Consider the following 57,671-nt stretch of genomic DNA (forward strand, 5'->3'; position numbering starts at 1 on the left):
GCCATCTAACATGGTTGTCCCCCCGGGGTCATGCTGTTCGTCCGCCTCACGGGTAACCGTATCGATACCCACACGCTACAAAACACCACCGCCCCGGGGGCGGCGTCACACCATGTGTGCCGCGGCCCGCGGCTTTTCCATGCGATGTCTTCCCTGCGAAGTCAGGGCGTCAGCGGCGGGCGCGGGCCCTTTCCGCCGTCGTCGTCCGGGCGCGGGCTCTCCTCGTCGTGCTTGATGACCTCGCCCTGTACGACCTTGCCGTCCGGCCTGCGGATACGGGCCTGCTGGAAGGCGTCACCAAGACTGCCGGGCGGAGCCGCCGCGGCCATGCGCCGCTCCAGCGACCGCTCCGCGTACCGGCTGAGCCTCGTCCGTACCGGCGGTACGAGAAGCAGCAGTCCCGCCACATCGGTGATCAGGCCCGGCAGCATGATCAGCAGGCCGCCCAGCATCAGAAACCCGTTGCCGCCAGTGCCGTTGGCGGGCTCCGGCACCACGGGCTCGCCCGGGTGCTCGGCCTGCTGCTTCTGCGCCCGCTGCACGGTCTCGGTGAGATTGCGGAAGGCACGGCGGCCGGCGCGCTTGATGACCACGGCGCCGAGCACGAGCGCGCCCAGCAGCAGCAACAGCACGGTCAGCCCGCCCGCCGCGTCGGCCACGACGATCAGCAGCCAGATCTCCAGCACCAGCCAGGCGGCGATGCCCAGCGGCAGGAAAGTGCGGGCTCGGGAGCGCTTGGGAACGGTCCGGGGCGAGTGCGCGGTCGTCATACTCCCAGTGTGCCTGGGCGCGGCCCGGGACGGCGTACGGGGGTGATCAGGACGGCCGGTTCTGTGCGTCGGAACCACGGCCGAGCAGCCGGCTGGCGCGCGCGCCGACGCCCCAGGCCGTGACCCGCCAGAGCGCCTCGATCACGATGTCGCGGCTCATCTTGGAGTCGCCCAGCTCACGCTCGACGAAGGTGATGGGCACCTCCACCACATGACAGCCCGCCTCGACCGCGCGCCGGGCCAGATCGACCTGGAAGCAGTAGCCCTGCGAGGCGACGGCGTCGAGGCCGATCCGGTCCAGGGTCTCCCGGCGGAACGCCCGGTAGCCACCGGTGACATCGCGGATCGGCACACCCAGCAGAACCCGTGAGTAGGTACTGCCGCCGCGCGAAAGCACCTTCCGTGTCGTGGGCCAGTTGACGACCCGTCCGCCCGGCACCCAGCGCGAGCCGAGGACGAGATCGGCGCCCTTCAGCGCGGTCAGCAGCCTGGGCAACTCCTCGGGCTGGTGGGAGCCGTCGGCGTCCATCTCCACGAGGACGCCGTAACCGCGCTCGATGCCCCAGCGAAAGCCCGCCAGATAGGCGGCACCGAGGCCTTCCTTGCCTCTGCGGTGCAGGACCTTGACCTTGCCGTCCTCGGCGGCCAGATCGTCGGCGATCTTGCCGGTGCCGTCGGGGCTGTTGTCGTCGGCGACGAGGATGTCGGCCTCCGGCACCGCGGCGCGGACCCGGGAGACGATCGACCTGATGTTCTCCGCCTCGTTGAAGGTCGGGATGATCACCAAGGCCGTGCCGAGCGGGCCGTACCGCCTCTGACCGCCGTCGTTCACTACTGCCCCTTAATTGCCGTACGCAGGGGCACCACCATAGCGAGCGCGGCAGGGACCCAGATCACGCCCTTCTTTTTTGAGGGCTCGGTTCGCCTCCGGGCGCCTTCGTAGCCCAGGCTGCCGTGGTGGGCCTCACCTGGGTCCCGGTCACCTCGGCCGCCCTGGGGTACGGACACGTCCCGGCCGTGCACGGCCGCCGGCGAGTGAGCCGAAGGGCGCGCCGCTGTCGAAAGGGAGAGCGCGCGGAGGGTCCCGAGGTACGAGGGACCCGAGCACGGTCGACCGTCGACAGTGGCATAAAGCGCCCGGAGGCGAACCGAGCCTCAAAATAGAAGGTGTGCCCCGGCGTCCTTCGGGCCGACCTGGAACCCGCTGGCTGCGGGTCGACCGAAAGCCGTTGTCTACTGAACGCCGGGGCCCCACCCGGGTCGCACCCGCCGGCCGGCTGAAACCTTCCCTCGCCCCCGAGACGCGGGTGCTGGACCTGGCTCCCAGTGGCGGTGCGCCGGTGCGGCACACCGCCCCATGACCCAGCGGCGTTCGACGACCGCGTGGAGATTGCCGGACGGACGTCCTGTGGTGGACTCGGCCGAACCTACCCGCCGGTGGCCGCTTACTGTCAACAGCCGTTTGACCTGCGATGTTGGCCCGAATCACCAGGTCAGTGGGGAAGATCCGCAGGTCGCGACCAAGACCGGGAAGCACTGGTCGGCCGTACGAAATGTCCCCATGTCACTCGTTCGGTCGCACAAACACCGTTTGTCCGGCGACAACGGTCCGCAGACATACGGGCAGCGGGCGGCCCGGCGTCAGATCCGGCAGGCCCGGTGTGCCCGAACGCGGGTCGGTGGACCAGCGGGCGACGCGGTCGTCGGGGGCCTGGACCACCAGTTCCTCGGTGCGCCAGACGGCGTAGTCGGCCGGGGCGCCGGGCACGAGCGTACCCGCGTCGTCGCGGCCGACGGCCCGCCAGCCGCCTCGGGTGTGGGCGGTGAATCCGGCCCGTACCGAGATGCGGTGCTCGGGCGTCCGGTGGAAGGCGGCGGCCCTCACGGTGCCCCAGGGATCCAGCGGTGTGACCGGGCTGTCGGAGCCGAAGGCCAGCGGGACACCGGCGCGCAGCAGCGCGGCGTACGGATTGAGCGTACGGGCGCGCTCGACGCCCAGGCGCCGTGCGTACATACCGCCGTCGCCGCCCCAGGCCTCGTCGAAGGCGGGCTGGACGGAGGCGGTGAGGCCCACCTCGGCGAAGGCGGCGATGGTCCCGGGAGTCAGCATCTCGGCGTGTTCGACGCGGTGCCGGGCGGCCCGTACCCGGGCGAGGCCCAGCCGCTCGGCGGCGGCCCGTACGCCGTCGACCACTGTGCTGATCGCGGCGTCGCCGATGGCGTGGAAACCGGCCTGGAGCCCGGCCTCGGTGCAGGCGGTGACATGGGCGGCGACCGTGGCGGCGTCGAGATGGGCGGTACCGGTGTGCGCGGCGTCGTCGTACGGGTGGCGGAGGGCGGCGGTGTGCGAGCCGAGGGAGCCGTCGACGAAGAGATCACCTGCGGCGCCCGCCGCGCCGAGTTCACGGATGCGCCGGGCGCCCTTCTCGTCGGTGACCGGCTCGGCCCAGTAGCCGTGGACCCGGGGGCCGGGCTCCTCGTCCGCCAGCCTCAGCAGTGCGACGAAGTCCTCCTCGTCGGAGATGTCGGGGCCCGCGCACTCGTGCAGGGTGCCGATACCGAGCGAGGCGGCGCGCCGACGCGCCGCGCGCTGCGCCTCCGCGCGCTGGCGCACGCTGACGGCCCCGTGCGCCGCGGCGCGTACGGCGTGGTGCGCGGCGGCTGTCAGCGGCGCGTCCGGGTGGTAGCCGGGCAGGTCGGTGACGCCGGGGACGAGGTCGAGCAGCGCGGTGGTCACGACGGCCGAGTGCACATCGATACGCGGCAGATAGAGCGGCCGGCCGCCGGCGGCCTCGTCCAGTTCGGCGCGCGACGGAGGGCGCTGCTCGGGCCAGCGCGCGGAGTCCCAGCCGTGGCCGAGCAGGATGCGGCTGTCCGGGTGGGCGGTGTGGTGGGCCCGTACGAGCGTGAGCGCCTCGCCGAGCGTACGGGCGGTCGACAGATCGAGCCCGGTGAGAGCGAGGCCGGTCGCGGTGGCGTGGACGTGCGCGTCGGTGAACGCGGGTGTGACGAGCGCGCCTTCGAGGTCGAGGACCTCGTCCACACCGGTGGCGAAGGCGTCGGCGGCGCCTTCGGAGCCGACCCAGGCGACATGGCCGCGTTCTACGACCATGGCGGTGGCGAAGGGGTCGGCGGGGCTGTGAACTTCTCCACCGCGGAGGAGGAGGGTGCGCGTGGTCATGGGACCAGTGTCGCGCGGGGCGGCGCGGGGCCCGGCGCGGGGTGCGTTACGCGCCTGCGGCGCGGTGCGCCTCCCGGCGGGGGGCCGGTGCGGTGGTGGGTGCGGGTGTCGGGGCCTCCGGAGGTACATGTCCGGACGGCATGATTTACGCCGCGTGCGGGTCGGTTGTCTGGTGCGGGTTTCGTGTGCGGCACAAATCACGCTTTAGTGTCCGGACACGCACCTCCTCCGACCCCGACCCCCTCCCGCCGGCCCCTGGCTTTCCGCCCGGTCCGGGCCCGCATATCCAGCCCGTCCGGCGTTTGAGGACGGAACCGCCGACCCCGGCGCCGGGTGCCCGCTCGGTAGAGGCCAGCCCCTCGCCGTACTCCGGCCGCAGGCCGGAAAAACCAGCCCGTCCGGCGATTGAGGACGAACCGGCCAGCCCGACGGGACCGGGCTACGGAGACGTTCTGGCTGCGCACGGCCGCCGGCGAGTGAGCCGAAGGGGCGCGTCGGTGCCGAAAGAGAGAGCGCGCGGAGGCCCTGAGGAACGAAGGGTCGAGCACGGTCGACCGTCGGCACCGACATAAGGCGCTCCGGAGGCGAACCGAGCCCTCAAAAAGAGGGCGGGCGCGACTCGTAAGGGGTCGACAGGACCACCGTCGTGCGGGTTGAGACTCCCGCCAAGGAGCGGATGCGGGTGAGGAGGTGTTCCAGTTCCAGTGGCGTCGGGACCCGGACCTTCAGGATGTAGTTCTCGTCCCCGGCCACACTGTGGCACGCCTCGATCTCCGGGATCCCCGCGAGCCGTTCCGCGATGTCGTCCGGCGCGCTCGGGTCGAACGGTTTCACCGAGATGAACGCGGTGAGCGGCAGGCCGACCGCCTCCGGGTCGACGACCGCCGCGTAGCCGCGGATGACTCCGCGCTGCTCCAGCCTGCGTACGCGCTGATGCACGGCCGAGGTGGACAGGCCGGTGGCCTTGCCCAGGTCTGTGTAGCTCATCCGGCCGTCGTTGACGAGCAACTCCACGATCTGACGATCCAGCTCCTCCATACGGATCAACCTATTGCCCCAGGTCACTTCAGGCACAGTCGGTGAATCAGCCGAAGCGCACCTGCGGGCGGCATGTGACGAAGACCACAGGTCTCTGGCGCGGTCCTTCGAGACCTTACGGTTACCTGGCTCGTGCGACGGGAATTGCTTGCTGTGGTCGAGACCACAAGTGCCTGGTCGGCCCACCCGAGGGGGAATGTCTCCATGCAGAGCCTGAAGCGCGCCGGACGTACCGAACCGGAGCCTGTTGATCTCGTCGACGCCGACGACATCGACTTCTACGACACCTTCGAGATGTACCGGGTCGTCTGCCCGGACTGTGCGCAGCCGATCGCGCTGCTGGCGGACGAGGACGTCCTGCCGGAGCACGCTCTGTGCCCCACTCCGTGGAACCCGTTCGTACTCTCCGTCTGTGCCGGTACGGGCCGTTCGGCGTCGGACGCCCGTCCCGCCGACGAGACGTCCGAGGCCCAGGAGCAGGACACCGCGCTGCTTCTGACGCTCCCTCAGGGGCTCAACTGGCGGACGCAGCCGTTCTCGCACGTCGGCGGACCGGGCTCGCGCCCGTTCAAGGTGCCGAGCGTCCAGCGGCACGCCGCCTGAGGTCTCCCCGGCGCGCACGCTGACCGTTCGTCGGAGAGCGTGCCGGGGAGCCGGATCAGCGTGTTTCCGGGCCCGCGAGATGACGGGCGATCACCATGCGCTGGATCTGGTTGGTGCCCTCGACGATCTGGAGCACCTTCGCCTCGCGCATGAAGCGCTCCACCGGGAAGTCCACGGTGTAGCCGTAGCCGCCGAGGACCTGTACGGCATCGACGGTGACCTGCATCGCGGTGTCCGTGCAGAACAGCTTGGCCATGGCGGCCTGTTGGGAGAATGGCCGACCCGCGTCGCGGAGCCGGGCGGCGGCGAGATAGAGCGCGCGTCCCGCCTCGATCCGCGTGGCCATGTCGGCGAGCAGGAAGCGCAGTCCCTGGAAGTCGGCGATGGGTCTGCCGAACTGCCGTCGCCCGGTGGCGTATTCGACGGATTCGTCCAGGGCGGCCTGGGCAAGGCCGATGGCGCAGGCGGCGATCCCGAGACGGCCCGAGTCGAGCGCCGACAGGGCGATCGCGAAGCCCTGTCCCTCTTCGCCGATACGGCGGCCGTCGGCCACCCGTACGCCGTCGAAGTGGAGTTGGGCGGTGGGCGAGCCCTTCATGCCCATCTTCTTCTCGGGAGCCGCCGCGTTCAGGCCGGGCGCGTCGCCCGGTACGAGGAACGCCGTGATGCCCCGGGCGCCTTCCTCGCCGGTGCGGGCCAGCACGGTGTAGAAGTCCGCGATCCCGCCATGGGTGATCCAGGCCTTGGTGCCGGTGATCACCCACTCGTCGCCGTCCCGTACGGCCTTCGTACGCAGCGAGGCGGCGTCCGAGCCGGAGGCGGGCTCGGAGAGGCAGTAGGCGCCCAGCAGGCCGCCGCTCAGCATGGCGGGAAGGTATTGGGCCTGCTGCTCCTTGGTGCCGTAGCCGGCGAGGGCGTGGCAGGCCAGGGAGTGCACGCTGACGCCGAGGCCGACGGTGAGCCGGGCCGCGGCCAGTTCTTCGAGTACCTGGAGGTAGACCTCGTACGGCTGGTCACCGCCGCCGTGGGCGGAGTCGTAGGGAAGGCCGAGCAGGCCGGACTCGGAGAGCAGGGTGAAGAGTTCGCGCGGGAAGTGTCCCGCTTCCTCCTCCTCGGCCGCCCAGGGAGCGATCTCCCGCTCGATGATGTCGCGTACGAGGGCGACGAGGTCCTTGGACTCCTCGGTGGGCAGTTGCCTGTCCACCGGTCGCGGGGCGCGGTCGGGCATGGCGGCGCTCTCCTCCCTGTCGGGCACTACGGCGGTCGCACGCGCAGGGTGTGGGCGGCGGCGCCGGCTGGAGTCCGGGGGTGCCCCCGGACGGCAGTTCTGCCGAACCGATGCTGCCCTCCCGGATCGCGGAAGCGGCTGACCAGCGGTTGTGGCGCGTCGAGTATGCCCGATCAGCGGCGTTCCGTCACGGGCCGACGGAAGCTCACCGCAGGGCCGAACCTGGTCCGAACCATTGACCCACTGGTCTAGTCCTTCTAACGTTCCCTCCCAACGCGTTCATGTCACTCTCCCCCCACTCGTTTCTTCCTCCCCCACGAGGAGATTCCATGCTCAGGCTCCACCGCTCCCGTGCCCGGTTCCGGGCGCTGATCGCCGCCGCGTGCACCGCCGTACTCGGCGTGACGCTGCTGGCCGGCAGCGCCTCGGCCGATGAGACCACCGTCTCCGCCGCCCCCACAGCGGCAGGCGACAAGGTCGTCGGTTACTTCACCAACTGGGGTGTCTACGACCGCAATTACCACGTCAAGAACATCGAGACCTCCGGCTCGGCCGGCAAGCTCACCCACATCAACTACGCCTTCGGCAATGTGACCGGCGGAAAGTGCGCCATCGGCGACTCGTACGCCGACTACGAGAAGGCGTACACCGCGGAGCAGAGCGTCGACGGCGTCGCCGACACCTGGGACCAGCCGCTGCGCGGCAACTTCAACCAGCTCCGCAAGCTCAAGGCGCTCCATCCCGGTCTCAAGGTCATCTGGTCGTTCGGTGGCTGGTCCTGGTCCGGCGGCTTCGGCCAGGCGGCACAGAATCCGGCCGCCTTCGCGCAGTCCTGCCGCGATCTGGTCGAGGACCCGCGCTGGGCCGATGTCTTCGACGGTATCGACATCGACTGGGAGTACCCCAACGCCTGCGGTCTGACCTGCGACACCAGCGGCCGTGACGCCTTCAGGAACCTCGCGTCCGCGCTGCGCACCGAGTTCGGGTCCGGCGCTCTGGTGACGGCGGCCATCACGGCCGACGGCTCCGACGGTGGAAAGATCGACGCCGCCGACTACGCGGGCGCCGCGCAGTACCTCGACTGGTACAACCCGATGACCTACGACTTCTTCGGTGCCTTCGCGGCCCAGGGCCCCACGGCCCCGCACTCGCCGCTGACCTCCTACCCGGGTATCCCGACCGAGGGCTTCACCTCGGACGCGGCGGTCAGCAAGCTCAAGGGACTCGGTATCCCGTCGGAGAAGCTGCTGCTCGGTATCGGCTTCTACGGGCGCGGCTGGTCCGGTGTGACACAGAAGGAGCCGGGCGGTACGGCGACGGGCGCGGCGCCGGGCACCTACGAGGCCGGTATCGAGGACTACAAGGTCCTCAAGAACTCCTGCCCGGCCAATGGAACGGTCGCGGGCACGGCGTACGCCTTCTGCGGAAACCAGTGGTGGAGCTACGACACGCCCGCGACCATCGCCGGGAAGATGGCGTACAAGAACCAGCAGGGCCTGGGCGGCACGTTCTTCTGGGAGCTGAGCGGCGACACCACCGACGGTGAACTGATCAAGTCCATCGACTAGTTCCTGTAGTCCCTGTTCAGCAGGGACTCTCATGGCTCGCCGGGGGCGGGGTGGCTGCTCGGCCCCCGTCCCCGGCGTCATATCCGCGGCGGTTCCGGCTGTTCCGGCTGCTCCTCCCGTCCGGTGAACGGGCGCCAGGCGAGGTCCGGCGGCGGCGCCGGGCACTCCGGCGCGAACTCCTCGATCGTGTTGAGGGTGTGGCGCAGCATACGGACCAGCAGATCGCGCGGGATCTCCAGCGTCAGCTCCTGGTGGCCCAGCCACTCCAGCGTGAGCCACTCGACACTGCTGAGCCAGCCGAGCAGCGCGAGCCGGGCGATCGCCGGGATGTCGCTCCTGCCGTAGGCGGCTTCGGCGAGCGTGATGACCAGACCGGTGCGTACGGCGTCCCGGATGGCCTGCACCTGGGTGTCGAAGCCGACGCCGCCGGTGATGATGGTGCGGTACGCGGCCTCGTTCTGCTGGGCGAAGCGGAGGTAGGCCTCGACCGTGCGCTGGATCCGTTCCGTACGCGGCAGTTCGGCACTGCCCGCGGCGGCGAGCGTGACCAGTTCGGCGACCGAGTCCTCGACGATGGCGAGGTAGTAGCCGCGCTTGTTCTTGAAGTAGTAGTAGATCAGGCCCTTGGCGACACCGGCGTGCTGGGCGATGTCGTCCATCGACAGCGCGTCGTACGAGGTGTTGGCGAACAACTTCCGGCCGGTCGCGATGAGTTCGGAGCGCCGCGCCTGCGATCGCGCGGAGGTGCCACGCTGTTGACTACGGTTCACATTCGCGTCCTGGTCTCCGGCTGCCACGGGATTCCCGCAAGATTTCCCGCAGTATTGCAGAGAGAGCAGACCGTCTCACGGAGTGACCACGGCGGCCCGGCGCCGGTGGCCCGGAGGCGAAGCGGAACGTCTCCGCCGCCGGGCCCGGCCGTCCATCCGGACAGGGCCTGGCCGGTCAGAGCAGGCCCACCGCCCGCAGGGCGCGCCGCTGGACCGTGGACGGCGCGGCGGGCCAGTAGACGTAACAGACACCGCCGGTGCCGGACGCCACATTGCCGGAGGCGTTGTACCGCTTGGTACGGAGCCAGATCGTCTCCCACTCCGCACGGCGGTAGATCCGGCGTACGGCGGGATTGTCGGGCGAGGCGGGATCGTTGGCGATCACATCGCCGTCGGCCGTGAAGCCGATCACGGTCATGAGATGGCCCGAGGTGCCGTAACCGGCTCCCGTCAGCTCCTCCTTGAGGAAGGACTGCGAGGTGATGACGGGAATGCCCGCGCGGATCAGGGTCTCCACGTCGGTGAGCGAGCCGAGCCGGGTGACGGCCGCGCTCATGTCCCGGTACGTGGCCGCGTAGGCGGCGTTGAAGGGCCAGTTGCCGCAGCCCCCGTACTGGTAGTCGTAGGTGAACCGGGCCGCGTGGCAGACCTGTGGATCGGCGTACTCGGGATTGACCCAGGCGAGATCCTCGGCGCTGGGCCCGCGCCGCCAGTACTCGATGATCATCTGCGAGGAGGTGGGACTGCACCAGGCCTCGCCGCCGTTGTCGTACTCGGGATACTGCCCGGCGTGGATGTTCTGCGAGTAGCGCGGCACGGTCAGCTCACGGGCGAGCCCGGGCACGGAGGCCGGGACGGTGAACCGGTCCGGGATGTCCGAGGCCATCGCTCCGGCCCGGCGGACGACCGGAGTGAACCGGCTGCCGGGCGTGCGGTAGAGCGTGAGCCGCAGCCGGTAGGAGTCCAGACGCAGTCCGCTCGCCGGCTCGTCCACCGAGAAGGTGTCGGTCCAGATGGTGCTGCGCCCGTCGCTCTGGCCGTCGACGGAGGTGCGCCGGATGTCGTCCGCGGCGTCGCCCGCGGTCCAGCGGCCCATGACGTACCAAGGTGTGTCGGTGCCGTCGGAGTACCGGCCGCGCAGTTCGATCTGGAGCCAGGTGCCGACGGGAGTCGTGGCGTTCCAGGAGGCGATCACCTCGGTGGCCGGGACCTTCGAGCGGCGTACGGGCGAGGTCCAGGTCGCGTACTCCCAGGTGGTGATCTGCCCGGTGTGCGGATCGGAATAGTCCGTACGGCCGGCCGGAGCGCCGATCACCAGTGCGGGCCGGCTGCCGGACACGGCCCGGGTGCCCTCGTGCCCGCCGGAGCGCCAGTCGGTGTACGAGGTCCAGAAGGCGTTGTCCACGAGAGGCCTGGCGCGGTCGGGAGCGGTCGGGGCCGAGGAGCCGGCTGCTGCCGCTGCCGCCGGGACGGCGGAGACCGCTCCGGCACCGGCGGCGGCGAGAGCGGCGGCGAGCACGGATCGGCGCGAGGTGGATCTGGTCACGGGACCTCCGGTCGAAGGCGGGGAGAGCGGAGAACGGAGAGAGCGGAGAGATACGAAGGGCCGGGAGATATGAAGGATCGGGAAGAGCCGGCGACTGCCCGGCAGTCGCCACTATCTCGGTTCGTGACGGGCTTCTGCCAGCGATCCGCCTCGCGTCGCCCTATCAATATTGGTCTCCACCACTGGCGTGACCTGGGACCTCGTAGGCTGGGCGGATGACCGACCTGACCGAGGCCGCCGCTGCCCTGCGCGCCCTGCCGCCCTCCTGCGGGCCCGTCCGGCTGATCGCGGTCGACGGTCACGCGGGCTCAGGCAAGAGCACCTTCACCGGGCGTCTCGCGACGGCACTCGGCGGCGCGCCCGTACTGCGTCTGGACGATCTGGCCTCGCACGAGGAGCTGTTCGCGTGGACGGAGCGGCTGACGGAGCGGATCATCGAGCCGCTCCGGCGGGGCGCGACGGCGCGCTACGAGGCGTACGACTGGACACTGCGGCGCTTCATCGAGCCGCGTGAGCTGCCCGCGGATCCTGTCGTACTGATCGAGGGCGTGGGAGCCGGGCGCCGGGCGCTGCGGCCGTATCTCGCCCGGCTGCTCTGGATGGAACGGGCCGCCGAGGAGTCCTGGGAGCGGGGACGGCGGCGCGACGGTCCCGGGCTGTCCGTTTTCTGGGACGGCTGGACAACGGCGGAGACTCGCCATTTCTTGGCGGACCCGTCCCGGCCCTTCGCGAATGCGCTGGTGCGGGAGGTGCGAGAGGGATACATGATGCTCCCGGGGCCCGTTTCGACCGCGATGCAGGACCGGACCATCACCCACGGTGATCAGTTTCGGCCGCCATACTGAGCAGTCGGAAATCGACCCCGGACGAGTGTCCAACTCCGCTTGACCGAGGGGCCGGACAGGTCTTACGTTCTCAATGTGCGGCTTTTCGGAGTCGCCGCAGACGCGAAGCCCCCGGTTGTTCCCCCGTGATCGGGGGCTTCGTTCTGCCCTCTTCGCCGGTTTCCGGCTCGCGCGTATCCTCGCCCGCTCACCCTCGGTCACTGCTGTGGCCTCTGAGTGGTGCCCTTAGTCGCACACCCTCTGCGCAGGTACGATGCCTTTCGGTACGGTCAATTCCCGTCCGCCAGAAGGTGGTTCAGCACGCTGCCGACGGGCGCCCGCCCGGCGGGACAATCCGGGGGCACGGTTTGTTGTGGGGGAAGGCTGATGGAGAGCGGCAGCGGCATCGGCACACAGGGCGGCGCCGCCGCTCCCGCCGACCTCGCGTGGGCGCGCGGTGTGGACGCGTACACGATGGGGGCCTATCCCCAGGCCGAGGAGGAGTTCAGGACCGCCGTACGGCTCGATCCCGGGATGGCCGACGGCTGGCTCGGGCTGCACGCGCTGCGCATCGACACCACCACCGCGCTGCTGCACATGTACCGCCACCGCGACCGCTTCGGTGAGCAGCGCGCCCGCCATCGCCGTACTCTCAACTCCTGGTACTGGCTGGGCTGGTGGGTCCAGCCCGTACTGGAGAACGGGCGCGATCTGCTGCTCGCCCATGCCTCGCACTGGCTGGACGGCCGGCATGTACCGGAGCTGGACCGGGCGCTGGCGGGACTGCCGCCCGTGGACGCCGATCCGCAGGTGCGGTTCCTGCACGCCTGCCGCGCCTATCTGGTCAAGGACTGGGACCAGCTCGTACGCCACACCGAGCCGCTCGTCAACGATCCGCTGCTGGGCATCGAGGCGGGCCTCTTCGGCGGGATGGCCCGGGTCCGGCTGGAGATGTACGGGCAGGCCCTGCCGCTGCTGTCCACCGCACTGATGCGCTGCCGCAGCGAGCAGCCCCAGCGCAAGGAGCTGCGGTACTGGCTGGCCCGCGCCCATGAGGGCACCGGGCGCAGCGCCGCCGCCTTACCTCTCTACCGGGCCGTGCACCGGCTCGATCCGGCGTTCATGGACACGGCGGCCCGGCTGGCCGCGATCACCGACTTCGACGGCTACGAAGGGCCGGACGACCCGGTGGGACTGGCCTCGGTGGCGCTGGCGGGCTTCGGCCAGGACGCGGCGGACGCGCAGGGCGAGAGCGAGGAGCCGGCCGGCTCGGACGTACTGCTCGGCCGCGAGAGCCCGCCCGTGATGGGCGGCCCGGTCCCGGCACCGGCGCGCGACGACGTACGGGAGAAGGTGCCGCCGCCCACACAGCCGGCCCAGCCCAGGTTCCCGGAGGGCCCGACCGATCCGGCGCTGCTCGCCGAGGCGCTGGCCGAGCTGGAGCGGATGGTCGGTCTGGAGCCGGTGAAACGCCAGGTCAAGGCGATCTCCGCGCAGCTCAACATGGCCCGGCTACGGGCCGGCGAGGGCCTGCCCGTCCAGCCGCCGAAACGTCACTTTGTCTTCTCCGGCCCCTCCGGCACCGGCAAGACCACCGTCGCGCGCATCCTCGGCCGGATCTTCTACGCCCTCGGGCTGCTCGGCGGCGACCATCTGGTCGAGGCCCAGCGGGCGGATCTGGTGGGCGAGTTCCTGGGACAGACCGCGGTCAAGGCGAACGAGCTGATCGACTCCGCGATCGGCGGTGTGCTCTTCGTCGACGAGGCGTACAGCCTCTCCAACTCCGGATACACCAAGGGCGACGCGTACGGCGACGAGGCCCTCCAGGTGCTGCTGAAGCGCGCCGAGGACAACCGGGACCATCTCGTGGTCATCCTCGCCGGCTATCCGGAGGGCATGGACCGGCTGCTCGCCACCAATCCGGGCCTCTCGTCCCGTTTCACCAGCCGAGTCGACTTCCCCAGCTACCGTCCGCTGGAACTGACCGCCATCGGCCGTGTACTGGCCTCGGAGAACGGCGACCTCTGGGACGAGGAGTCCGTGGACGAGCTGCTGTCGATCAGCGGGCACGTCGTGGACCAGGGCTGGATCGACGAGCTGGGCAACGGCCGCTTTGTCCGCACGCTGTACGAGAAAAGCTGCGCGTACCGGGATCTACGCCTCTCGGGCTACACCGGCACCCCTACCCGCGACGACCTGGCGACGCTACGCCTACCGGACCTGATGCAGGCGTACGGAGAGGTGCTCTCGGGCCGAGGCACGGCGCCGCCGCCCGCCTAGGGGGCCGTGGACGGGGCCCGTCACGGATCGGCCCGGCCGGGCGCACCCGCACTGTCCGGAAGCCCGATGCCGGGGTGGGCGGTTCCGTCCTCAAACGCCGGACGGGCTGGATAGGCGGGCCCGGCACGAGCCGCGGAGGGCGACGGGCGGGAGGGGGTCGGGGTCGTAGGAGGTGCGTGTCCGGACACTAAAGCGTGATTTGTGCCGCACACCGGCCCGCACCCAACAACGAAACCCGCACGCGGCGTAAATCATGCCGTCCGGACATGTACCTCCGGAGGCCCCGACACCCGCACCACCCACACACCGCACCCCGCGCCGCCAGGCGCGTAAAGCCCCCGCCGGCACGGCGGCCCCCGCCGGGAGGCGCTCAGTGGGTCAGAACCTGTGGCGCGTCCGTGCGTTGGCCTCCTACCGTTGGGCTCTTCTGGGCGCGTTCGCGGTGGGACGGGTCCCGTACCTCGCCCACCAGTTTCTCCAGGACGTCCTCCAGCGCCACCAGGCCGAGCACCCGTCCGGACGCGTCCGCGACCTGGGCGAGGTGGGTGGCCGCGCGGCGCATGACGGTGAGCGCGTCGTCCAGCGGGAGTTCCGCCCGCAGCGTCGCCATCGGGCGCCACACGTGCTGCGGTACGGCCCGTTCGCCCGCCTCCAGGTCGAGGACGTCCTTCACATGCAGATAGCCCATGAAGACGCCGCCGCTCTCCGCGCAGACCGGGAAGCGCGAGTAGCCGGTGCGTACGGTCAGCTCCTCGATCTGGCGCGGAGTGACCGCGGGCGTCACCGTCACCAGTGAGGCGTGCGGGAGCAGTACGTCGGTGACCGGGCGGCTGCCCAGTTCCAGCGCGTCCTCCAGCCGCTCCTGCGCCTCGGGTTCCAGCAGTCCCGCCTGGCCCGAGTCCTCGACCAGCCGGTTGAGCTGCTCGCTGGTGAAGACGGCCTCCACCTCGTCCTTGGGCTCGACATGGAAGGCCCGCAGTACGAGCCGGGCACAGGCGCCGAGCCCTGCGGTGACCGGGCGGCAGAGCCGGGCGAAGCCGACCAGACCCGGGCTGAACCAGAGCGCGGCCTTTTCAGGGGCTGCCATCGCGAGGTTCTTCGGCACCATCTCGCCGATGACCAGATGCAGCGAGACGACCAGCGCCAGGGCGATCACATAGCCCAGCGGATGGATCAGGCCCTCGGGCACATGGGCCGTGTGGAAGACGGGTTCCAGCAGTTGGGCCACGGTCGGTTCCGCGACCGCGCCGAGCGTCAGGGAGCAGACGGTGATGCCGAACTGGGCGGCGGCCATCATCTGCGGCAGATTCTCCAGGCCGTGCAGCACCTGTCTGGCGCGCGCGGAGCCGCGTGCGGCGTGCGGTTCGATCTGGCTGCGGCGTACGGAGACGAGGGCGAACTCCGCGCCGACGAAGAAGCCGTTCGCCAGGACCAGCACCAGGGCGAAGACGAGTTGCAGGGCGCTCATCGGGCGCCCTCCGCCATCGCGGGAGCGCCGGCCGGTATATCGGCCGTGGTCACGGACGGCGCGTCGGCCGTGACCACGGGCGCAGGCGTGGGCAGGGCGTCCGCCGGGGGCGCGGGCGGCGCCCACGCCGTGGTGCCGGGCGGCGCGTCGGCCGTACGTACCAGCCGGACCCGTTCGGCCCGGTAGCGGTCCACCTGGCGCACGGACAGCCGCCAGCCGGGCAGCTCCGCCTTGTCGCCGGGAGCCGGGATACGTCCCAGCAGATCGGCGACCAGGCCGGCCAGTGTCTCGTACGGCCCGTCCGGTACGTCCAGCCCGATCCGCCGCAGCGTGGGGACGCGGGCGCTGCCGTCCGCGTCCCAGGCCGGGCGGCCGTCCTCGGCTGCGACGGGAGCCAGTTCCGGCCGTCCGTCGCCCTCGGCGTCGTGCTCGTCACGCACCTCGCCGACCAGCTCCTCGATGATGTCCTCCAGCGTGACGACGCCGGCCGTACCGCCGTACTCGTCCACCACGACGGCTATCGGCTGCTCGCTGCGCAGCCGTTCGAGGAGCTGCTGCACGGGCAGGGTCTCGGGCACCAGCAGCGCCGGTACGGCGATCTCTCCGGCCGGCGTGCGCAGCCGGTCCGCCACGGGCACGGCGAGCGCGTCCTTGAGATGCACCATGCCGACGATCTCGTCGATGCGCTCCCGGTAGACGGGAAACCGGGAGAGACCGGTGGCACGCGTGAGGTTGAGGACGTCCGCCGCGGTGGCGTCGCTCTGGAGGGCGCTCACCTTCACCCGGGGCGTCATGACGTGCTGCGCGGTGAGCCGCCCGAGCGAGAGCGTCCGTACGAACAGATCCGCGGTGTCCTGTTCGAGGGTGCCCGCGCGGGCGGAGTGGCGGGCCAGGGAGACGAGTTCGCCGGGCGTGCGGGCCGAGGCGAGTTCCTCGGTCGGCTCCACGCCGAGCACCCGGACCAGCCGGTTGGCGACGGTGTTGAGCAGGGAGATCACCGGCCGGAACACGGTGGCGAAGAGATACTGCGGGCCCGCCACGAACCGGGCGACCTGGAGCGGCCGGGAGACCGCCCAGTTCTTCGGTACGAGTTCGCCGATCACCATCTGGACGGCGGAGGCGAGCAGCATCCCGATCACCACGGCGATACCGGAGACGGCGCCTTCGGGCAGTCCGGTCGCCAGGAGCGGCCCGTCGAGCAGCCCGGCGAGCGCGGGCTCGGCGAGCATGCCGACCACGAGCGAGGTGATGGTGATTCCGAGCTGGGTGCCGGAGAGCTGGAAGGACAGCTCCCGCAGGGATCTGACGACGGCGCGGGCGCGGCGGTCACCGCCGGCGGCGGCGCGCTCGGCATCCGGGCGGTCCACCGTGACCAGGCCGAACTCGGCGGCCACGAAGAAGCCGTTGGCGAGGATCAGAAGGAACGCTGCGGCGAGCAGCAGAAGGGGGATGGTCATGCCGCCGCCTCTTCGAAGGGGGCGGCGCAGGTACTACCGGACGATCCGTCCATTGCTGGAGGGAGTCACTCCTCGGGTCGCAGGTGCCCCACGGGCCGACACGGCCGTCATATGCGGGGCGGGGGCGCACTCGGCGCCTCCGCCACCAGAGTAATCAAGACAGGGCGTGCGGGGGCAGTGGTGTACGGCGCTGTGGCGGACCCGTCGTGCGGAGCCGGACCGGCTCCGCGCGGTCAATTCTTCTCCGTACCGGTACCGTGCGACTCCGTCAGCGCACGCAGGGCGCGTGCGTCACGGATGGCGTGCGCCTTGGCGATACCGGGCTGAATGCCCAGTACGGGCAGGCTGCTGCCGTCGCTCAGATCGAGGAAGACCCAGGGATCGCCGGGACGCAGATTGACCCGGAGGATCTCGGCCCACTCCAGTCGGCGCGTACGGGTGAGATTGACCACGGTCACTCCGCCGGCGTCCGCCACGACCTTGGGACGGCTGAGCATCGCCAGTACACCGAGGAAGATCAGGGCCGTGAGGATGAAGCTCGCCCGCTCGCCCGGGCCCAGCTTCTCCAGCAGCAGGGCGACGACCGTGATGACGGTGAACATGACCACGCCCACGGTCAGCAGGACGATCCGGGTCCTGGTCGGCCGGAAGGTGACCGGGAGGACGGGCTCCGCGGCCCCGGACGGACCGCCGGGCTGCGGGCGATGCGATTCCGGCGTATCGGTATCGAAGGAGTCCGATGGACCGGATGGACCGGATGGATCGGACGGACCTGGCTGGGGCGCGGGAGCGGACATCGGTTCCTGGTCTTCCCGTGGTGGCATCGGAGTGCGTCGGAGGCCGTGACGTCAGAGGCGTTGACGTCAGAGGCGGCAGGCGTGGATCGCCGTGGTCAGAATGGCACGGGCGCCCAGTTCGTACAGATCGTCCATGATCCGCTGCGCCTCCTTGGCCGGGACCATCGCACGGACGGCGACCCAGCCCTCATTGTGCAGCGGGGAGACGGTCGGCGACTCCAGGCCCGGCGTGAGGGCGACAGCCCGCTCCAGGTGCTCGGCGCGGCAGTCGTAGTCCATCATCACGTACGAACGGGCCACGAGGACGCCCTGGAGCCTGCGCAGGAACTGCTGGACCTTGGGCTCGTTCGCGCCCGCGCCGGTACGCCGGATGACCACGGCCTCCGATGTCATGATCGGCTCGCCGACCACTTCGAGGCCCGCGTTCCGCAGCGAGGTGCCGGTCTCCACCACATCGGCGATGACCTGGGCGACACCCAGTTCGATGGCGGTCTCGACCGCGCCGTCGAGGTGCACGACGGAGGCGTCGACACCGTTGTCCGCGAGGTGCTTGGCGACGATGCCCTCGTAGGAGGTGGCGACGGTCATCCCGCCGAACTCCTCGACACCGGCCGCCGTGCCCGGCTTGGTGGCGTACCGGAAGGTGGAGCGCGCGAAGCCGAGCGGAAGGATCTCCTCCGCGTTGGCGCCGGAGTCCAGCAGCAGATCACGGCCGGTGATGCCGATGTCGAGCCGGCCGGAGCTCACATAGATCGCGATGTCCCGGGGCCGGAGGTAGAAGAACTCCACCTCGTTGTCCGGGTCGACCAGGACGAGTTCCTTGGACTCCTTGCGCTGCTGGTATCCGGCCTCATGGAGCATCGCCGACGCAGGTCCGGACAGTGAACCTTTGTTGGGAATGGCGATGCGCAGCATGACGGCGGATTCCTTTGTGCGAAGGGATGGTTGTACGGGGATCGTGCGCGTACGGAGCCGCCCCGGGCCGGTGCCCGAAGGCGCCGGCTCAGAGCTGGCGCCGGCTCGGAGCCGGTCGCCGGCCCGGAGCCGGTCAGAGATGGGCGTAGACGTCGTCGAGGGAGATTCCGCGCGCGACCATCATCACCTGGACGTGGTAAAGGAGCTGCGAGATCTCCTCCGCGGCGGCTTCCTTGCCCTCGTACTCGGCGGCCATCCACACCTCGGCCGCCTCTTCTACGACCTTCTTGCCGATGGCATGGACGCCCTTGTCCACCAGCTCGGCGGTACGGGAGGTCGCGGGGTCGCCGTTGGCGGCCTTCTGCTGAAGCTCGGCGAAGAGCTCCTCGAACGTCTTCTTGGACATGGTGGGAGTCACTTTACGCGGCCCGTGGAGACCGTCAGCGCCAGGGCTCGGCGATGGTGCGCAGGGTGGCCGCGGTGGCGACGGCGGCGGTGACCGCCTCATGGCCCTTGTCCTCGTGCGAGCCCTCCAGCCCGGCCCTGTCGAGAGCCTGCTCCTCGGTGTCGCAGGTCAGTACGCCGAAGCCGATCGGCACTCCGGTGTCGACGGAGACCTGGGTGAGGCCCTGGGTGACGCCCTGGCACACGTACTCGAAGTGGGGAGTACCGCCCCGGATGACGACACCGAGGGCGACGACCGCGTCGTAGCCGCGTCCTGCGAGCACCTTGGCGACGACGGGCAGTTCGAAGCTGCCCGGGACCCGGAGCAGCGTCGGCTCGTCGATGCCGAGCTCCCCCAGGGCGCGCAGGGCGCCGTCGACAAGGCCGTCCATGATCTTCTCGTGCCACAGTGCCGCGATCACGGCGACCCGGAGGTCTCCGCAGTTCTTCACACTCAGTTCGGGTGCGCCCTTGCCGCTCACGTCTCTCCTTGAAGCTGTGCGTGCTGGTCTGTCGTTGGATGTGGATATGGATATGTGCTGGTGCGGGAGCCGCGCCGGCTCCTACTGGTTGCCGCAGGCGGACGCGCCGACGGCGGCGTCGAGCCAGGGCAGATCGTGTCCCATCCGGTCGCGCTTGGTGCGCAGATAGCGGAGGTTGTGCTCGCCCGCCTGGACGGGCATCGGCTCGCGTCCGGTGACCCGGAGCCCGTGACGGACCAGCGCGGCGGTCTTGTCCGGGTTGTTGGTCATCAGCCGCAGGCTGTGCACACCGAGATCGTCGAGGATCCGCGCGCCCGCCGCGTAGTCACGGGCGTCGGCGGGCAGGCCGAGCTCCAGATTGGCGTCGAGGGTGTCCCGGCCGCGCTCCTGGAGTTCGTACGCGCGCAGCTTGGAGAGCAGCCCGATGCCCCGGCCCTCATGACCGCGGAGATAGACGACGATGCCGCGCCCGGCCTCGGTGATGCGCTCCATCGATGCCTGGAGCTGAGGGCCGCAGTCGCAGCGCAGCGAGGCGAAGATATCGCCGGTGAGGCACTCGGAGTGGACGCGTACGAGCATGTCCTCGCCGTCGCCGATGTCCCCGTGGACGAGGGCGACATGCTCGACGCCGTCGACGGTGGAGCGGTAGCCGTACGCCGTGAACTCGCCGAAGGCCGTGGGCAGCCGGACCTCGGCGGCGCGGTGGACGGTCGGCTCGGTGGTGCGGCGGTAGGCGATCAGATCCTCGATCGAGATGATCGTCAGACCGTGCTTGCGCGCGAACGGGATCAGTTCGGGCAGCCGCAGCATCACTCCGTCCTCACCGGCGATCTCCACGATCGCGCCGGCCGGACGCAGCCCGGCGAGCCGGGCCAGATCGACGGCCGCCTCGGTGTGACCGTTCCGTACGAGCACACCGCCGGGCTTGGCGCGCAGCGGGAAGACATGGCCCGGCCTGACGAAGTCGGCAGGCTCGGTGTCGCCCGCGGCGAGCAGCCGGAGCGTGGTGGCCCGGTCGGCGGCGGAGATCCCGGTGGTGACGCCATGGGCGGGCGCCGCGTCCACGGAGACCGTGAAGGCGGTGCGCATCGACTCCGTGTTGTGGCCGACCATCTGCGGGAGTTCGAGCCGGTCCAGCTCCGGGCCCTCCATCGGGGCGCAGATCAGTCCGCGGCACTCGCTCATCATGAAGGCGACGATCTCGGGCGTGGCCTTCTCGGCGGCGATGACGAGGTCGCCCTCGTTCTCGCGGTCCTCGTCGTCCACGACCACGACCGGCCGGCCGGCCGCGATGTCACGGATGGCCTGCTCGACCGGGTCGAGGGAGAGGTCCTCGACATTGTCCGTGGAGTACCAGACAGGTGGAGTGGCGGCGTGCGGTACCTCGTTGAGGGCGGTGACTGCTGCCGGACGGGATGTGGCCGACGGGCGGGATGTCATGCTGCTGCTCCTTCCAGGGACGGGGCGCCGGCGCGGGAGCGCAGCCACCAGTCACGCATTCCCCACAGGACGAGGACGAGGTAGATCACATAGACGAAGCCGGAGAAGGCGAGTCCGCTGCTGAAGGCGAGCGGTACGCCGACGATGTCGACGAGCAGCCAGGCGAACCAGAACTCGACGAGCCCGCGCGCCTGGGCGACCATCGCGGCGAGCGTGCCGACGAAGATGTACGCGTCGGGCCAGGGATTCCAGGACAGTTCGGGGACGGCGACGAAGAGGCCGCCGACGGCGAGCGTGCCCGCCGCCGTACCGCCGAGGAGCACACCGCGCTCGGGCCAGCTCGCGAACCGGACGGCGATGGAGCCGTCCTGGGCCTGCCGCGTACCGTGCTGCCACTGGCGCCAGCCCCACAGCGCGACTCCGATGACCAGTAGCTGCTTGCCGACGCCACCGCCCAGCTCTGCCGAGGCATAGGCGCCGACGAGGATGATTCCGGAGAGCAATTGCGCGGGCCAGGTCCAGATCGAGCGCCGCCAGCCGAGCGCGAGGGCGGCCAGTCCGATGGTGTTGCCGATCATGTCGGACCACAGGATGTGCTGGCCGAAGGCCGTGAAGGCCTCGCCGTTCAGCCAGGACAGCGCGCTCACAGGGCGGACTCCTCGGCTCCGGCTCCAGCGTCCGCGCTCGCTACCGCTCCCGCGCCGAGCAGCCGCTCGACGTACTTCGCGATGACGTCGACTTCGAGGTTGACCGGGTCGCCGGGCACCTTGATACCGAGCGTGGTCAGCGCGAGCGTGGTCGGGATGAGGCTGATGGTGAAGTAGTCGGGCCCGGCGTCCACGACCGTGAGGCTGACTCCGTCGACGGTGATCGAGCCCTTCTCGACCACATAGCGCGTCAGCGCGGCGGGCAGCGAGACCTTGACGATCTCCCAGTGCTCGGACGGCTTGCGCTCCACGATGGTGCCGGTGCCGTCCACATGCCCTTGGACGATATGGCCGCCGAGCCGGCCGCCGACCGCCATGGGACGCTCCAGATTGACCCGGGAGCCGGTCTCCAGGGCTCCGAGGCTGGACCGGTTCAGCGTCTCGGCCATCACATCCGCGGTGAACTCGCCGTCGCCGAAGTCCACGACCGTGAGACAGACTCCGTTGACGGCGATCGAGTCGCCGTGCTTGGCGTTCTCGGTGACGACGGGCCCGCGGAGGCGGAAGCGTGAGGAGTCGCCGAGGTTCTCGACGGCAGTGACCTCACCCAGTTCTTCGACGATTCCGGTGAACACTCAACGCTCCTTCGTGGTGGTGGTGCCCGGGACAGGACCTGGTGCGCCTGCGGGTACGGGCTCGGCCTCGGCGGACGCGGCTGCCGTCGCCGGTTCCGGGATCGCGGTGATCCGCAGATCGGGGCCGATCCGTACGGTCTCCGTCATCCGGAGTCGCAACGCCTCGGCGATGGTGGTGATTCCGGCGTCGCCAAGGGCGGCGGGACCTGCGCCGAGGAGGACCGGAGCGAGATAGCCGACGACCTTGTCGACCGCTCCGGCGGCGACGAAGGAGCCGGCCAGGGCCGGACCGCCTTCGAGCAGTACGGAGCGGACGCCGCGCTCGTGCAGGGCCGCCAGCAGGGCGGCGATGTGCAGACCGCGTACGCCACGCGGCAGCCGTACGACATCGGGAAGATGGCCGGAGTCCGTGAGATCGGCGTCCTCGGCGACGGCGATCAGCGTGGGCGCGGCACCGTCCAGAATCCGGGCGCCGGGCCGTACGGCGGTGGCCTCCGTGTCGACCACCACGCGCAGCGGCTGTACGGCGCCTTCGACATCCCGTACCGCGAGATGCGGATCGTCGGTACGCGCGGTGCCCGAGCCGACCACGACCGCGTCGGCCTCGGCGCGCAGCCGGTGGACATCGGCGCGGGCCTCGGCGGAGGTGATCCAGCGGCTGGTGGAGTCGGCGGCGGCGATCCGGCCGTCGAGTGTGGCCGCGTACTTCCACAGGACATGGGGCCGGCCGCGCCGTACGGAGGTGAGCCAGGCGATATTGCCCGCCTCGGCCTCTTCGGCGAGCAGTCCTTGTTCGACCGCGATCCCGGCCGCGCGCAGCGTCCGCGCGCCGCCGGTGGCCTGCGGATTCGGATCGGCGACCGCGTAACTGACCCGGGCGACACCGGCCTCGATGAGCGCCCGCGAGCAGGGACCGGTACGGCCGGTGTGATCGCAGGGTTCGAGCGTGACGTACGCCGTGCCGCCACGGGCCCGTTCGCCGGCCGCGCGCAGGGCGTGGATCTCGGCGTGCGGTCCGCCCGCGCGCCGGTGGAATCCCTCGCCGGCAGGGCGTCCCGCGGCATCGAGGATCAGACATCCGACGACGGGATTGGGGCTGGTGGAACCGAGCCCGCGCGCGGCCAGCGCGATGGCCCGACGCATGGCGTCGGCGTCTGTCACGGCCTCGGCTTCGGTGGCCACCGGGTCCTCCTGCCTCTTCGGGCACGGACTCCGGGGCCTGTCGATGACGACAGAGAAGCGGAACGCACACAGGGACGCCGAGGCCGGCGATCCGGATCGTCCGAGGACGATCCGCCGACGGCGGCGTACCGATGACGGCCCGCCGCGCACTGCCTCCCATCCGGACTTTCACCGTCGGTCCAGGAATTTCACCTGATCAACCGGCCGCTGGCTGCGGACGGGTCGCGGACTGTTACCGCCGGTTCGGAATTACACCGACCCCGGAGTGCGCTGCTTCTGGTACGCGACCAGTGTGCCACGCCCGCTCGTCGGCCATCCGAGGGATATCTGTGGGCTGTCTCACAGGCGCCGGAGCCGTCTCATATTCCGGGCGTAGCCGACTCGGTCGGCTTGGGGCGGCCCGCTCGGTCGGCTCGGGGTGGCCCGCTCCGCCCGGCCCGGCCTGGCCCGGCCCTGACTGCTCGGCTCGGGCGGTCAGTTCGGTTCCGGCGCGAACAGGTCGTCCTGGGCCGCGTCGCGTGCCGTCAGCAGCGCGCCTCGTAGCACGGCCGTACCGCCCAGGGTCCCGGCTCTGACCTCCGTGTGCAGCGGCGACATCGCCGCGAGCCTGGCCTCGACCCGGGCGGCCAGTGCCGGGCCGCCCGCGTGGCCGACCTCGCCCGCCAGTACGATCCGGCCGGGATCGAGCACCGCGCTGACCGCCGCCGCGCCGATCGCCAGCCGGTCGGCCAGCACGCCGAGAAACGCGTCGGCGGCCTTGTGCCTCGGCGTGGCCGCGCCCTTCTCCTCCGCCGCCGCCCTCGCCGTGCTCACCGCCTCGACGGCCGCGCGTACCAGGGCCGCGGCGGGCGGTTCCTGTGCCGCGGCGACCGCCGAGATGCCGTACTCCTCGGCGAGTTCGGCGATGCCCGCCGAGCCCACGAGGCCGTGGAAGCCGCCCTCGCAGCCGAGCGCGGACGGCAGCCGCGAGGTGCCGGGCACGGGCAGGAAGCCGATCTCGCCCGCACCGCCCGAGGCGCCTCTGCGCAGCTTGCCGTCGAGCACGACGGCCGCGCCCACGCCATGGCCGAGCCAGAGCAGTACGAAGGTGTCCTGGCCACGGGCCGCGCCGAGGCGCTGTTCCGCGAGCGCGGCGAGATTGGTCTCGTTCTCCACCAGAACGGTGGCCGACAGCCGCTCATGGAGCGCGGCGACGAGTCTTCGGTGCCAGGCCGGCAGTCCGGTGGTGTCACGGAGCTCGCCGGTGCCCGGCGCGACCAGGCCGGGCGCGCCGATGCCCACGCTGTGCAGCCGTACCGCGCCGGCCTCCGCGGCCGTACATTCCAGCAGCGCCGCCGCCCGTTCGACGGCGGCCTCCGTGGCCGTGTCGCTGCCGATGGGCAGATCGGCCTCGGCGAGAGTTCTGCCGAGCAGATCCGCGACGACGACGGAGACGCTGTGCGTCCGTACGTCGAGGGCCGCGAGATGCGCCAGGTCGGCGACGATCCCGTACAGCCGGGCGTTGGGCCCGCGGCGCCGGTCGCCGGTCTCGCCGACGACCCGGACCAGACCCGCGTCCTGGAGCCGCTCCACCAGATCGGCGACGGTGGGACGGGAGAGTCCGGTCAGCGTCTTGAGCTGTCCTGCCGTCAACGGGCCTTCCTGCTGGAGCAGTCGCAGGGCGAGCCGGTCGTTGATGGCCCGTGCGGTACTCGGGGATGCGGCCATGCCGGAATCCTTCCAGATCGCTGGACCCAAAATTCTCTATTTATCAGGCAGGCTTCCTGATAGTTTACTCCGGCACCGAGCACGGGTGTGTCCGCGGTGCGTCGGAGGACGGCACCTCACAGGAGAGGGCAGGACAGGATGTCGGCTGAAGTGGTCTACGACAAACGGAGGTTGCGGCGCGCGCGGTTCGCGGTCGCCGCCGTCTTCTGTGTGCACGGGGCGGTCACCGGCAGCTTCGCCACACGTATTCCCTGGATCCAGGATCACGCGGGAGTCAGCGCGGGACAGCTCGGTCTCGCACTCGCTTTTCCCGCGATCGGCGCCTCGGTCGCGATGCCTCTGGCCGGTACGGTCAGCCATCGCTTCGGGGCGCGCACCGCGCTGCGCGGACTGCTCGCCCTGTGGACCCTGGCGCTGACCTTGCCGGCGCTCGCGCCCAATCTGGTCACGCTGTGCGCCACGCTGTTCATCTTCGGCGCGACCGCGGGCATGTCGGACGTGGCGATGAACGCGCTCGGGGTGGAGGTCGAGAACCGTCTCGACAAGTCGATCATGTCCGGTCTGCACGGGATGTGGAGCACGGGCGCGCTGATCGGCTCGGCGGCCGGAACGCTCGCCGCGCATCTCGGCACCGACGCGCGGCTGCACCATCTGCTCGCCGCGGGCGTGCTCACCGTACTGGGCCTGGTCTTCTGCCAGGGCGTACTGGATCTGCGCAGCGCACCCGACGAGGAGCCGCCGCCGCGGTTCGCGCTGCCGCCGAAGTCCGCGGTGGTCATCGGGGCGATCGGATTCTGCGCGGTCTTCGCGGAGGGCGCGAGCATGGACTGGTCGGCGGTCTATCTGCGCGACGTACTGGACACCTCGCCCGGTCTCGCGGCGGCCTCGACCACGGCCTTCGCCCTGACCATGGCCGTCGCACGGCTCGCGGGCGACAAGGTGATCGACCGCTTCGGCGCGGTACGGACGGTGCGGACCGGTGGGGTGCTGGCCGCGGCGGGCGGCCTGCTGGTCGTCGTCGCGCCTCATCCGGCGCTCGCCATGGGCGGCTTCGGGCTGCTCGGGCTCGGCGTGGCGGTGGTCGTACCGCTCGCCTTCGCGGCGGCCGGGCGCGCGGGCCCGAACCCGAGCCAGGCGATCGCGGGCGTCGCGACCATCACCTACACCTCGGGCCTGATCGCACCCTCGGCGATCGGCGCGGTCGCCGACGCGACGTCGCTGGTGGTGTCGTTCGGACTGGTGACGCTGCTGGCGTGCGGGCTGATGGTGGGAGCGGGGGTACTACGACCGGGAGACCGACGGACGAGCGCGGCCGGGGCGGAGGTGGGGGTGGCGCCGGAGGCGTAGGCTGCGCGCCTGCGGCGCGGGGTCGCGTTCGCGGTGGGTGCGGGTGTCGGGGCCTCCGGAGGTACATGTCCGGACGGCATGATTTACGCCGCGTGCGGACCGGCTGTCAGGTGCGGGTTTCGTGTGCGGCACAAATCACGCTTTAGTGTCCGGACACGCACCTCCTCCGACCCCGCCCCCCTCCCGCCGTCGTCCCGGCTGCGGGTCCGATCCGAGCACCCACCAAGCCCGTCCGGCGATTGAGGACGGAACGGCCAGCCCCGGCCCCGGGCTCCCAGACGGCGGGGCAAAACCCAGCCCGTCCGGCGATTGAGGACGGAACCGCCAACCCCGGTGCCGGGTTCCCAGGCGGTGGGGGTGCCTGGAACCCGTTCGCGCCCGGCCGCAGGCCGGAAAAACAAGCCTGTCCGGCGTTTGAGGACGGAACGGTCGCATGAGACCGGGGCGTTCAGCCCGCTATGGAGTCGAGTTGCTCCGCCGCCGGGCGCAGGGGCCAGAGGTCGCCGCCCGGCGGAGCCTCAAGGCGCGGCACCGCCGCGCGAGCACGCGCGTCGCCCGCGTCCGCCGCCGCCCGGACCACGTCGCTCGCCGCGTAGCGGTAGAACTCCAGCTCCGGGTGGGGCCAGGGCGCCGCTCCGGTTGCCGCGGGCAGGAGGTAGTCCACGGCCTTGAACAGGCTCTGGCCCTGCGGCCCTTGGTACGCCCAGAGGTTCACGCCGACCTGTCGGCCGATGGCGGCGAGCCGCGTGTAGGCGACCAGGTCGAAGATCGAGTAGTGCCAGCTCCGGGTACGGGCGAGTTCCTGGGGCTGGCTGCCGTCGGCCGCGATCTGTGGGTCGATCCGCTTCGTACGGGAGTCGAGCACCAGCGTACGGGCGAGATCCCGGTCCCCGGTGGCGAGCGCGAGACCGGCGACCAGCATGTCCATGAAGGTGCCGTGGTTGTTCTGGGCGGCCGACTCCTGCTTGCCGAAGGGCGAGTTGACCAGCCAGTCGAGGAAGTCCTCGTTCCAGGCGCGCATTCCGTCGCGGTCGCTCCTGGTCCAGCCCGGGGCTCCGGTGTCGAGGATCGCCAACGCGTCGAGGACGCTGGTGTACTGCTGGGAGAAGTCGATGATGCCGATGGCGCGGCCGTCGTACTTGCACGGGATGAACTGACCGTGGTTCAGATTCGGGTTCATCCTGGTCGCGGGCGTGACGAACCAGGTGCGCAGAATCTCCGCGGCGTGCTCCGCGTACTTCTTCTTGCCGGTGTAGTACCAGGCCAGACTGAGAGTGGTGGTGGAGTTGAAGACCTTGCCGATGTCGGGACGGTCGGTGCCGGTGTCGACCTCCGGGTTGCGCTCGCCGTCGCGCTGGACGTACGGGCAGCCCCAGGGATTGTCGGCGGTCTTGGGCTGTGAGGGCCACCAGTACGGGGCCTGGCTCAGATAGTCGTGCGGGTCGCCGCTGGGCGCGGGCTTGGGCTTGTCGGTGACGGTCCAAGGGCCCTGCCCCAGCCAGGAATCCGCCCGTTCGGTCAGGGACTTGACCGCCGTACTGAGCGCGGGATCACCGCGGTCGAGGCCGATCCGGGCCTGCCGCATCCGCTTGCCGTCGATCACCACGGTCGCGGGCGTCGCGGGCGTCGCCCGGTCCCGGCCATGGTGTCCGGCCCCGGAAGAAGACTCGGCGGAGGACACGGTCGGGACGAGTACGGCGGCAAGCGTGACCACGGCGGCGATCAGCGTGCCCAGAGGCCGTCGGAGGGTTCCGCTCATCGAGCGCTCCCATCAGGTATGTGAACGTGATTCATGAACGAGACCGTGCGAGCGTATGGGCGGTCGACAGCCCTGACAATGACTCGCGCAGGATTCATGGATGAGAACCGCCACTCGTCCCGTTCGGGTCGCTCCGTAGGATGGTGACGCGCACGTGTTTCCGGAGAATGCGAACCTCACCGTCCGCGCAAAGGAGTGCACCATGCCGGTCAAACTCGGTCTCGGACTTCCACAGATGAAGCAGTACGACCTCGGCCGCGATGTGGCCACCGTGGCACGCGCCGCGGAGGACACGGGATACGAGAGTCTGTGGGTCTTCGAGCGCATCATCTTCCCCGAGCCCGCCACCCAAGGGCTGTACGGCGTTCCGGGGCTGCCCTGGCCCGATCAGTACCGCAGTGTCGCCGATCCGCTGGTGACGCTCACCCTGGCCGCCGCGGTCACCGAGCGGGCCCGGCTCGGCACCAGTGTGCTGGTCGCGCCGCTGCACATACCGTTCCAGCTCGCCCGTTCGCTCGCCTCGCTGGACGCCGCGAGCGGCGGCCGGGTCGTCGCCGGTCTCGGCACGGGCTGGTCGCTCGACGAGTACGCCGCGGCCTCCGTCGTGCCGTTCGAGAAGCGCGGCGCCGTTCTGGACGAGCTGCTGGACGTCTGCGCGGCCGTCTGGGGTCCCGATCCCGTCTCGTACCAGGGCGAGCTGACCACCATCGCTCCGTCCGAGGTCGGCCCCAAGCCCGCCAGGCCCATCCCGGTCTACCTCCCCGCGAACAGCCGGCGCGCCACACGCCGACTGGTGGAGCGGGCGGACGGCTGGATGCCCGTCGCCATGGGCGCGGAGCAGCTCGCCGAGCAGTGGCGGAAGGTACGGGACGCCGCCGCCGAGAGCGGTCGCGAACGGCCGCTCGACGTCTGCGCGCGTGTCAACGCGCAGTACACCGTGAAGCCGTACGAGGGCGACGACCGCCGTCCCTTCCAGGGCAACGTGGCGCAGATCGTCGAGGACCTGGTGGCACACGTGGAGACGGGTGTGCCGGAGTTCCTGATCGATCTCCAGAGCACCATGCATGACGCGGCAGAGCTGGTGGATGTGGCGACCGAGGTGTACGTGACGGCGCGCGCGGCGGGCGTCTGACCGTACGCAGGTGTGCACCGGGCCGGCTTCCGTCACGTGGAGCCGGCCCCGGGCACTCGCCTCGGTCCGAAAGCTCAGTCCGAGAGCTCAGTCCTCCCCCGGAGCTCAGTCCTCCGGGAGTTCGACCGGCGCGATGTCGTCGTACACATCGCCCGGCCCGGGATTGGTCGCGTCCGTCGCGCCTCCGAAGTGGTGCATCACTCCCCACACCGCGTTCAGCGCCGTCTGCACGGCGCCCTCCGCCCAGCCCGCCGTCCACGAGATGTCGTCGCCCGCCAGAAAGATCCCGCGCTTGTCCTCGGGCAGCCGGTCCTGCATGAAGTGCGTGAACAGCCGTCGCTGATAGCGGTAGTGCCCTGGCAGATTGGCCTTGAACGCGCCCATGAAGTACGGCTCGTTCTCCCAGGACACCGTCACCGGGCTGCCGATGATGTGCCGCCGGATGTCGACACCGGGATAGATCTCCCGCAGCGAGTTCAGCATGACCTCCATCCGCTCACCGGCCGAGAGCGGCAGCCACTTGAGGCTGTCGTCGCACCAGGTGTACGAGAGACAGATGACGGCGGGCCGGCCGGGACCGTTGTCCAGCAGATAGGTGCCTCGGGTCATCCGGTCCGTGAGTGTCATCGACATGACGTCACGTCCCGTCCGCGCGTCCTTGTCCAGCCAGAACGGCCGGTCCACCGGCACGAACAGCTTGGACGACTCCATGTAGTGGGTGCGCTCCATCGCCGTCCAGTGGTCGATCGGGAAGAGCGACTCGTCGCAGGCGATCTTGGACAGCAGCAGCCAGGACTGGGCGGTGAAGATCGCGGCGCGGTACGTACGGATCCCGCCCGAGGCATCCGTGACGGTGATCCGGTCGCCGGCCGTGCGGTGCAGCCGTACCACCGCCGGCAGCGGCGCACCGCCGTGCAGTGAGGAGAGCGAGGTCCCGGCCCGCCAGTGCGTGATCTTCACCGGCTCGCGCTCCCAGAGGCGCAGCGGCAACTGCTGGCTGCCGCCCACGATCGAACGGTGGTGGTCGTCGGCCTCGGTGTAGACGACCCGGAGGATCTCCAGGATGGAGTTGGGGAAGTCGGTGTCCCAGCCGCCGGTCCCGAAGCCGACCTGGCCGAAGATCTCGCGGTGGCGGAAGGACTTGAAGGACGGGGAGTCGCAGAGGAAGCCGTAGAAGGTCTGGTTGTCGAGCTTCTCGACGAGCCGGGCCCAGATCTCACGGATGCGCGGGACATCGCGCTCGCGCAGGGCGCGGTTCATGCCGGAGAAGTCCGCGCCCTCCTCCAGACAGGTGTTCCAGGCGTCCATCACATCGCGGTAGACCTGCGGCAGATCGTCAACGGTTCTCGCGTAGTGGGACTCGCCCTTGAGATCGACAACGGTCGACGGAGTCCCGGCGGCCAGCGGGTTGGGGAACGGACAGGTCTCCAGATCCACCAGATCGATGTAGTGCTGGAGCGCGGTCGAGGAGGGCGGGAAGCGCATCGCGCCCATTTCCGCGGTCAGTTCGGCGTCGCATCCCTCGAAGCCGACCGTACGGAGCCGGCCGCCGATCCGGTCGGCCTCGTACACGACGGGCTTGAGGCCCATCTTCATCAGCTCGTACGCGGCGACGATGCCGGAGAGCCCGCCGCCGATGACGGCGACCTCGGCGCCGTGCTCGGCCGCCGGTATCTGGCCGAGCCCTGCGGGATGCGCCAGGAAGTCATCGTACGCGTACGGGAAGTCCGGCCCGAACATGGTGATCGGCGGCTGCGCCTGGGTGTGCTGGACGGCGGTGGGCACCGTGGACGTCATGGGGTACGGGCTCCTTGCGGGTACGTACGGCGGAACGGGACGAGCGCGGAGCCGGGGCCTGATCCCGGGCTCACGGCTCAGGGCTCGGGCTCAGGTGAGCGAGGTGTACAGGTCGGGGCGGCGGTCGCGCAGATACGGATTGGCCTCGCGCGAGGCGTCGAGAAGCCCTGCGTCGATCTCGCCGACGATCAGTTCCTCGCCTCGTCCGGCGCGCGCCCGGGTGGCCCCGTCGGGACCGGCGAGACAGCTCAGCCCGACGAACTCGAACTCGCCTTCCTCGCCTGTCCTGTTGGCATACGCGACATACATCTGGTTCTCGAAGGCCCGGACCGGCACCAGGGATTCGGCGACGAAGTGGAACGGACGCATCAGGGCGGTCGGCACCAGCAGCAGATCGGTGCCCGCGAGCGCGTGCGCCCGCACGTTCTCCGGGAACTCGACGTCGTAACAGATCATGACGCCGAGCCGCAGCCCGGCGAACTCGGCCTGGACAACGGGATGTTCTCCCGGTGTGAACCACTTCTGCTCGAAATCGCCGAAGAGATGCGTCTTGCGGTAGTTCGCGAGCCGCGTACCGTCGGGACCGATGAGCTGCGCGGCATTGAAGATCCGCCCGCCGCCCTGACTGCCCGTATCCGCGGCCCCGTCCCGCTCGGGATAGCCGTACAGCACCGCGAGCCCATGGCGTACGGCGATCTCCGCGACGGCCATGGCTCCCGGGCCGTCGGCGGGCTCGGCCAGCCCGGGCACTGCGTCGCCGAGCGCATAGCCGGTCAGAAACATCTCGGGACAGACCAGCAGCCCGGCACCGGCGTCCGCGGCACGGCCCGCGGCCTCGTCGAGCACCGTGAGATTCCCGGCGACGGAGCCCGGCCGGCCGGCGGTCTGGAGCAGGGCGGTACGCAGCGACGGCATGGCTGACCTCGGACGGTACGAAGGGGCTTCCCGGATTGCCGGGGACGCAATGACCGTACGGTCCGGCCGTCGGCCCGGACAAGACGCGACCGTTGCGCACGGACCACCGATCCGTTGCGTGATGTCCGGCCCTTCCGGCGATTCGTTGCGTCGGTGTCCTGGATGCGTCACCGGTGTGTCTTCAACGGGTCCTCGGAGCGTCTTCGCAGGTGAGGAGGGTGCTCCCTGACCTAGCCCGGCGAGCCCGAGGAGTAGCGCCTCAGCAGCGGGGACAGGACGAGCACCGACTTCGTGCGCTCCACGTACGGCTCACCCGCGATCCGTTCCAGCACCTGCTCGAAGTGGCGCATATCGGCCGCGAAAACCTGGGCGATCGCGTCCGCGTCACCGGTGACCGTGGACGCCGACACCACCTCGGGCAGCCGCTCCAGGCCGCGGTGGATCGCGTCGGGCGAGGTGTTGCGCCGGCAGTAGATCTCGATGAAGCCCTCGGTCTCCCAGCCCAGCGCCGCCGGATCCACCCGTACCGTGAAACCGGTGATCGCTCCGCCGGCCCGCAGCCGGTCGACCCGGCGCTTCACGGCCGGTGCGGAGAGACCGACGAGCGAGCCGATGTCGGCGTAGGAGCGGCGGGCGTCCTCGGCGAGGGCGTGGACGATACGTTCGTCGAGATCATTGAGTCGCACGGCTGGTGGTTCACTTCTCTGCGATGACCGGTCGGGGAGGGCCTGGGCGGGGCCGTACCGGAAGTAGAACACGAGCCCGGCCGTCCACGGACCGGGCGCCGTCGGGCCCGGTCCGGCTCGTACGGACGACGGAAGGGGCGTACCGCGACTGCGGTACGCCCCCTGCGTGCTTCGCACTCCCCTGCCGGTCACCACTCCACCGCGGCTCACTCCACCGCCAGCAGCCCTTCCCGGAGCCGTCCCGTGATCCGTGACAGCAGCCGGGACACATGCATCTGGGAGACGCCCAGCTCCGCACCGATCTCCGACTGTGTCATCTCGTCACCGAAACGCATCCGGAGGATCCGCCGCTCCCGCTCGTCCAGCTCCTCCAGCAGCGGCTTGAGCGCCTGGACGTTCTCCGCCGTCTCCAGCCCTGTGTCGGGCGCGCCGAGCCGGTCGGAGAGCGGCACCGACGCGCCGGCCGTGTCGTCCGTCGGCATGTCGATCGAGCCCGCCGTATAGCCGTTGCCCGCGACGACGCCCTCGATGACCTCTTCCTCCTCCAGATCGAGATGCTCGGCCAGTTCCGCCGTGGTCGGCGCGTGGTCGAGCCGCTGGGACAGCTCGTCGGTCGCCTTGGCCAGGTCGATCCGCAACTCCTGGAGCCTGCGCGGAACATGCACGGCCCAGCTCGTGTCCCGGAAGAAGCGCTTGATCTCGCCGACGATGTACGGCACGGCGAAGGTCGCGAACTCCACCTCGCGGCTGAGCTCGAACCGGTCGATCGCCTTGATCAGACCGATGGTGCCGACCTGGACGATGTCCTCCATCTGGTCCGAGCGGTTCCGGAACCGCGTGGCCGCGTACCGCACGAGCGCGAGATTCAGCTCGATCAGGGTGTTGCGTACGTACTGGTGCTCCTGTGTGCCTTCCTCCAGCTCGGCGAGCCGGGCGAAGAAGAGCCGCGAGATCTCCCGGGCGTCCTTGGGCGCCACTTCCGCCGGGCACTCCACGTAAGGAAGGTCCAGCTCCACCGCGTCCGCGTGATGCCGGCTCACATACTGCGTGCTGTCGGTCGGGACCGTGCTCGCCGTGGACACATCGTCCTCCCCTGCTCCGTGGTCAGTGCAGAGCGCGTGTACCCGGTCCCTCCACGCCCATGCGCGCCGACACGGAATCAGAAGCCGGGCTTCACAACATGCCCTAACTCCAACTGGCGTGCAGCGGCTGGCCCTCGGCGTATCCCGCGGCGCTCTGGACGCCGACGATCGCCTTCTCCGCGAACTCCTCCAGCGAGTTGGCCCCGGCGTAGGTGCAGGACGAGCGGACTCCCGCGACGATCGAGTCGATCAGGTCCTCCACACCGGGCCGCGACGGATCGAGGAACATCCGGGAGGTGGAGATGCCCTCCTCGAACAGTCCCTTCCGGGCCCGGTCGTACGCCGACTCCTCGCTCGTACGGTTCCGTACGGCGCGGGCCGAGGCCATACCGAAGGACTCCTTGTACAGCCGTCCGTCGGCGGTCTGCTGGAGGTCGCCCGGAGACTCGTACGTACCGGCGAACCAGGAGCCGATCATGACGTTGGAGGCGCCCGCGGCGAGCGCCATGGCGACATCGCGCGGATGCCGGACGCCGCCGTCGGCCCATACGTGTCTGCCGGACTTCCTCGCCTCCGCCGCGCACTCCCTGACGGCCGAGAACTGCGGCCGGCCGACGCCGGTCATCATGCGCGTCGTGCACATCGCGCCCGGGCCGACACCGACCTTGACGATGTCCGCACCGGCCTCGATCAGATCGCGCACGCCTTGCGCGGAGACGACATTGCCCGCGACGACGGGCACCATCGGGTCGAGCGCGCGGACCGCCCGGACGGTCGCGATCATCGACTCCTGGTGTCCGTGCGCGGTGTCCACGACGAGCGTGTCGACACCCGCGTCGAGAAGCTGGGCCGCCTTGCCCGCGACATCGCCGTTGATCCCGACGGCGGCGGCGATCCGCAGCCTGCCCGCGGCGTCCGTGGCGGGTGTGTAGAGCGTCGCGCGCAGGGCGCCCTTCCGGGTCAGGATGCCGACCAGACCGCCTTCGGCGTCGACGGCCGGAGCGAGCTTGCGGTTGGCGTTGTCGAGCGTGTTGAACGCCTCGCGCGGATCCATGTCCGCGGCGATCAGCAGCAGATCCTTCGACATGACCTCGGAGAGCTGGGTGAAACGGTCCACTCCGCTCAGATCGTGCTCGGTGACGATCCCGACGGGCCGGTGGCCGCCGTCGACCACGACACCCGCGCCGTGCGCGCGCTTGGGCAGCAGGGACAGCGCGTCGCCGACGGTCTGGCTGGGCGCCAGCACGATGGGTGTGTCGAGTACGAGATGGCGCGTCTTGACCCAGGAGATGACCTCGGTGATGACCTCGATCGGGATGTCCTGGGGAATGACGACCAGCCCGCCGCGCCGGGCGACGGTCTCGGCCATCCGACGGCCCGCGATGGCCGTCATATTGGCGACGACGAGCGGGATGGTGGTGCCCGTACCGTCCTGGGCGGAGAGATCCACGCCCTGGCGGGAGCCGACGGCCGAGCGGCTCGGCACCATGAAGACATCGTCGTACGTCAGATCGTAGGGAACCGGAGCACTCTCCACATGGCGGCCGGTACCCGGTTCGAGGAAACGCATAGATCTCACATTTTCCGGTGGAAACGGCGCAGGTCGTCTCCACGAAAGGCGCAGCAAAACGCCCCCGCGTTCGTCTGCTCCTCCGGGAGTGTCCCTCCGGAAAGCTGCGGAAGGTACGGAGGAGGTACGGGGGCTCCGAGGCCAGGAAGTGGAACCTGCCTTACCCCAGGAGCTTACCGTGCGCCTCGCATCCCGCGCGGCGCGGTCGGCCGTCCGTGATCGGCCTCGACCGGCCGTGCGTGCTCGGCCTCGATCAGCCGTCCGGGATCGGCCCCAACCGGCCGTCCGTACTCGGCCTCGATCGGCCGGTCCGCAGTCGGCCGAGCCCTGGCCGGCCTCGGTCGCCGTCCGCGGTCGGCCCGCCCACGGTCACTCGTCCGGGTCGCACCGCTCCAGCGCGGGCCTCGGCGCCGGTTCGAACTCGGTCAGCAGGAAGTCCGCCGCCGCGGTGTCGGTCACCAGACTGGTGACCAGCCCGGACCTGAGGACCGCGCCGATCGCCTCGCCCTTGCGCGGCCCGCCCGCGATCGCCACGACCTCCGGGATACGGCGCAGCCGCTCGGCCTCGACCGTGATACACCGTTCGCCCAGGTCACGGCCGACCCGTCGGCCCTCCGCGTCGAAGAGATGGGCGGACATCTCGGCGGCGACGCCGAGCGAGGCGTAGTGGGACCGCTCCTCGTCGGTGAGCATGTCGTGCACCGCGGAGATACCGGGCTCCCACGAGCCGATGGAGACCGCGGCGACGGTGACCTTGTCGAAGTACTCGAAGGCGCGCGCGATACCGGTCTGGTTGCGCAGCGCGGCGGCGGTCGCCGGATCGGGCAGCAGCATCGGGGCGTAGATCGGGTGGGCCTCGCCGCCGGACACCTGGGCCGCGCGCCGTACCGCCTCGACCGAGCCGCGCTCGGCGGTGCCCGCGTCGTACACACCGGTGAGCTGGACGACCGTACAGGGCGGCAGCCGGTCGAGCGCCGCCGCCATATGGATGGTGGACCGGCCCCAGGCCAGCCCGAGCACATCGCCCTCGACCACCAGTTCGCCGAGCAGATCGGCCGCGACCTCGCCGAGATTCTCCGGATCGGGCGACTCGTCGCCGCCCTCCGCGGGCGATTCGACGACCACCGCGTGCCGCAGTCCGTACCGCGCGCGCAGCGCGTCGGAACGCTCCGCGTCCAGCTCCGCGGGGACGCGGATCTCGATCCTCACGAGATCGCGCTCCAGCGCCGTCTCCAGGACCCGGGCCACCTTGAAGCGGCTGACGCCGAACTCCTCGGCGATCTGGATCTTGGACTTTCCCTCAAGGTAGAAGCGACGGGCCATGGCCGCCGCCTGCACCAGCTCCGCGGGTCCCATCCGCAGGGCGGACCGACCCGCCGACATTGCAGACACCGCGATCTCCTCACTGCTGTGCGCACTCTGGACTCGCTGTTCATCCTGTCAGATCCAGCGATCCTTGATCGGCCCGAAAGGGCCCCGTTCATATTCCCGTGGCTCACTGGACGGCTGGGAGGCCGGCCGTTGTCCGGCTCGGTGGCCGACTCAGTGGCCGACTCCGTGTCCGCACGCCCAGGAGGCCGTGGCGGTGGCCTTGGCGGCCTGATCGCGCAGGGTACGTACCGCCTCGGCCGGATCGTCCGCTCCGTACACGGCGGAGCCCGCGACGAAGACATCGGCGCCGGCCTCGGCGCATCGCTCGATGGTGCTCGCCGAGACTCCGCCGTCGACCTGGAGCCACAGTTCGAGTCCGTGCTTGGAGATCAGCTCCCGGGTACGGCGGATCTTGGGCAGCATGATGTCCAGAAAGGCCTGACCGCCGAAGCCCGGCTCCACGGTCATGATCAGCAGCATGTCCAGCTCGGGCAGCAGATCCTCGTACGGTTCGACGGGCGTCGCGGGCTTCAGCGCCATGGACGCCCGCGCTCCCTTGGCCCGGATCTCACGCGCCAGCCGTACGGGAGCGGCGGCGGCCTCCACATGGAAGGTCACGGAGCCCGCGCCCGCCTCGACGTACTGAGGCGCCCAGCGGTCGGGGTCCTCGATCATGAGATGGCAGTCCAGCGGGGTGTCCGTCGCCCGGCCGAGCGCTTCGACCACCGGTACGCCCAAGGTCAGATTGGGCACGAAGTGGTTGTCCATGACATCGACATGGAGCCAGTCGGCGCCGTCGACCGCAGCCGCCTCCTCGGCGAGACGGGCGAAGTCGGCGGACAGGATGCTGGGGTTGATCTGGGCCATGTGCCAAGCCTGCCATGCTCCGGACCACTTCCTGACCGCCCTGTGGACCTCTGTGCGAACGGATGCCGAAGGGGAGCGGCACAGTCCGCCCAAACCGGCGGATTCGGTACCGCTGAGCAGATCGGGAGAGGACCTCCGTGGTCGCTCAGGGGTCGCTCAGGCCGTACGGCGCAACAGGGCCAGATACATCGCGTCCGTGCCGTGCAGATGCGGCCAGAGCTGGACATCGGGGCCGTCGCCGAGCGCCGGTACGCCCGGCATCAGCGCTCTCGCGTCGATCCATTCGGCCCGCACCGCCGGACCGCCGCGCCCTTTGAGGACGTCCTCGACAACGGCCTTGGTCTCCGCGAGATGCGGGGAGCAGGTCGCGTAGCCGACGATCCCGCCGATCCGTACGGCGTCGAACGCGCCGCGCAGCAGTCCGCGCTGGAGCGGCGCGAAGCCCTCCAGATCCTCCGGGCGGCGGCGCCAGCGCGCCTCCGGCCTGCGCCGCAGCGCGCCGAGGCCCGAGCACGGAACATCGACCAGGACCCGGTCGAAGGAGCCGGGGATCCAGGGCGGGCGGGTGCCGTCCGCGGCGACGACCTGGTACGGGCCCGGGTTCCCGGCGAGCGCGCGTGCCACGAGCCTGGCCCGGTGCGGCTGTTTCTCGGCGGCGAGCAGGGACGCGCCGCGTTCGGCGGCCAGCGCCGCCATCAGCGCCGCCTTGCCGCCGGGGCCCGCGCAGCCGTCGAGCCAGCGCGCGTCGGGGCCCTCCAGCGGCGCGTTGGCGACGGCGACCGCGACAAGCTGGCTGCCCTCGTCCTGGACGCCGGCCCGGCCCTCCCGTACGGCGTCGACCGCGCCCGGTTCGCCGCCCTCGCTGAGCCGTACGGCATACGGCGACCAGCGGCCGGGAAGCCCGCCCTCCTCGCCCAGCACGGTCAGCAGCTCCTCGGCGGAGGCGCGGCCGGGCCGGGCGACAAGCGTGACCTCGGGCCGTTCGTTGTCGGCTTCGAGCAGGTCCTCGATCCCCGCGCGACCGCCGCCGAGCGCGTCCCAGAGCGCCGAGACCACCCAGCGGGGATGCGAGTGGACGACCGCGAGATGGTCCTCCGCGTCCTCGTCGTACGGCGGGGCGACGCGCTCCAGCCAGGTGTCCAGATCGTCCTGCGCGATCTTCCGCAGCACGGCGTTGACGAACCGGGCGCGCCCGTCGCCGAGCACCACCCGGGCCAGCTCCACACTCGCGGAGACGGCGGCGTGCGTCGGGATCCGCGTACCGAGAAGCTGGTGCGCGCCGAGCGCGAGCACGTCCAGTACCGGCGGATCGACCTCGCGCAGCGGCCGGTCGACGCAGGCCGAGATGATCGCGTCGTAGGTGCCCTGGCGGCGCAGCGTCCCGTACACCAGCTCGGTGGCGAGCGCGGCGTCCCGTGGCTCGAAGCCGCTGTTCTCGCGTGCCTTCTTCAGCAGCGGAGGCAGTACGAGATTGGCGTACGCGTCCCGCTCGTCGACGGCCCTGAGCGCCTCGAAGGCGAGGATCCGCACGGGATCCTTCTTGGGGCGGCGGTAGGGCTTGGCGGGACGGTGAGGGGCCTGCGCGTTCAAAGGTGCTCCGCGGTGAGAGATGGTGATCGCTTCCAGCCTAAGCGCTGCCCGGTGGCCGGAAAGAACCGTGCGCTCGGGAGAACCGTGCGCTTTGGGACGGCGCCACAGAATCCGCCACAGGGCCCAGGAGCGCGGGCGCGGCGCCTCAGTGCGCCGCGCCGAGCTGTTCGCCCGGGGCGATCCGTACTCCGCGTGCCCAGTCGGCCGCGCGCATCGGCTTCTTGCCCTGCGGCTGGACCCAGAGCAGCTCGACATCGTGCGAGCCGGTGCCGACGTACACATCGTTCTTGCCGACGGCCAGGGCCCCGGGCGCCAGTTCCGTACGCTCCGGCAGCAGCGCGAGCTGGATCAGCTTGAGCCGCTCGCCGCGGAAGACGGTCCAGGCGCCGGGCGCGGGAGTGCAGGCGCGGACGACGCGGTCCACACGGAGAGCGGGCGCGGCCCACTCCACCTGGGCGTCCTCGACGCTGATCTTGGGCGCGAGCGAGATGCCCTCGGCGGGCTGCGGTACGGGCTTGAGCGTGCCGTCCTCGATACCGTCCATGGTCGCGACGAGCAGTCCCGAGCCCGCGAAGGCCAGTCTGGTCAGCAGATCGCCGCTGGTGTCGGTGGGCCGTACGTGCTCCGTGAGCACGCCGTAGACCGGTCCGGAGTCCAGGCCCTCCTCGATCAGGAAGGTGGCCGCACCGGTCATCTCGTCGCCCGCCATGACCGCGTGCTGCACGGGCGCGGCGCCGCGCCAGGCGGGCAGCAGCGAGAAGTGCAGATTCACCCAGCCGTGGGCGGGTACGTCGAGGGCGACTCGCGGCAGCAGGGCGCCGTACGCGACGACGGGACAGCAGTCGGGGCCGATCTCCCGCAGCCGCGCGAGGAAGTCCTCGTCGCGCGGTTTGGCGGGTTTGAGCACCTCGATGCCCGACTCCTCCGCGCGCTGCGCGACCGGGCTGGCGACCAGCCTGCGTCCGCGGCCCGCGGGCGCGTCGGGCCGGGTCACGACGGCGGCGACCTCATGCCGGTCGGAGGCGATGAGTGCGTCCAGGGCGGGTACGGCGACCTCGGGGGTGCCGGCGAAGACGAGCTTCATCGGTGGCTGACTGCCTCTCGGGCTGATACGTACGGTGACGAGCGACGCACCAGTCTATGGGCCACGGCGGCGGGCGACGGCAGGGGGCGTACGTCGGTGTGCGCGCCCCGCGCATATGCGCATACGCCCCCGCAGCGTGACCACATCGCCAGGTGGCGCGTTGTCAAGAGAGATTGACCAACGCGGGCCGCACCGGTGCGGCCCGGATCCTTTTCAACGCCGGTTCGAGAGGCTTGTTCATGGCCGACCACGCAACCCACGACGCACAAGCCCGTGCAAGTCTCCACCTGTTGGTGCGGGACATCGAGCGGGTCCGGCGGCAGGTGGACGCGCTGCGCACCCTCACCGCCCAGTTGGGCAATGTCTACCGCCCGCGCCGTTCGGGCCCGTCCACGGGCTTCGTCGTCTACGGCAGGGCCCCCGCCCCGACCGTCCGTCTCGCACAGGAGCTGAGGGACAGTGTCGAGACTCTGGTGACCGCGGCCGTGGACTTCGACCGCTCGCTGGGTTTCTCGTGGGACGCGGTGGGCTCCGCGCTGGGCGTCACAAAGCAGGCGGTGCACCGCCGTTACGGTACGCGCAGGGCCGCCCAGCAGCCGGGCGCGGGCGAGGCGGACCGCGCGCAGGACACCGCCACGGTCCCGGCGGTCCCGGCCGCCCGCTCGATGCCGCCGCAGCCGACGGCGACAACCCAGTCCCTCCGCGAGGATCCCCGCCCACCGGCCTTCCCGGGCCCACGAGGCGGCTGACGAGCCGGCCGGGCTCTCTCCGTCGGTGCCCGACCGTCGGGACGGGTCGGAACCGGTCGGGGCCGACGTCCGCCCACCGGAGAGCCACGGGGGGTCCGTCCCGGTGCGGGACGGGCTCATGTCCCGTGAAACGCGCGGCCGGTCCCGGGGTCAGCCGATGTCCGGGGGATCGATCCGTACGCGTACGGGATCGCCGCCGCCTCGGGCCAGACGGGCCGCCTGGGCCGACTTCAGGGCGCTCGCCAGGGCCGCGCCGCTGCCCGGTGGTACCCGTAGCAGCGCTCGTTCCCAGTGCTCTCCCGGCGGCGGATCGCCCTGGCGGCGCGGTCTGCCCGGGTCCGTGGGCGGCAGCGATACGGGACCGAGCACCTGCGCGTCGCTCGGCAGCCCGGCCGCGGCCAGGAACGTACTCACCGCCTCCGGGCGGCCCGTCACCGCCGCCATCCGCGACACCGGCGGGAAGCCCAGCTCGGCCCGCTCCGCCAGCTCACGCTGCGCATGGCCCACCGGATCCCACCGCACCAGCGCCTGCACCGGCCGCAGCGTGGGCTCGGCGACCACCACGACCGTGCCGCCCTCGCTCTGTCCGCGCACCAGGGCGGCGGCCTGTATCCAGCGGCGCAGGGCCTCCTCGCCCGCCCGCAGGTCCGGCCGTCCGAGCATCGCCCAGCCGTCGAGCAGCAGCGCCGCCGCGTAACCGCCCTCGGCCACCGGCTCGGCGCCCGGTGTGCTGACCACGAGTGCCGGGCGGCCCGGTACGGAATCGAGGACATGGTCCCGTCCCGACGTACGGACCGGGACGGCCGGAAACGCCCGGCCCAGCTCCTCCGCCGTACGCCGCGCGCCGACGATCTGGGCGCGCAGCCGGGTGCCGCCGCACTCCGCGCAGTGCCAGCCCGGCTCGTCCCGGCCGCACCAGCCGCACCGCAGCTCCCGCTCTCCGGGCGCCTCCAGCGGGCCGGCGCAGTGGCGGCAGCGGGCCGGCGTACGGCAGCGCTCGCACGCCAGCCGGGGTACATAGCCGCGCCGGGGCACCTGCACCAGCACCGGGCCGGTCTTCAGCCCGTCCCTGACCGCCTGCCAGGCGAGGCTGGGCAGCCGGGCCGCGCGGGCTGCCTCGTCCCGCGCCAGTTCGCCGTCGCCGACGGTACGGATGAGAGGCGCGGCGATACGCACCTGCTCCCGGGGCGCCGTCAGCGGCAGCGCCCAGCCCGTGCCGACGAGCTGGGCCGCCTCGACGGTGCATCCCGTACTGCCCAGCAGGAAGCCGCACTTGTCGTGCGCGGCGCGCAGCAGCAGCACTTCGCGGGCGTGCGGCTGCGGCGCGTGCTGCTCGCTGTGGCTGCCGTCGCCGTCGTCCCAGATGGCCACCAGTCCCAGATCCCGGACCGGTGCGAACATGGCGGCGCGGGTCCCGACGACCGCGCGCACCGCACCGCGCCGTACCGCGAGCCACTCCCGATAGCGCTTCTCCGGGCCCGCTTCCGCCGTGAGCAGCGCGTGCCGGCCGGTGCCCAGCAGCGCCGTGAGCGCCGCGTCGACCCGCGCGGCGACCCGCCCGTCCGGTACGACGACGAGCGCGCCCCGCCCGGAGGCGAGCGTCGCCGCCACCGCGCGTGCCAGTTCGTCCGCCCAGTGCGGCCCGGGCAGCGCGGTCCATACGGCGCGCGGCGCACCGCCGCCGGCGAGCGCGTCGAGAAACGCCGCGCCGTTGCCGTACCGCTCCCATGTGCCCGGCTCGGGCGCGGCCGGCGACGGCAACGGCTCCGGGGAGGGCTTCGACTCGGCCCGCGCGTTCCTGGGCGGGATCGCGAGCTGGAGGACATCCGCGAGGCTTCCGGCATACCGGTCCGCCACGGCCCGAGCGAGCCCGAGCAGCTCGGCGCTGAGCACCGGCTCGGGCGAGACCACATCGGCCAGCGCGGCCAGCGGTCCCGTGTAGTCGGTATCAGCCCTGCGCTCGACGACGAATCCGTCGATCAGCCGCCCGCCCTCGCGCCGCCCGCCCCGCACCTGATGCGCCCCGGCCCCGAACCGCACCCGCACCCGCACCCCGGGCAGCGCCGTCCCGTCCAGCTCCTCCGGCACGGCGTAGTCGAAGAACTGGTCGAGATGCAGCACTCCCTTGTTCACCACCACCCGCGCCACCGGCAACTCCCCGGCCAACGCGGCCCCCCGCCACGTCCGCGGCTTCGCCCGCGGCACCTTCGCCTTCCGCACACTCTCCCGAATGAGCGCAAGCTGCTCAGGCCCACCACCGGCGGGATCCCGAGACTGCCTGTCATCGCTGCTCACAGCTCCATACCTACCAGACACCACCGACAGCGGCAGACGCGGTGGGATATCGGACATCACGTCCCGTGACCGTCTCGACACCCGGTGCGGGCTCCGGTTCTCTCCTCAAGAGGAAACGGGAAACGTCCCTATTCGCCTTGTTCGGCTTTACGGGCTGCCGCACGCTGATTCGGGTCACTCGCCGACAGCCCGGCCGCCGAGTGACGGAGGTTGAAGTGCTCGATCAGACGAACAGCTTCGGGCGGGAACTCCGACGGCGGCGCCTGGCGGCGTCGCTGTCGCTTGAGCAACTCGGAAAGCTCGTGCACTACAGCAAGGGCCAGCTCAGCAAGGTGGAGAGAGGTCTCAAGCGCCCCACACCGTGAGCTCACCCTGGACCCGGATGTCGCGGCTCCACCGGTGCAACGACAGGAGCAGCGGGTCACCCGTGTCGCGCTGCCGAGCGCAGTGGCGGACTACGACTTCTCGTTCTCCGCGACGGTGCGCTGGATTCTGGTGGAGGCCGGACAGGACGCTCCTCTCATCAATCCCGGGGGGCTGGCGGTCGACGCGGTGCTGAGGCGTGCCCGTGCGGTAACGGCAGAGCAGCCGCCCATGCGGAGCGCGCTTCTGCAACATCAGCTCGACGCGGCTCTGGGCATCATGCGTCCCGATCCGACGGACCGCGTCCTCGCGATGGCGCAGGATGTCTCGCTGGTCCTCCCGGAACCCGACCGTGAACGGCTCACCAGGCTCTCCGCGGTCCGCAAGGACGAAGATCTCTGGGAGCACGAACGCAACTACGAACGCAACAAGCGCGCATACCTCGGCGAGGACGTGTTGAAGGACACCGGAAGCGCGGTCGTGTGGTGGCTGTCCAAGAACGACGATCAGGTCGAGGGGGCGGTGGACCGTATCGGACTTCTGGCCAGCCTCTCCGCGGCTGCCAACAACGACGCCATCGCTCCCACGTTCCAGCATCTTGTGGCGCCGCCCGCCGACCATATGTTCGCCCCGGCGGGCGGCGGGCCCGAGTCGGCATACGACCCGGGATACAAAGCGGAAGACGCGGAAGCCGTCGGCACAGGTGAGCCGTCCCAGCCCTCCGGACCAGAGTCCACTGTGGACTCGCTGTTGGAATGGATCGGCTTCGGCCCCGACGACATGGATCTGGCTCTCTTCGCCGAACGCCTCGCGCAGATCGCTCAGCTCCATGGCAAGACAGCGGCAGCGGACAAGATCAGGAAACGGTTCGAGCCCCCTGAGCCGGATGACGGCACGAACGACGTCACGGAAGGACCCGAGCAGGAGGAGTAGCGCGAGGCCGTACGGCATGAAGAAGAGGCCCCGGACACCGTCACGGTGTCCGGGGCCTGCTTCAAGTTGGGTGGGTCAGAGGCCTGCGGCCTCGCGGAGGGCGTCCACTCGGTCCGTGGTCTCCCAGGTGAACTCGGGGAGTTCGCGGCCGAAGTGGCCGTACGCCGCCGTCTGGGCGTAGATCGGGCGGAGCAGGTCGAGGTCGCGGATGATCGCGGCCGGGCGGAGGTCGAAGACCTGGCCGATGGCCTGCTCGATCTTCTCGGTGTCGACCGTGGCGGTGCCGAAGGTCTCCACAAAGAGGCCGACCGGCTCGGCCTTGCCGATCGCGTAGGCGACCTGGACCTCGCAACGGGAGGCGAGGCCCGCCGCTACGACGTTCTTCGCGACCCAGCGCATCGCGTACGCGGCGGAGCGGTCGACCTTGGACGGGTCCTTGCCGGAGAAGGCGCCGCCGCCGTGCCGGGCCATACCGCCGTAGGTGTCGATGATGATCTTGCGGCCGGTCAGACCGGCGTCGCCCATCGGGCCGCCGATCTCGAAGCGCCCGGTCGGGTTGACCAGCAGACGGTAGCCCTCGGTCTCCAGCTTGATGCCGTCGTCGACCAGCTCCTGGAGGACATGCTCGACGACGAATTCACGTACGTCGGGAGCGAGCAGCGAGTCCAGGTCGATGTCCGAGGCGTGCTGCGAGGAGACGACGACCGTGTCGAGCCGGACGGCCTTGTCGCCGTCGTACTCGATGGTGACCTGGGTCTTGCCGTCCGGGCGCAGATACGGGATGGTCCCGTTCTTGCGGACCTCGGAGAGACGGCGCGAGAGCCGGTGCGCGAGGTGGATCGGGAGCGGCATCAGCTCCGGCGTCTCGTCGCAGGCGTAGCCGAACATCAGGCCCTGGTCGCCCGCGCCCTGCTTGTCCAGCTCGTCCTCATCGCCCTCGACACGCTTCTCGTACGCCGTGTCGACGCCCTGGGCGATGTCCGGCGACTGCGCGCCGATGGACACCGAGACGCCACAGGAGGCACCGTCGAAGCCCTTCTTCGAGGAGTCGTAACCGATCTCCAGGATCTTGTCCCGCACGAGCTGGGCGATCGGCGCGTAGGCCTTGGTGGTGACCTCGCCGGCCACATGGACCTGACCGGTGGTGATCAAGGTCTCCACGGCGACGCGGGAGGACGGGTCCTCCCGCAGGAGCGCGTCAAGAATGGTGTCGCTGATCTGGTCAGCGATCTTGTCGGGGTGACCTTCGGTCACGGACTCCGAGGTGAACAGACGGCGGGACACATCGCTCCCTGAGGTTGCAGCGGCTGCTGGCTGATCATTGGCGGACCGGCGGGGGGCTGCAGCCCCGCGACGGACCACGACCACTTTATCGGTCGTATGACGCCACGGGGCGAAGTGTCTCGTTCTGTGGGAGTCCCGTCGCCCGCGGCACTGCATTATGCGATACGGCGATCGACCCTGGCCAGAGCCCGCTACGCCGGATTAGAGCCGTTCTCAAGTGCCGGGAACGGCTGCTCAGGAAACGGTCTCGCGAAAGAGGCCGACCGAAGGACACGCAACACAGAATTCACGCGAGCCCCGGTTCACGTCCCGTCCGGACACGTCCGCGCCCTATTTCTCACCATTCGCCTCCCCATCGCTCCGGCCGCACACGGCGCCGGGCCCGGCTACCGAGGCTCGCCATCCGGGGCCGGGCCCGGCCTGCTGCCCAGTCTCGGCACCACCAGATCCCAGACGACCTCCGCGAGGGCCTCCTTCGGCCCGTAGGGCACCGGAGTCTCCCCGCCGTCCGCGGCCAGCACCACCGCTTCGTTCTCCTCCGTACCGAAGGTCTTCCGCTCCCCCACCTCATTGACGACCAGCAGGTCACATCCCTTGCGCAGCAGTTTGCGCCGGCCGTTGGCGAGCACATCGTCCGTCTCCGCCGCGAAACCGACGATCACCTGCTCCTTGTGCGCGCGCTCGGCCGAGATCTCGGCGAGGATGTCCGGGTTGCGCACCAGCGCGACCGGCGCCGGCTCCTCGCCGTCCTTCTTCTTGATCTTTCCCTCGGCGTACACGGCCGGTCTGAAGTCGGCGACGGCAGCCGCCATGACCACCGCGTCGGCCTCCGCCGCGGCCTTCAGCACGGCCTCCCTGAGCTGTACGGCCGTCCCGACATGGACCACATCGACGCCCGTCGGGTCCGCCATCCCCGTATTGGCCTCGATCAGAGTGACCCTGGCTCCCCGGGCCGCCGCCGTACGGGCCAGGGCGAATCCCTGCTTGCCCGAGGAGCGGTTTCCCAGATAGCGCACCGGGTCGAGCGGCTCGCGCGTACCGCCCGCGCTGACCACGACATGGCGGCCCGCCAGATCCGGTTCCGGGACACCGCGCGCCAGGACCCGGCGGCAGAGCTCGAAGATCTCACCCGGATCGGGCAGCCGGCCCTTGCCGGTGTCGACACCGGTGAGCCGGCCGACGGCGGGCTCGATGACCACGGCCCCACGGCGGCGCAGCGTCGCGACATTCTCCCGCGTGGCCGGGTGCTCCCACATCTCGGTGTGCATGGCCGGTGCGAAGACAACCGGGCAGCGGGCGGTGAGGAGCGTATTGGTGAGCAGATCGTCGGCGAGACCGTGCGCCGCCTTGGCGAGCAGATCCGCGGTGGCCGGAGCGACGACGACCAGATCGGCGGACTGCCCGATCCGTACGTGCGGCACCTCATGGACATCGTCCCAGACCTCGGTGGAGACGGGATGGCCGGAGAGCGCCGACCATGTCGCGGCCCCGACGAAGTGCAGCGCGGAGGCGGTCGGCACGACCCGTACGTCATGGCCGGACTCGGTGAGTCTGCGCAGCAGCTCGCACGCCTTGTACGCCGCGATCCCGCCGGCGACCCCCAGAACGACCTTCGGCTTCTCCACCGTGTCTCCCCTCGACCCGACGACTCGACTTTCTCGTACCCGCTCGTACGTCCCAAGGACATGACACACCACAGGCCCGGCAGTCCGCTGCCGGGCCTGTGGATAAACGAGAGGAAGTGCGAACGTACTACTTAAGCTACTTAAGCGAACGTGCTACTGAACTACTGAGCGGGGCCCTCGATGGCCTCGGAGGTCAGCAGACCCGCGTTGATCTCGCGCAGGGCGATGGAGAGCGGCTTCTCGTGGACATGGGTGTCCACCAACGGGCCGACGTACTCGAGCAGGCCCTCACCGAGCTGCGAGTAGTACGCGTTGATCTGGCGCGCGCGCTTGGCCGCGTAGATCACGAGGCTGTACTTCGAGTCCGTGGCCTCGAGCAGCTCATCGATCGGCGGGTTGATGATGCCCTCGGGCGTGGTGATGGAAGAGGACACTCTCTAGCCTTCCGAAGAAAATGCAGGGAAATTCAGGGAGATACCGGCGGCCCGTACCGGCGCCGCCGACGGTGGGATTCCCGCATCGGGAAAAGCCCACAAAAGATCATGCAACTGCCATCAAGGCTAGCAGCTCACGTGCGACGTCCTCGACAGAGGTGTTGACCAGGGTCGTATCGAACTCCGACTCGGCGGCCAGTTCCACCTTGGCGACCGCCAGCCGGCGCTCGATCACCTCGGGCGATTCGGTGCCCCGGCCGGTGAGCCGGCGCACCAGCTCGTCCCAGCTCGGCGGTGCCAGAAAGACCAGCCGGGAATCGGGCAGCGATTCCTTGACCTGCCGGGCGCCCTGGAGATCGATCTCCAGAAGGACGGGCTCACCCGATCCCAGCCGGTCGAGGACCGCCTGCCGCGGAGTGCCGTAGCGATGGCCCGCGAACTCCGCCCATTCCAGCAGTTCACCATTGGCGACCAGTTTGTCGAACTCCTCGTCGGTGACAAAGAAGTACTGGACGCCGTGGCGTTCGCCGGGGCGCGGCTTTCTTGTGGTGGCCGACACCGAGAGCCATACCTCGGGGTGGACCTTGCGCATATGGGCGACGACCGTGCTCTTGCCGACCCCGGAAGGGCCGGAGAGCACGGTCAGCCGCGGTCGTACCTCTGCTGCCATGCAGCGATTATCCAGGTTCCCGGGAGTCTCCGGGAACGTCAGGCGCCGCTGCCGCCGAACTCGCGCTCAAGGGAGGCGATCTGGTTGGAGCCGAGACCTCGGACACGCCGGCTCTCGGAGATGCCGAGCCGCTCCATGATCTGCTTGGCGCGGACCTTGCCCACGCCGGGCAGGGACTCGAGCAGTGCGGAGACCTTCATCTTCCCGATGACGTCATTCTCCTGGCCCTGCTTGATGACGTCATGGAGAGAGGCGCCGGAGTGCTTGAGTCGATTCTTGACCTCGGCCCGCTCCCGGCGAGCCGCGGCGGCCTTTTCGAGCGCGGCTGCGCGCTGTTCAGGGGTAAGGGGCGGAAGAGCCACGCCTACGTCACCTCGGATGTCGAACTGTCGGATACGGACCGGTGAGGAACCTGTTCGCCCCACACCAGGCGAGCAACGGGCAACGTACTGCACGTTGGCTCTCGACGGAGACTAGCGGCCAAGGCCGCTGGAGTCAGCGAGAACAGACGAAAAGTCCTGGTCAGCATCGATCAGGGGTGACATTTTGGTCATTTTGCCCAACTTTTTGGACAGTGGGCCCGGCGAGAAGCCCGTGATCGCCATCCATGTGTACGGGGCAAGCTCCCGCTGGGCCTTTCGGCGGACCGCTCCACGGACTGCGCCGCGGGCCTCCCCGCACACCTCCCTCACACCTCTCCGACCGCCGTCCGCACCTCGGCCGCGAACCGCCGCGCGGCCTCCCGAAGGGCACTGATGTCCGGACCGTGGCGCAGCACTCCTCGGCTGACGCTCGGGACCACATTGCCCACCGCGCCACCGAACAAACCGGGCAGATCGGCCGGGGCCGCGCCCTGTGCGCCGATGCCGGGAGCGAGCAGCGGACCGTTGATCGCGAGATCCGCGCCCGCCCGCGCGAGCGTCGCCCCGACGACCGCGCCGACGGATCCGAGCGGTTGCGCGCCCGCGTTCTCGGCGGCCATGTGGTCGAGCATGAGCTGTGCCACCGACCGGCCGTCGGCGGCGGTGGCGCGCTGCACCTCGGCGCCCTCGGGATTGGAGGTGAGCGCGAGCACGAAGACTCCGGCACCCGAGACGGCCGCCGCGTCCAGCGCCGGCCGCAGGGATCCGAAGCCGAGGTACGGCGAGACCGTGACCGCGTCCGAGAAGAGCGGCGAGTCCTTGTCCAGATAGGTCGCCGCGTACGCCGCCATCGTCGAACCGATGTCACCGCGCTTGGCGTCCATCAGGACCAGCGCTCCGGCCGCCCGCGCCTCCTCGACGGCCTTCTCCAGTACGGCGATACCGCGCGAGCCGAAGCGCTCGAAGAACGCCGACTGCGGTTTCAGCACGGCCACGCGGTCGGCGAGTGCCTCCACCGTCGTACGGGTGAAGCGCTCAAGGCCCGCGACATCGTCACCGAGGCCCCAGGCCGTGAGCAGCGAGCCGTGCGGATCGATACCGACACAGAGCTGACCCCGGGTGTCCATGGCATGCCGCAGCCGGGCCCCGAAGGGCTCCCGACCGTCCCGGTGGCCCTCGGAGCCAGGTCCGGTGCCTGGACCGGTGCCAGGTCCGACACCGGTGCCAGCGCCAACGCCAGCGCCGGACCGTTCGCCGGACAGTTCCTCGGTCATGCGGTCACCTTCCGGGTGTCTGCGCCGACGGCCTCGGCGAGCGTGGCGTACGGGCTGACCCTGAGCCGGGCCGCGAGTCCCTTGTGCACGGAGCGGCTCCAGAACGGGCCCTCGTAGATGAACGCGCTGTAGCCCTGGACCAGCGTGGCACCGGCGAGGATGCGCTGCCAGGCGTCCTCGGCGTTCTCGACACCGCCGACGCCCACCAGCGTGATCCGGTCGCCCACCCGCGCGTACAGCCGACGCAGCACCTCCAGCGAGCGCGCCTTCAAGGGCGCGCCCGACAGTCCGCCGGTCTCCGCGATCAGCCCGGGCTCCGACCTCAGCCCGAGTCCCTCGCGCGCCACGGTGGTGTTGGTGGCGATGATCCCGTCCAGACCGAGTTCGACGGCGAGATCGGCCACGGCGTCGATGTCCTCGTCCGCGAGATCGGGCGCGATCTTGACCAGCAGCGGGACCCGGCGGCCGGTGACGGTACGGTCGGCCGCCTCCCGTACGGCGGTCAGCAGCGGCCGGAGCAGGCCGACCGCCTGGAGGCTGCGCAGTCCCGGAGTGTTGGGCGAGCTGACATTGACCACGAGATAGTCGGCGTGGCCCGCCAGCCGCTCCGTCGAGAGAACGTAATCGGCGATCGCCTCACTCTCGGGGACGACCTTGGTCTTGCCGATGTTGACGCCGACGGTCGTCCTGAAGACCGCCTTGCGCGCCGCCAGCCGTGCCGCCACGGCGGCCGAGCCCTCGTTGTTGAAGCCCATCCGGTTGACCAGGGCGCGGTCGGCCACCAGCCGGAAAAGCCGCTGCCTGGGGTTGCCGGGCTGCGGCTCGCCCGTGACCGTACCGATCTCGACATGGTCGAAGCCGAGCATGGTCATGCCGTCGATGGCCAGGGCGTTCTTGTCGAAGCCCGCGGCGAGTCCGAAGGGACCGTGCATCCGCAGTCCGAACGCCTCGGTACGCAGCTCCCCGAAGCGCGGCGCGAGGGCCGCGGCGACGAACGTACGCAGCACGGGCACACGGGCCACCAGCCGGATCCAGCCGACGGCGAGATGGTGGGCGCGCTCCGGATCCATCCGCCGGAAGACCAGCCTGAAGAAGAATCTGTACGTGGAGTGGGACGTGGTGTGGGACATGGAGTGGCTCTTCCTCCGGCCTAGTCCTCGCGCGCCGCGGTCAGCCGCTCCGCGTGCTCCTGGAGCGAGCGGACGCCGACCTCGCCGTGGTTGAGGGCGTCGATGCCCTGGACGGCGGCGGCCAGTGCCTGGACCGTCGTGAGGCACGGGACACCGCGCGCCACCGCCGCGGTACGGATGTCGTAGCCGTCGAGACGGCCTCCGGTGCCGTACGGCGTGTTGACGATGAGGTCGACCTCTCCGTCGTGGATGAGCTGGACGACGGTCTTCTCGCCGTCCGGGCCCTCGCCCTCGCTCTGCTTGCGCACCACGACCGCGTTGATCCCGTTGCGCCTGAGCACCTCGGCGGTGCCTGAGGTGGCGAGCAGTTCGAAGCCGTGGGCGACCAGCTCACGCGCCGGGAAGATCATCGAGCGCTTGTCCCGGTTGGCTACGGAGATGAAGGCGCGGCCCTTGGTGGGCAGCGGCCCGTACGCGCCCGCCTGCGACTTGGCGTACGCCGTGCCGAAGGCCGAGTCGATGCCCATGACCTCGCCGGTGGAGCGCATCTCCGGGCCGAGAACGGTGTCCACGCCGCGCCCGTGGATGTCGCGGAAGCGCGACCACGGCATCACGGCCTCCTTGACCGAGATCGGCGCGTCGAGCGGCAGTGTGCCGCCGTCGCCATGGGCCGGCAGCAGCCCTTCGGCGCGCAGCTCGGCGATGGTGGCGCCCAGCGAGATCCGGGCAGCGGCCTTGGCGAGCGGTACAGCGGTCGCCTTGGAGGTGAAAGGGACCGTACGGGAGGCGCGCGGATTGGCCTCCAGGACGTACAGGATGTCGCCGGCCATCGCGAACTGGATATTGATCAGCCCGCGGACTCCGACGCCCTTGGCGATGGCCTCCGTGGAGGCGCGCAGCCGCTTGATGTCGAAGCCGCCCAGGGTGATCGGCGGCAGGGCGCACGCCGAGTCGCCGGAGTGGATACCGGCCTCCTCGATGTGCTCCATCACTCCGCCGAGATACAGCTCCGTGCCGTCGTAGAGCGCGTCCACGTCGATCTCGATGGCGTCGTCGAGGAACCGGTCCACCAGGACCGGCCGGGTGGGACTGATCTCGGTGGACTCGGCGATGTACGTGGAGAGCCTGGTCTCGTCGTACACGATCTCCATGCCGCGCCCGCCGAGGACGTACGAGGGCCGGACGAGGACCGGATAGCCGATCTCGTCGGCGATGGCCTTGGCCTCGGCGAAGGTGGTGGCGGTGCCGTGCTTGGGCGCGGGCAGTCCGGCCTCGGCGAGGACCCGGCCGAACGCGCCGCGGTCCTCGGCGGCGTGGATCGCCTCGGGAGGCGTGCCGACAATCGGTACGCCGTTGTCCTTGAGCGCCTGGGCGAGACCGAGCGGTGTCTGCCCGCCGAGCTGGACGATGACGCCCGCGATCGGGCCGGCCTGCGACTCGGCGTGCACGATCTCCAGGACGTCCTCCAAGGTGAGCGGCTCGAAGTAGAGCCGGTCGGAGGTGTCGTAGTCGGTGGAGACGGTCTCCGGGTTGCAGTTGACCATCACGGTCTCGTAGCCCGCGTCGCTGAGCGCGAAGGAGGCGTGGACACAGGAGTAGTCGAACTCGATGCCCTGGCCGATCCGGTTGGGTCCCGAGCCGAGGATGATCACGGCGGGCTTCTCGCGCGGCGCGACCTCGCTCTCCTCGTCGTAGGAGGAGTAGAAGTACGGCGTCTTCGCGGCGAACTCGGCGGCGCAGGTGTCCACCGTCTTGTAGACCGGGCGCACTCCGAGGGCGTGCCTGACCTCGCGGACCACGTCCTCGCGCAGACCGCGGATCCCGGCGATCTGGGCGTCGGAGAAGCCGTGCCGCTTGGCCTCGGCGAGCAGTCCGGGCGAGAGCCTCGCGGCGCCGGCCAGCTCGTCGGCGTACTCCTTGATCAGGAAGAGCTGGTCGACGAACCACGGATCGATCTTCGTCGCCTCGAAGACCTCCTCCTGGGTGGCGCCGGCGCGGATGGCCCGCATGACGGTGTTGATCCGGCCGTCGGTGGGCACCTTCGCGGTCTCCAGCAGCGCGTCTTTCGCGCCCGGCCCTACGATGCCGACGTCCTCGGTGAAGGAGAACTGGCTGCCGGCCTTCTCCAGCGAGCGCAGCGCCTTCTGGAGCGCCTCGGTGAAGTTACGGCCGATGGCCATGGCCTCACCGACCGACTTCATGGTGGTGGTGAGGCTGGCGTCGGCCGCCGGGAACTTCTCGAAGGCGAAGCGCGGCACCTTGACGACCACATAGTCGAGCGTCGGCTCGAAGGACGCCGGTGTCTTCTCGGTGATGTCGTTGGGAATCTCGTCCAGCGTGTAGCCGACGGCCAGCCGGGCGGCGATCTTCGCGATCGGGAAGCCGGTGGCCTTGGAGGCGAGCGCGGAGGAGCGGGAGACACGCGGATTCATCTCGATGACGATGATCCGGCCGTCCTCCGGATTGACCGCGAACTGGATGTTGCAGCCGCCGGTGTCCACACCGACCTCGCGGATCACGGCGATACCGATGTCCCGCAGGATCTGGTACTCGCGGTCGGTGAGCGTCATCGCGGGCGCGACGGTGATCGAGTCGCCCGTGTGCACACCCATCGGGTCGAAGTTCTCGATGGAGCACACGACCACGACATTGTCGTTCTTGTCGCGCATCAGCTCCAGCTCGTACTCCTTCCAGCCGAGGATGGACTCCTCCAGGAGCACCTCGGTGGTCGGCGAGAGCATCAGGCCCTGTCCGGCGATCCGCCGCAGCTCGCCTTCGTCGTGCGCGAAGCCGGAGCCGGCGCCGCCCATGGTGAAGGAAGGGCGGACGACGACGGGATAGCCGCCGAGTGTGCCGACTCCGGCCACGACCTCGTCCATGGAGTGGCAGATGACAGAGCGCGCGGACTCGCCGTGGCCGATCTTGGCGTGGACGGCCGCGACGACCTCCTTGAAGAGATCGCGGTCCTCGCCCTTGTTGATCGCCTCGACATTGGCGCCGATCAGCTCGACTCCGTACTTGTCGAGCGTGCCCGCGTCATGGAGGGAGATCGCGGTGTTGAGCGCGGTCTGGCCGCCCAGGGTGGGCAGCAGCGCGTCGGGACGCTCCTTGGCGATGATCTTCTCGACGAAGTCCGGTGTGATCGGTTCGACATAGGTGGCGTCGGCGATCTCCGGGTCCGTCATGATCGTGGCGGGATTGGAGTTGACCAGGATGACGCGCAGGCCCTCGGCCTTGAGGACACGGCAGGCCTGGGTACCGGAGTAGTCGAACTCAGCGGCCTGGCCGATGACGATCGGTCCTGAACCGATGACCAGGACGGACTGGATATCGGTGCGCTTAGGCACGCTGGTCCTCCATCAGGGATACGAAGCGGTCGAAGAGATACGCGGCGTCGTGCGGGCCCGCTGCCGCTTCGGGGTGGTACTGGACGCTGAAGACCGGCCGGTCGAGCAGTCGCAGGCCCTCGACCACGTTGTCGTTGAGACAGACGTGGGAGACCTCGGCGCGGCCGTAGGGAGTCTCCGAGATCAGGTCGAGCGGAGCGTCCACGGCGAATCCGTGGTTGTGCGCGGTGATCTCGACCTTCCCGGTGGTCCGGTCCTGTACGGGCTGGTTGATGCCGCGGTGGCCGTACTTCAGCTTGTACGTACCGAAGCCGAGCGCGCGGCCGAGGAGCTGGTTGCCGAAGCAGATGCCGAAGAGCGGCGTACCACGCTCCAGGACGCCCTTGACGACGGTGAGATCGGCGGTGGCCGGGTCGCCGGGACCGTTGGAGAGGAAGACGCCGTCAGGGCCGGTCGCGTACACCTCGTCCAGCGTGGCCGTGGCCGGCAGGACATGCACCTCGATACCGCGCTCGGCCATCCGGTGCGGTGTCATGCCCTTGATGCCGAGGTCCAGTGCGGCGACGGTGAACCGCTTCGGGCCTATGGCGGGCACGACGTAAGGACGCTCGGTGGCGACCTCGGCGGAGAGATCGGCGCCCGACATCCCGGGCACCGCCTGGACACGCGCGAGCAGTGCCGTCTCGTCCGCGAGCGCCTCGCCGGAGAAGATCCCGACGCGCATCGCGCCGCGCTCGCGCAGATGGCGGGTGAGCGCGCGCGTGTCGATACCGCTGATGCCGACGACGCCCTGGGCGAGAAGTTCCTCGTCGAGCGAGCGCCGTGAGCGCCAGTTGGACGGCGTGCGCGCCGGATCGCGTACGACATAGCCGGCGACCCAGATCCGCTTCGACTCCGGGTCCTCGTCGTTGACGCCGGTGTTGCCGACGTGCGGCGCGGTCATCACGACGACCTGGCGGTGGTACGACGGATCGGTCAGCGTCTCCTGGTAGCCGGTCATACCGGTGGAGAACACCGCCTCGCCGAACGTCTCCCCCACGGCTCCATAGGCACGGCCGCGGAAGCTGCGGCCGTCCTCCAGGACGAGTACGGCGTCGGGCGCCTGGGCACGGGCGGTTCCCCGGGCGGAGGTGGTCATCGTGCGGGGCCTTCCGTCGTGACGTGCATGGTGTCCGTGGCGGCGTTCCTGGCGCCTTGCGGCAGGGCCGTGAGGGCGTTGACGGCCTCGACCCAGGCGGTGTGCTCGGCGGAGCGGTCGGAGCGGAAGCCCGAGTCGATCAGCGTGCCGCCGTGCTGCCAGGTGACGATCAGCAGCCCGCCTTCGGCGAGGACCTTGCCCGCGATGCCCTTGTCGAGCCGTGCCTCGCGGAACTGTGCGGCCGGGATGAAGAAGTCGTTCGCGCCGGGCCGTACGACATCCAGCCCGGCGTCGGTGAGCGTCAGCTCCACCCGGCTGCGGGCGCCCAGGCCGTGGGCCACGATGCGGTCGAGCCACTGTCCGGCGGTGGTGGAGCCGTGGTAGCGGCCGGCCATCGCGAGAGTGGCCGTACCGGGTGCGGCGGGCGCGGTGGGCAGCTCGGGCAGCCCGGACTGGAGACTGCCGCGCCACTTCCAGCCCTGGCGCATCAGCCAGTACACGAACGCGATGAAGAGCAGCAGACCGACGACCCAGCCGACACGGGCGGCCCAGTCGGTCACCTCCGCCGACTTCTGCTCGGCGGCCACAGGGACCGGAAGGGCCAGAGGGAGGTGAAGCATCGCACTTGTCACGCCAGATTCCCGTCGACGACCGTGGCGCGGCCCCGGAGGAAGGTGTGGGTGACGCGTCCTGGCAGCTCACGGCCCTGATACGGGGTGTTGCGGCTGCGGGAGGCGAAGCCCGTCGGGTCCACGGGACCACGGTATGCCGGATCGACCAGGGTGAGGTTGGCGGGCTCGCCCACCGAGACGGGACGGCCGTGGCCGGTGAGACGGCCGATACGGGCCGGGCGGAACGACATCCGGTCGGCCACCCCGGCCCAGTCCAGCAGTCCGGTCTCCACCATGGTCTCCTGGACGACCGACAGCGCCGTCTCCAGGCCGACCATGCCCATGGCGGCGGCGGCCCACTCGCAGTCCTTGTCCTCGTGCGGATGCGGCGCGTGGTCGGTGGCGACACAGTCGATCGTGCCGTCCGCGAGCGCCGCGCGCAGCGCCTGTACGTCCGCCTCGGTCCGCAGCGGCGGATTCACCTTGTAGACCGGGTCGTACGAGCGGACCAGCTCGTCGGTGAGCAGGAGATGGTGCGGAGTGACCTCGGCCGTGACGTTCCAGCCCTTGGACTTCGCCCAGCGCACCAGCTCCACGGATCCGGCCGTCGAGAGATGGCAGATATGGACGCGGGAGCCGACATGGGCGGCGAGCAGCACATCGCGGGCGATGATCGACTCCTCGGCGACGGCCGGCCAGCCGCCGAGCCCCAGCTCGGCGGAGACGACGCCCTCGTTCATCTGCGCGCCCTCGGTCAGCCGCGGCTCCTGGGCGTGCTGTGCGATCACTCCGTCGAACGCCTTCACATACTCCAGCGCCCGCCGCATGATCACGGCGTCGTCCACGCACTTGCCGTCGTCCGAGAAGACGCGGACCTGGGCGGCGGAGTCGTGCATGGCGCCCAGCTCCGCGAGGTTCTTGCCCTCCAGTCCGACGGTCACGGCGCCGACCGGCTGGACATCGCAGTAGCCGTGCTCCCGGCCCAGCCGCCAGACCTGCTCGACCACACCGGCGGTGTCGGCCACGGGAAAGGTGTTGGCCATGGCGTGGACGGCGGTGAAGCCGCCGACGGCGGCGGCGCGGGTGCCCGTCAGCACGGTCTCGGAGTCCTCGCGGCCCGGCTCCCGCAGATGGGTGTGCAGATCGACCAGACCGGGCAGCAGCACACGTCCCTCGGCCGCCACGACCGTCGCGTCGCCCGCGTCCAGTCCCGGGCCCGTCGCCACGATGGTCTCGCCGTCGATCAGCACGTCCTGCGGCTCACCGCCGAGCAA

49 protein-coding genes and 1 riboswitch (1 of these 50 cut by a window edge) are annotated in these 57,671 nt (G+C 70.4%); of the genes, 9 read left to right on the forward strand and 40 right to left on the reverse strand.

All coding sequences use genetic code 11. The features are described from left to right. Positions 1–161 precede the first annotated feature (161 nt). The 4 genes from fxsA to ACFV6H_RS08445 all read right to left on the reverse strand — a co-directional run bounded on the left by fxsA (position 162) and on the right by ACFV6H_RS08445 (position 4,989). Positions 162–770 (reverse strand): FxsA family membrane protein, encoded by a 609-nt coding sequence (gene fxsA, locus ACFV6H_RS08430; RefSeq protein WP_385539866.1) that lies wholly within the window; start codon positions 768–770, stop codon positions 162–164. A gap of 46 nt (positions 771–816) precedes the next feature. After that, a complete protein-coding gene (locus ACFV6H_RS08435; RefSeq protein WP_093603272.1) occupies positions 817–1,602 on the reverse strand; it encodes a polyprenol monophosphomannose synthase in 786 nt (261 codons plus the stop codon). Between the two features lie 732 nt (positions 1,603–2,334). Then, entirely contained in the window at positions 2,335–3,951 is a 1,617-nt protein-coding gene (locus ACFV6H_RS08440; protein WP_385539868.1) for an amidohydrolase, read from the reverse strand. A 597-nt stretch (positions 3,952–4,548) separates the two neighbouring features. Continuing rightward, positions 4,549–4,989 (reverse strand): Lrp/AsnC family transcriptional regulator, encoded by a 441-nt coding sequence (locus ACFV6H_RS08445; protein WP_066956527.1) that lies wholly within the window; start codon positions 4,987–4,989, stop codon positions 4,549–4,551. A 204-nt stretch (positions 4,990–5,193) separates the two neighbouring features. Between ACFV6H_RS08445 and ACFV6H_RS08450 the strand changes: the two genes are divergently transcribed. After that, a complete protein-coding gene (locus ACFV6H_RS08450; RefSeq protein WP_384777024.1) occupies positions 5,194–5,592 on the forward strand; it encodes a hypothetical protein in 399 nt (132 codons plus the stop codon). Between the two features lie 55 nt (positions 5,593–5,647). Here the strand turns inward: ACFV6H_RS08450 and ACFV6H_RS08455 are convergent, their stop codons facing one another. Further along, the gene (locus ACFV6H_RS08455) at positions 5,648–6,820 is read right to left on the reverse strand and encodes an acyl-CoA dehydrogenase family protein (RefSeq protein WP_384976347.1); all 1,173 of its coding nucleotides are present in this window, start codon (positions 6,818–6,820) and stop codon (positions 5,648–5,650) included. A 329-nt stretch (positions 6,821–7,149) separates the two neighbouring features. Here ACFV6H_RS08455 and ACFV6H_RS08460 point away from each other — a divergent pair, with 329 nt between their 5' ends. Beyond that, positions 7,150–8,388 carry a glycoside hydrolase family 18 protein gene (locus ACFV6H_RS08460; RefSeq protein WP_385539871.1) on the forward strand — a complete coding sequence of 413 codons (1,239 nt, stop codon included), beginning with the start codon at positions 7,150–7,152 and terminating at the stop codon, positions 8,386–8,388. 77 nt (positions 8,389–8,465) lie between these two features. Here ACFV6H_RS08460 and ACFV6H_RS08465 read toward each other — a convergent pair whose 3' ends face one another. Both ACFV6H_RS08465 and ACFV6H_RS08470 read right to left on the reverse strand, forming a co-directional pair. Next, positions 8,466–9,158: a TetR/AcrR family transcriptional regulator gene (locus ACFV6H_RS08465; protein ID WP_385539873.1), complete on the reverse strand. Its 693-nt coding sequence runs from the start codon at positions 9,156–9,158 to the stop codon at positions 8,466–8,468. A 175-nt stretch (positions 9,159–9,333) separates the two neighbouring features. Continuing rightward, positions 9,334–10,704, reverse strand: a complete 1,371-nt coding sequence (locus tag ACFV6H_RS08470) for a peptidase C39 family protein (protein WP_385539875.1) — start codon at positions 10,702–10,704, stop codon at positions 9,334–9,336. A gap of 215 nt (positions 10,705–10,919) precedes the next feature. Here ACFV6H_RS08470 and ACFV6H_RS08475 point away from each other — a divergent pair, with 215 nt between their 5' ends. Then, positions 10,920–11,549, forward strand: coding sequence for a uridine kinase (locus ACFV6H_RS08475; RefSeq protein WP_385539877.1), 630 nt, complete (start codon positions 10,920–10,922; stop codon positions 11,547–11,549). Positions 11,550–11,915: 366 nt separating this feature from the next. Beyond that, complete coding sequence (locus ACFV6H_RS08480) at positions 11,916–13,808, forward strand: AAA family ATPase (RefSeq protein WP_385539879.1); 1,893 nt, start codon at positions 11,916–11,918, stop codon at positions 13,806–13,808. Between the two features lie 370 nt (positions 13,809–14,178). On the opposite strand, the gene ACFV6H_RS08485 is transcribed toward ACFV6H_RS08480, so the two are convergent. The 11 genes from ACFV6H_RS08485 to ACFV6H_RS08535 form a co-directional block, all read right to left on the reverse strand. After that, positions 14,179–15,276, reverse strand: a complete 1,098-nt coding sequence (locus ACFV6H_RS08485; RefSeq protein WP_385539881.1) for a hemolysin family protein — start codon at positions 15,274–15,276, stop codon at positions 14,179–14,181. Further along, positions 15,273–16,733 carry a hemolysin family protein gene (locus tag ACFV6H_RS08490; RefSeq protein ID WP_385539883.1) on the reverse strand — a complete coding sequence of 487 codons (1,461 nt, stop codon included), beginning with the start codon at positions 16,731–16,733 and terminating at the stop codon, positions 15,273–15,275. The genes ACFV6H_RS08485 and ACFV6H_RS08490 overlap by 4 nt, the downstream gene beginning before the upstream one ends. A gap of 233 nt (positions 16,734–16,966) precedes the next feature. Beyond that, positions 16,967–17,530: a PH domain-containing protein gene (locus ACFV6H_RS08495; protein ID WP_385539888.1), complete on the reverse strand. Its 564-nt coding sequence runs from the start codon at positions 17,528–17,530 to the stop codon at positions 16,967–16,969. Between the two features lie 66 nt (positions 17,531–17,596). Continuing rightward, a complete protein-coding gene (gene hisG, locus ACFV6H_RS08500; protein ID WP_093596050.1) occupies positions 17,597–18,445 on the reverse strand; it encodes an ATP phosphoribosyltransferase in 849 nt (282 codons plus the stop codon). A gap of 133 nt (positions 18,446–18,578) precedes the next feature. Continuing rightward, positions 18,579–18,851, reverse strand: a complete 273-nt coding sequence (locus ACFV6H_RS08505) for a phosphoribosyl-ATP diphosphatase (protein ID WP_018850137.1) — start codon at positions 18,849–18,851, stop codon at positions 18,579–18,581. Positions 18,852–18,885: 34 nt separating this feature from the next. Then, a complete protein-coding gene (gene ribH, locus ACFV6H_RS08510; protein ID WP_384976365.1) occupies positions 18,886–19,371 on the reverse strand; it encodes a 6,7-dimethyl-8-ribityllumazine synthase in 486 nt (161 codons plus the stop codon). Positions 19,372–19,452: 81 nt separating this feature from the next. Beyond that, on the reverse strand, positions 19,453–20,811 hold the full coding sequence (locus ACFV6H_RS08515) for a bifunctional 3,4-dihydroxy-2-butanone-4-phosphate synthase/GTP cyclohydrolase II (protein ID WP_385539891.1): 1,359 nt from the start codon (positions 20,809–20,811) through the stop codon (positions 19,453–19,455). Beyond that, a complete protein-coding gene (locus tag ACFV6H_RS08520) occupies positions 20,808–21,458 on the reverse strand; it encodes a nicotinamide riboside transporter PnuC (protein WP_385539893.1) in 651 nt (216 codons plus the stop codon). The genes ACFV6H_RS08515 and ACFV6H_RS08520 overlap by 4 nt, the downstream gene beginning before the upstream one ends. Continuing rightward, positions 21,455–22,093: a riboflavin synthase gene (locus tag ACFV6H_RS08525; protein ID WP_385539895.1), complete on the reverse strand. Its 639-nt coding sequence runs from the start codon at positions 22,091–22,093 to the stop codon at positions 21,455–21,457. The genes ACFV6H_RS08520 and ACFV6H_RS08525 overlap by 4 nt, the downstream gene beginning before the upstream one ends. Next, entirely contained in the window at positions 22,094–23,236 is a 1,143-nt protein-coding gene (gene ribD, locus ACFV6H_RS08530; protein WP_385540388.1) for a bifunctional diaminohydroxyphosphoribosylaminopyrimidine deaminase/5-amino-6-(5-phosphoribosylamino)uracil reductase RibD, read from the reverse strand. Between the two features lie 181 nt (positions 23,237–23,417). Further along, positions 23,418–23,548, reverse strand: a riboswitch (FMN riboswitch). A 201-nt stretch (positions 23,549–23,749) separates the two neighbouring features. Further along, a complete protein-coding gene (locus ACFV6H_RS08535; protein ID WP_385539897.1) occupies positions 23,750–24,982 on the reverse strand; it encodes an ROK family transcriptional regulator in 1,233 nt (410 codons plus the stop codon). A 138-nt stretch (positions 24,983–25,120) separates the two neighbouring features. Between ACFV6H_RS08535 and ACFV6H_RS08540 the strand changes: the two genes are divergently transcribed. Next, a complete protein-coding gene (locus tag ACFV6H_RS08540; protein WP_385539899.1) occupies positions 25,121–26,329 on the forward strand; it encodes an MFS transporter in 1,209 nt (402 codons plus the stop codon). Between the two features lie 448 nt (positions 26,330–26,777). Here the strand turns inward: ACFV6H_RS08540 and ACFV6H_RS08545 are convergent, their stop codons facing one another. Beyond that, positions 26,778–28,088, reverse strand: coding sequence for an alginate lyase family protein (locus tag ACFV6H_RS08545; protein WP_385539901.1), 1,311 nt, complete (start codon positions 28,086–28,088; stop codon positions 26,778–26,780). A 202-nt stretch (positions 28,089–28,290) separates the two neighbouring features. Between ACFV6H_RS08545 and ACFV6H_RS08550 the strand changes: the two genes are divergently transcribed. After that, entirely contained in the window at positions 28,291–29,220 is a 930-nt protein-coding gene (locus ACFV6H_RS08550) for an LLM class F420-dependent oxidoreductase (RefSeq protein ID WP_385539903.1), read from the forward strand. Positions 29,221–29,325: 105 nt separating this feature from the next. Here the strand turns inward: ACFV6H_RS08550 and ACFV6H_RS08555 are convergent, their stop codons facing one another. The 9 genes from ACFV6H_RS08555 to fmt all read right to left on the reverse strand — a co-directional run bounded on the left by ACFV6H_RS08555 (position 29,326) and on the right by fmt (position 40,182). Continuing rightward, positions 29,326–31,017 carry a flavin monoamine oxidase family protein gene (locus tag ACFV6H_RS08555; protein ID WP_385539905.1) on the reverse strand — a complete coding sequence of 564 codons (1,692 nt, stop codon included), beginning with the start codon at positions 31,015–31,017 and terminating at the stop codon, positions 29,326–29,328. A gap of 90 nt (positions 31,018–31,107) precedes the next feature. Continuing rightward, positions 31,108–31,932, reverse strand: coding sequence for a carbon-nitrogen hydrolase family protein (locus ACFV6H_RS08560; RefSeq protein WP_385539907.1), 825 nt, complete (start codon positions 31,930–31,932; stop codon positions 31,108–31,110). A gap of 230 nt (positions 31,933–32,162) precedes the next feature. Further along, entirely contained in the window at positions 32,163–32,618 is a 456-nt protein-coding gene (locus ACFV6H_RS08565; protein WP_384777081.1) for an Lrp/AsnC family transcriptional regulator, read from the reverse strand. 206 nt (positions 32,619–32,824) lie between these two features. Continuing rightward, the gene (locus tag ACFV6H_RS08570) at positions 32,825–33,700 is read right to left on the reverse strand and encodes an RNA polymerase sigma factor SigF (RefSeq protein WP_385539910.1); all 876 of its coding nucleotides are present in this window, start codon (positions 33,698–33,700) and stop codon (positions 32,825–32,827) included. Positions 33,701–33,803: 103 nt separating this feature from the next. Then, positions 33,804–35,270 carry a GuaB1 family IMP dehydrogenase-related protein gene (locus ACFV6H_RS08575; protein WP_385540390.1) on the reverse strand — a complete coding sequence of 489 codons (1,467 nt, stop codon included), beginning with the start codon at positions 35,268–35,270 and terminating at the stop codon, positions 33,804–33,806. Between the two features lie 369 nt (positions 35,271–35,639). Next, positions 35,640–36,653 carry a sugar-binding transcriptional regulator gene (locus ACFV6H_RS08580; RefSeq protein ID WP_093603935.1) on the reverse strand — a complete coding sequence of 338 codons (1,014 nt, stop codon included), beginning with the start codon at positions 36,651–36,653 and terminating at the stop codon, positions 35,640–35,642. Positions 36,654–36,812: 159 nt separating this feature from the next. Then, complete coding sequence (rpe, locus tag ACFV6H_RS08585; RefSeq protein ID WP_384777090.1) at positions 36,813–37,508, reverse strand: ribulose-phosphate 3-epimerase; 696 nt, start codon at positions 37,506–37,508, stop codon at positions 36,813–36,815. Positions 37,509–37,664: 156 nt separating this feature from the next. After that, on the reverse strand, positions 37,665–39,098 hold the full coding sequence (locus ACFV6H_RS08590) for an RsmB/NOP family class I SAM-dependent RNA methyltransferase (RefSeq protein WP_385539913.1): 1,434 nt from the start codon (positions 39,096–39,098) through the stop codon (positions 37,665–37,667). A 145-nt stretch (positions 39,099–39,243) separates the two neighbouring features. Further along, positions 39,244–40,182, reverse strand: coding sequence for a methionyl-tRNA formyltransferase (gene fmt, locus ACFV6H_RS08595; RefSeq protein ID WP_385539915.1), 939 nt, complete (start codon positions 40,180–40,182; stop codon positions 39,244–39,246). 239 nt (positions 40,183–40,421) lie between these two features. Here fmt and ACFV6H_RS08600 point away from each other — a divergent pair, with 239 nt between their 5' ends. Beyond that, entirely contained in the window at positions 40,422–40,931 is a 510-nt protein-coding gene (locus ACFV6H_RS08600; protein ID WP_384777099.1) for a hypothetical protein, read from the forward strand. Positions 40,932–41,081: 150 nt separating this feature from the next. Here the strand turns inward: ACFV6H_RS08600 and ACFV6H_RS08605 are convergent, their stop codons facing one another. Further along, positions 41,082–43,283 (reverse strand): primosomal protein N', encoded by a 2,202-nt coding sequence (locus ACFV6H_RS08605; protein ID WP_385540392.1) that lies wholly within the window; start codon positions 43,281–43,283, stop codon positions 41,082–41,084. A gap of 158 nt (positions 43,284–43,441) precedes the next feature. Between ACFV6H_RS08605 and ACFV6H_RS08610 the strand changes: the two genes are divergently transcribed. Next, on the forward strand, positions 43,442–43,591 hold the full coding sequence (locus tag ACFV6H_RS08610) for a helix-turn-helix domain-containing protein (RefSeq protein ID WP_385539917.1): 150 nt from the start codon (positions 43,442–43,444) through the stop codon (positions 43,589–43,591). Between the two features lie 34 nt (positions 43,592–43,625). Next, on the forward strand, positions 43,626–44,522 hold the full coding sequence (locus tag ACFV6H_RS08615; protein WP_385539919.1) for a hypothetical protein: 897 nt from the start codon (positions 43,626–43,628) through the stop codon (positions 44,520–44,522). A gap of 75 nt (positions 44,523–44,597) precedes the next feature. Here ACFV6H_RS08615 and metK read toward each other — a convergent pair whose 3' ends face one another. The 11 genes from metK to ACFV6H_RS08670 form a co-directional block, all read right to left on the reverse strand. Further along, a complete protein-coding gene (gene metK, locus ACFV6H_RS08620) occupies positions 44,598–45,806 on the reverse strand; it encodes a methionine adenosyltransferase (RefSeq protein ID WP_384777104.1) in 1,209 nt (402 codons plus the stop codon). A gap of 386 nt (positions 45,807–46,192) precedes the next feature. Continuing rightward, complete coding sequence (coaBC, locus tag ACFV6H_RS08625; RefSeq protein ID WP_385539921.1) at positions 46,193–47,431, reverse strand: bifunctional phosphopantothenoylcysteine decarboxylase/phosphopantothenate--cysteine ligase CoaBC; 1,239 nt, start codon at positions 47,429–47,431, stop codon at positions 46,193–46,195. Between the two features lie 161 nt (positions 47,432–47,592). Then, the gene (gene rpoZ, locus ACFV6H_RS08630; protein ID WP_003970369.1) at positions 47,593–47,865 is read right to left on the reverse strand and encodes a DNA-directed RNA polymerase subunit omega; all 273 of its coding nucleotides are present in this window, start codon (positions 47,863–47,865) and stop codon (positions 47,593–47,595) included. A gap of 106 nt (positions 47,866–47,971) precedes the next feature. Next, a complete protein-coding gene (gmk, locus tag ACFV6H_RS08635) occupies positions 47,972–48,535 on the reverse strand; it encodes a guanylate kinase (protein ID WP_385539923.1) in 564 nt (187 codons plus the stop codon). Positions 48,536–48,573: 38 nt separating this feature from the next. Continuing rightward, positions 48,574–48,897, reverse strand: coding sequence for an integration host factor (locus ACFV6H_RS08640; RefSeq protein ID WP_066954827.1), 324 nt, complete (start codon positions 48,895–48,897; stop codon positions 48,574–48,576). 326 nt (positions 48,898–49,223) lie between these two features. Continuing rightward, entirely contained in the window at positions 49,224–50,171 is a 948-nt protein-coding gene (gene pyrF, locus ACFV6H_RS08645) for an orotidine-5'-phosphate decarboxylase (RefSeq protein WP_385539925.1), read from the reverse strand. Then, on the reverse strand, positions 50,168–51,301 hold the full coding sequence (locus ACFV6H_RS08650) for a quinone-dependent dihydroorotate dehydrogenase (RefSeq protein WP_385539927.1): 1,134 nt from the start codon (positions 51,299–51,301) through the stop codon (positions 50,168–50,170). The genes pyrF and ACFV6H_RS08650 overlap by 4 nt, the downstream gene beginning before the upstream one ends. A 20-nt stretch (positions 51,302–51,321) precedes the next feature. Continuing rightward, on the reverse strand, positions 51,322–54,648 hold the full coding sequence (carB, locus tag ACFV6H_RS08655) for a carbamoyl-phosphate synthase large subunit (protein WP_385539929.1): 3,327 nt from the start codon (positions 54,646–54,648) through the stop codon (positions 51,322–51,324). Next, positions 54,641–55,786: a glutamine-hydrolyzing carbamoyl-phosphate synthase small subunit gene (gene carA, locus ACFV6H_RS08660; protein WP_385539931.1), complete on the reverse strand. Its 1,146-nt coding sequence runs from the start codon at positions 55,784–55,786 to the stop codon at positions 54,641–54,643. Before carA ends, carB begins: the two co-directional genes overlap by 8 nt. Next, the gene (locus ACFV6H_RS08665; RefSeq protein WP_385540394.1) at positions 55,783–56,406 is read right to left on the reverse strand and encodes a hypothetical protein; all 624 of its coding nucleotides are present in this window, start codon (positions 56,404–56,406) and stop codon (positions 55,783–55,785) included. The genes carA and ACFV6H_RS08665 overlap by 4 nt, the downstream gene beginning before the upstream one ends. 8 nt (positions 56,407–56,414) lie before the next feature. Continuing rightward, positions 56,415–57,671: the 3' portion of a dihydroorotase gene (locus tag ACFV6H_RS08670; protein ID WP_385539933.1), read on the reverse strand. The gene runs 30 nt beyond the window's last position; 1,257 of the gene's 1,287 nt are visible here — the last part of the coding sequence; its start codon lies beyond the right edge, outside the window — the gene reads right to left on this strand; its stop codon occupies positions 56,415–56,417.

The organism is Streptomyces sp. NPDC059743 (assembly GCF_042732975.1).
In the GTDB taxonomy this organism is placed as follows: domain Bacteria; phylum Actinomycetota; class Actinomycetes; order Streptomycetales; family Streptomycetaceae; genus Streptomyces.

What these genes read in the sequence shown, in the direction of transcription:
- fxsA (WP_385539866.1), bottom strand. Translation starts at nt 770, where the DNA reads ATGACGACCGCGCACTCGCCCCGGACCGTTCCCAAGCGCTCCCGAGCC.
- ACFV6H_RS08440 (WP_385539868.1), bottom strand. Translation starts at nt 3,951, where the DNA reads ATGACCACGCGCACCCTCCTCCTCCGCGGTGGAGAAGTTCACAGCCCC.
- ACFV6H_RS08445 (WP_066956527.1), bottom strand. Translation starts at nt 4,989, where the DNA reads ATGGAGGAGCTGGATCGTCAGATCGTGGAGTTGCTCGTCAACGACGGC.
- ACFV6H_RS08450 (WP_384777024.1), top strand. Translation starts at nt 5,194, where the DNA reads ATGCAGAGCCTGAAGCGCGCCGGACGTACCGAACCGGAGCCTGTTGAT.
- ACFV6H_RS08455 (WP_384976347.1), bottom strand. Translation starts at nt 6,820, where the DNA reads ATGCCCGACCGCGCCCCGCGACCGGTGGACAGGCAACTGCCCACCGAG.
- ACFV6H_RS08460 (WP_385539871.1), top strand. Translation starts at nt 7,150, where the DNA reads ATGCTCAGGCTCCACCGCTCCCGTGCCCGGTTCCGGGCGCTGATCGCC.
- ACFV6H_RS08475 (WP_385539877.1), top strand. Translation starts at nt 10,920, where the DNA reads ATGACCGACCTGACCGAGGCCGCCGCTGCCCTGCGCGCCCTGCCGCCC.
- ACFV6H_RS08480 (WP_385539879.1), top strand. Translation starts at nt 11,916, where the DNA reads ATGGAGAGCGGCAGCGGCATCGGCACACAGGGCGGCGCCGCCGCTCCC.
- ACFV6H_RS08485 (WP_385539881.1), bottom strand. Translation starts at nt 15,276, where the DNA reads ATGAGCGCCCTGCAACTCGTCTTCGCCCTGGTGCTGGTCCTGGCGAAC.
- ACFV6H_RS08490 (WP_385539883.1), bottom strand. Translation starts at nt 16,733, where the DNA reads ATGACCATCCCCCTTCTGCTGCTCGCCGCAGCGTTCCTTCTGATCCTC.
- ACFV6H_RS08495 (WP_385539888.1), bottom strand. Translation starts at nt 17,530, where the DNA reads ATGTCCGCTCCCGCGCCCCAGCCAGGTCCGTCCGATCCATCCGGTCCA.
- hisG (WP_093596050.1), bottom strand. Translation starts at nt 18,445, where the DNA reads ATGCTGCGCATCGCCATTCCCAACAAAGGTTCACTGTCCGGACCTGCG.
- ACFV6H_RS08505 (WP_018850137.1), bottom strand. Translation starts at nt 18,851, where the DNA reads ATGTCCAAGAAGACGTTCGAGGAGCTCTTCGCCGAGCTTCAGCAGAAG.
- ACFV6H_RS08515 (WP_385539891.1), bottom strand. Translation starts at nt 20,811, where the DNA reads ATGACATCCCGCCCGTCGGCCACATCCCGTCCGGCAGCAGTCACCGCC.
- ribD (WP_385540388.1), bottom strand. Translation starts at nt 23,236, where the DNA reads ATGCGTCGGGCCATCGCGCTGGCCGCGCGCGGGCTCGGTTCCACCAGC.
- ACFV6H_RS08535 (WP_385539897.1), bottom strand. Translation starts at nt 24,982, where the DNA reads ATGGCCGCATCCCCGAGTACCGCACGGGCCATCAACGACCGGCTCGCC.
- ACFV6H_RS08540 (WP_385539899.1), top strand. Translation starts at nt 25,121, where the DNA reads ATGTCGGCTGAAGTGGTCTACGACAAACGGAGGTTGCGGCGCGCGCGG.
- ACFV6H_RS08545 (WP_385539901.1), bottom strand. Translation starts at nt 28,088, where the DNA reads ATGAGCGGAACCCTCCGACGGCCTCTGGGCACGCTGATCGCCGCCGTG.
- ACFV6H_RS08550 (WP_385539903.1), top strand. Translation starts at nt 28,291, where the DNA reads ATGCCGGTCAAACTCGGTCTCGGACTTCCACAGATGAAGCAGTACGAC.
- ACFV6H_RS08555 (WP_385539905.1), bottom strand. Translation starts at nt 31,017, where the DNA reads ATGACGTCCACGGTGCCCACCGCCGTCCAGCACACCCAGGCGCAGCCG.
- ACFV6H_RS08560 (WP_385539907.1), bottom strand. Translation starts at nt 31,932, where the DNA reads ATGCCGTCGCTGCGTACCGCCCTGCTCCAGACCGCCGGCCGGCCGGGC.
- ACFV6H_RS08575 (WP_385540390.1), bottom strand. Translation starts at nt 35,270, where the DNA reads ATGCGTTTCCTCGAACCGGGTACCGGCCGCCATGTGGAGAGTGCTCCG.
- ACFV6H_RS08580 (WP_093603935.1), bottom strand. Translation starts at nt 36,653, where the DNA reads ATGTCGGCGGGTCGGTCCGCCCTGCGGATGGGACCCGCGGAGCTGGTG.
- rpe (WP_384777090.1), bottom strand. Translation starts at nt 37,508, where the DNA reads ATGGCCCAGATCAACCCCAGCATCCTGTCCGCCGACTTCGCCCGTCTC.
- fmt (WP_385539915.1), bottom strand. Translation starts at nt 40,182, where the DNA reads ATGAAGCTCGTCTTCGCCGGCACCCCCGAGGTCGCCGTACCCGCCCTG.
- ACFV6H_RS08600 (WP_384777099.1), top strand. Translation starts at nt 40,422, where the DNA reads ATGGCCGACCACGCAACCCACGACGCACAAGCCCGTGCAAGTCTCCAC.
- ACFV6H_RS08605 (WP_385540392.1), bottom strand. Translation starts at nt 43,283, where the DNA reads ATGTCCGATATCCCACCGCGTCTGCCGCTGTCGGTGGTGTCTGGTAGG.
- gmk (WP_385539923.1), bottom strand. Translation starts at nt 48,535, where the DNA reads ATGGCAGCAGAGGTACGACCGCGGCTGACCGTGCTCTCCGGCCCTTCC.
- pyrF (WP_385539925.1), bottom strand. Translation starts at nt 50,171, where the DNA reads ATGACCGAGGAACTGTCCGGCGAACGGTCCGGCGCTGGCGTTGGCGCT.
- ACFV6H_RS08650 (WP_385539927.1), bottom strand. Translation starts at nt 51,301, where the DNA reads ATGTCCCACACCACGTCCCACTCCACGTACAGATTCTTCTTCAGGCTG.
- carA (WP_385539931.1), bottom strand. Translation starts at nt 55,786, where the DNA reads ATGACCACCTCCGCCCGGGGAACCGCCCGTGCCCAGGCGCCCGACGCC.
- ACFV6H_RS08665 (WP_385540394.1), bottom strand. Translation starts at nt 56,406, where the DNA reads ATGCTTCACCTCCCTCTGGCCCTTCCGGTCCCTGTGGCCGCCGAGCAG.